The sequence below is a fragment of the Nocardioides sp. Z40_12 genome, assembly GCF_058215795.1.
The window spans coordinates 221269-277009 of the sequence record NZ_JBZAJA010000004.1; the positions used below are offsets into that span (position 1 = coordinate 221269).

53 protein-coding genes (2 of these 53 running past the window's edge) are annotated in these 55741 nt (G+C 72.7%); 23 read left to right on the forward strand and 30 right to left on the reverse strand.

The genetic code is table 11. From position 1 onward, the window contains the following. The 7 genes in view from AC4BG9_RS09625 to AC4BG9_RS09655 are tightly spaced (at most 60 nt apart) and all read right to left on the reverse strand, a layout consistent with a single transcriptional unit that may run on beyond the window. A protein-coding gene (locus tag AC4BG9_RS09625; RefSeq protein WP_490570874.1) for an HNH endonuclease crosses the window boundary here: on the reverse strand, positions 1-635 show its 5' end (the start). The gene continues 667 nt to the left of window position 1, outside the view; 635 of the gene's 1302 nt are visible here — the first part of the coding sequence; its start codon is at positions 633-635; its stop codon lies off the left edge, out of view. Between the two features lie 60 nt (positions 636-695). Beyond that, positions 696-947, reverse strand: a complete 252-nt coding sequence (locus AC4BG9_RS09630; protein WP_490570875.1) for a hypothetical protein — start codon at positions 945-947, stop codon at positions 696-698. A 6-nt stretch (positions 948-953) separates the two neighbouring features. Next, the gene (locus tag AC4BG9_RS09635; RefSeq protein WP_490570876.1) at positions 954-1724 is read right to left on the reverse strand and encodes an ABC transporter ATP-binding protein; all 771 of its coding nucleotides are present in this window, start codon (positions 1722-1724) and stop codon (positions 954-956) included. Beyond that, positions 1721-2695, reverse strand: a complete 975-nt coding sequence (locus AC4BG9_RS09640; protein ID WP_490570877.1) for a FecCD family ABC transporter permease — start codon at positions 2693-2695, stop codon at positions 1721-1723. The genes AC4BG9_RS09635 and AC4BG9_RS09640 overlap by 4 nt, the downstream gene beginning before the upstream one ends. Before the next feature lie 11 nt (positions 2696-2706). Continuing rightward, on the reverse strand, positions 2707-3696 hold the full coding sequence (locus tag AC4BG9_RS09645; protein ID WP_490570878.1) for a FecCD family ABC transporter permease: 990 nt from the start codon (positions 3694-3696) through the stop codon (positions 2707-2709). Next, complete coding sequence (locus AC4BG9_RS09650; RefSeq protein WP_490570879.1) at positions 3689-4525, reverse strand: siderophore-interacting protein; 837 nt, start codon at positions 4523-4525, stop codon at positions 3689-3691. The genes AC4BG9_RS09645 and AC4BG9_RS09650 overlap by 8 nt, the downstream gene beginning before the upstream one ends. Continuing rightward, entirely contained in the window at positions 4522-5535 is a 1014-nt protein-coding gene (locus AC4BG9_RS09655; RefSeq protein WP_490570880.1) for a TroA family protein, read from the reverse strand. The genes AC4BG9_RS09650 and AC4BG9_RS09655 overlap by 4 nt, the downstream gene beginning before the upstream one ends. 55 nt (positions 5536-5590) lie before the next feature. Here AC4BG9_RS09655 and AC4BG9_RS09660 point away from each other — a divergent pair, with 55 nt between their 5' ends. Next, positions 5591-6388: a helix-turn-helix domain-containing protein gene (locus AC4BG9_RS09660; RefSeq protein WP_490570881.1), complete on the forward strand. Its 798-nt coding sequence runs from the start codon at positions 5591-5593 to the stop codon at positions 6386-6388. On the opposite strand, the gene AC4BG9_RS09665 is transcribed toward AC4BG9_RS09660, so the two are convergent. From AC4BG9_RS09665 to AC4BG9_RS09690, 6 genes are all read right to left on the reverse strand, one after another. Continuing rightward, positions 6375-7268, reverse strand: a complete 894-nt coding sequence (locus AC4BG9_RS09665; RefSeq protein ID WP_490570882.1) for a hypothetical protein — start codon at positions 7266-7268, stop codon at positions 6375-6377. The two genes, AC4BG9_RS09660 and AC4BG9_RS09665, sit on opposite strands and share 14 nt — an antisense overlap. 101 nt (positions 7269-7369) lie before the next feature. Beyond that, a complete protein-coding gene (locus AC4BG9_RS09670; protein ID WP_490570883.1) occupies positions 7370-8674 on the reverse strand; it encodes a serine/threonine-protein kinase in 1305 nt (434 codons plus the stop codon). Between the two features lie 61 nt (positions 8675-8735). Next, positions 8736-10127: a dihydrolipoamide acetyltransferase family protein gene (locus AC4BG9_RS09675; RefSeq protein WP_490570884.1), complete on the reverse strand. Its 1392-nt coding sequence runs from the start codon at positions 10125-10127 to the stop codon at positions 8736-8738. Between the two features lie 11 nt (positions 10128-10138). Next, on the reverse strand, positions 10139-11110 hold the full coding sequence (locus AC4BG9_RS09680) for an alpha-ketoacid dehydrogenase subunit beta (protein WP_490570885.1): 972 nt from the start codon (positions 11108-11110) through the stop codon (positions 10139-10141). Beyond that, on the reverse strand, positions 11107-12270 hold the full coding sequence (gene pdhA / locus AC4BG9_RS09685) for a pyruvate dehydrogenase (acetyl-transferring) E1 component subunit alpha (RefSeq protein ID WP_490570886.1): 1164 nt from the start codon (positions 12268-12270) through the stop codon (positions 11107-11109). Before pdhA ends, AC4BG9_RS09680 begins: the two co-directional genes overlap by 4 nt. Before the next feature lie 91 nt (positions 12271-12361). Beyond that, positions 12362-13360 (reverse strand): AraC family transcriptional regulator, encoded by a 999-nt coding sequence (locus tag AC4BG9_RS09690; protein WP_490570887.1) that lies wholly within the window; start codon positions 13358-13360, stop codon positions 12362-12364. Between the two features lie 122 nt (positions 13361-13482). Between AC4BG9_RS09690 and AC4BG9_RS09695 the strand changes: the two genes are divergently transcribed. From AC4BG9_RS09695 to AC4BG9_RS09705, 3 genes are read left to right on the forward strand one after another with little or no spacing between them, the layout of a single operon-like run. After that, positions 13483-14322 carry a cation diffusion facilitator family transporter gene (locus tag AC4BG9_RS09695; RefSeq protein ID WP_490570888.1) on the forward strand — a complete coding sequence of 280 codons (840 nt, stop codon included), beginning with the start codon at positions 13483-13485 and terminating at the stop codon, positions 14320-14322. Beyond that, positions 14319-15332, forward strand: coding sequence for a family 43 glycosylhydrolase (locus AC4BG9_RS09700; protein ID WP_490570889.1), 1014 nt, complete (start codon positions 14319-14321; stop codon positions 15330-15332). The genes AC4BG9_RS09695 and AC4BG9_RS09700 overlap by 4 nt, the downstream gene beginning before the upstream one ends. Positions 15333-15349: 17 nt before the next feature. Beyond that, the gene (locus AC4BG9_RS09705; protein WP_490570890.1) at positions 15350-16057 is read left to right on the forward strand and encodes a hypothetical protein; all 708 of its coding nucleotides are present in this window, start codon (positions 15350-15352) and stop codon (positions 16055-16057) included. On the opposite strand, the gene AC4BG9_RS09710 is transcribed toward AC4BG9_RS09705, so the two are convergent. After that, on the reverse strand, positions 15967-16809 hold the full coding sequence (locus AC4BG9_RS09710; RefSeq protein ID WP_490570891.1) for a DUF72 domain-containing protein: 843 nt from the start codon (positions 16807-16809) through the stop codon (positions 15967-15969). The two genes, AC4BG9_RS09705 and AC4BG9_RS09710, sit on opposite strands and share 91 nt — an antisense overlap. 32 nt (positions 16810-16841) lie before the next feature. On the opposite strand from AC4BG9_RS09710, the gene AC4BG9_RS09715 reads away from it, so the two are divergent. Continuing rightward, a complete protein-coding gene (locus AC4BG9_RS09715) occupies positions 16842-18176 on the forward strand; it encodes a glycosyltransferase family 2 protein (protein WP_490570892.1) in 1335 nt (444 codons plus the stop codon). Here AC4BG9_RS09715 and AC4BG9_RS09720 read toward each other — a convergent pair. From AC4BG9_RS09720 to AC4BG9_RS09735, 4 genes are all read right to left on the reverse strand, one after another. Further along, positions 18173-19174, reverse strand: coding sequence for a glutathione S-transferase family protein (locus AC4BG9_RS09720; protein ID WP_490570893.1), 1002 nt, complete (start codon positions 19172-19174; stop codon positions 18173-18175). The genes AC4BG9_RS09715 and AC4BG9_RS09720 overlap by 4 nt on opposite strands. A gap of 31 nt (positions 19175-19205) precedes the next feature. Further along, a complete protein-coding gene (locus tag AC4BG9_RS09725; RefSeq protein ID WP_490570894.1) occupies positions 19206-19832 on the reverse strand; it encodes a DUF402 domain-containing protein in 627 nt (208 codons plus the stop codon). A 72-nt stretch (positions 19833-19904) separates the two neighbouring features. Then, the gene (hisC, locus tag AC4BG9_RS09730) at positions 19905-20978 is read right to left on the reverse strand and encodes a histidinol-phosphate transaminase (RefSeq protein ID WP_490570895.1); all 1074 of its coding nucleotides are present in this window, start codon (positions 20976-20978) and stop codon (positions 19905-19907) included. A 10-nt stretch (positions 20979-20988) separates the two neighbouring features. Then, positions 20989-21540: a VanZ family protein gene (locus AC4BG9_RS09735; RefSeq protein ID WP_490570896.1), complete on the reverse strand. Its 552-nt coding sequence runs from the start codon at positions 21538-21540 to the stop codon at positions 20989-20991. A 33-nt stretch (positions 21541-21573) separates the two neighbouring features. On the opposite strand from AC4BG9_RS09735, the gene AC4BG9_RS09740 reads away from it, so the two are divergent. The 4 genes from AC4BG9_RS09740 to AC4BG9_RS09755 are packed head-to-tail and all read left to right on the forward strand — an operon-like array spanning position 21574 to position 24327. Beyond that, entirely contained in the window at positions 21574-22521 is a 948-nt protein-coding gene (locus AC4BG9_RS09740; RefSeq protein ID WP_490570897.1) for an EamA family transporter, read from the forward strand. A gap of 33 nt (positions 22522-22554) precedes the next feature. Beyond that, the gene (locus tag AC4BG9_RS09745; protein ID WP_490570898.1) at positions 22555-22944 is read left to right on the forward strand and encodes a phage holin family protein; all 390 of its coding nucleotides are present in this window, start codon (positions 22555-22557) and stop codon (positions 22942-22944) included. Between the two features lies 1 nt (position 22945). Next, a complete protein-coding gene (locus AC4BG9_RS09750) occupies positions 22946-23461 on the forward strand; it encodes a low molecular weight protein-tyrosine-phosphatase (protein WP_490570899.1) in 516 nt (171 codons plus the stop codon). Further along, positions 23458-24327, forward strand: a complete 870-nt coding sequence (locus tag AC4BG9_RS09755; protein ID WP_490570900.1) for a fructosamine kinase family protein — start codon at positions 23458-23460, stop codon at positions 24325-24327. The genes AC4BG9_RS09750 and AC4BG9_RS09755 overlap by 4 nt, the downstream gene beginning before the upstream one ends. A gap of 7 nt (positions 24328-24334) precedes the next feature. On the opposite strand, the gene AC4BG9_RS09760 is transcribed toward AC4BG9_RS09755, so the two are convergent. Next, positions 24335-25561: a glycoside hydrolase family 6 protein gene (locus tag AC4BG9_RS09760; RefSeq protein ID WP_490570901.1), complete on the reverse strand. Its 1227-nt coding sequence runs from the start codon at positions 25559-25561 to the stop codon at positions 24335-24337. A gap of 100 nt (positions 25562-25661) precedes the next feature. Here AC4BG9_RS09760 and AC4BG9_RS09765 point away from each other — a divergent pair, with 100 nt between their 5' ends. From AC4BG9_RS09765 to AC4BG9_RS09805, 9 genes are all read left to right on the forward strand, one after another. Then, complete coding sequence (locus tag AC4BG9_RS09765) at positions 25662-26363, forward strand: response regulator transcription factor (protein ID WP_490570902.1); 702 nt, start codon at positions 25662-25664, stop codon at positions 26361-26363. A gap of 8 nt (positions 26364-26371) precedes the next feature. Then, positions 26372-27736, forward strand: a complete 1365-nt coding sequence (locus AC4BG9_RS09770) for an ATP-binding protein (protein WP_490570903.1) — start codon at positions 26372-26374, stop codon at positions 27734-27736. A gap of 35 nt (positions 27737-27771) precedes the next feature. After that, complete coding sequence (locus AC4BG9_RS09775; RefSeq protein ID WP_490570904.1) at positions 27772-28335, forward strand: DUF2231 domain-containing protein; 564 nt, start codon at positions 27772-27774, stop codon at positions 28333-28335. A 254-nt stretch (positions 28336-28589) separates the two neighbouring features. Then, entirely contained in the window at positions 28590-29819 is a 1230-nt protein-coding gene (locus AC4BG9_RS09780; RefSeq protein ID WP_490570905.1) for an O-antigen ligase family protein, read from the forward strand. Positions 29820-29831: 12 nt separating this feature from the next. Then, the gene (locus AC4BG9_RS09785) at positions 29832-30863 is read left to right on the forward strand and encodes a GNAT family N-acetyltransferase (RefSeq protein WP_490570906.1); all 1032 of its coding nucleotides are present in this window, start codon (positions 29832-29834) and stop codon (positions 30861-30863) included. Then, positions 30863-31495 (forward strand): sugar transferase, encoded by a 633-nt coding sequence (locus tag AC4BG9_RS09790; protein WP_490570907.1) that lies wholly within the window; start codon positions 30863-30865, stop codon positions 31493-31495. The genes AC4BG9_RS09785 and AC4BG9_RS09790 overlap by 1 nt, the downstream gene beginning before the upstream one ends. Beyond that, positions 31482-32543 (forward strand): hypothetical protein, encoded by a 1062-nt coding sequence (locus tag AC4BG9_RS09795; RefSeq protein ID WP_490570908.1) that lies wholly within the window; start codon positions 31482-31484, stop codon positions 32541-32543. Before AC4BG9_RS09790 ends, AC4BG9_RS09795 begins: the two co-directional genes overlap by 14 nt. 5 nt (positions 32544-32548) lie before the next feature. Further along, the gene (locus AC4BG9_RS09800; RefSeq protein ID WP_490570909.1) at positions 32549-33127 is read left to right on the forward strand and encodes a GNAT family N-acetyltransferase; all 579 of its coding nucleotides are present in this window, start codon (positions 32549-32551) and stop codon (positions 33125-33127) included. Next, entirely contained in the window at positions 33124-34383 is a 1260-nt protein-coding gene (locus AC4BG9_RS09805) for a glycosyltransferase family 4 protein (protein ID WP_490570910.1), read from the forward strand. Before AC4BG9_RS09800 ends, AC4BG9_RS09805 begins: the two co-directional genes overlap by 4 nt. Here the strand turns inward: AC4BG9_RS09805 and AC4BG9_RS09810 are convergent. After that, positions 34380-35675, reverse strand: a complete 1296-nt coding sequence (locus tag AC4BG9_RS09810) for a lipopolysaccharide biosynthesis protein (protein ID WP_490570911.1) — start codon at positions 35673-35675, stop codon at positions 34380-34382. The genes AC4BG9_RS09805 and AC4BG9_RS09810 overlap by 4 nt on opposite strands. A 154-nt stretch (positions 35676-35829) precedes the next feature. On the opposite strand from AC4BG9_RS09810, the gene AC4BG9_RS09815 reads away from it, so the two are divergent. Next, the gene (locus AC4BG9_RS09815; protein ID WP_490570912.1) at positions 35830-37041 is read left to right on the forward strand and encodes a glycosyltransferase family 4 protein; all 1212 of its coding nucleotides are present in this window, start codon (positions 35830-35832) and stop codon (positions 37039-37041) included. Here the strand turns inward: AC4BG9_RS09815 and AC4BG9_RS09820 are convergent. The 4 genes from AC4BG9_RS09820 to AC4BG9_RS09835 form a co-directional block, all read right to left on the reverse strand. Next, positions 37013-38296 carry an anthranilate synthase component I family protein gene (locus AC4BG9_RS09820; RefSeq protein WP_490570913.1) on the reverse strand — a complete coding sequence of 428 codons (1284 nt, stop codon included), beginning with the start codon at positions 38294-38296 and terminating at the stop codon, positions 37013-37015. The two genes, AC4BG9_RS09815 and AC4BG9_RS09820, sit on opposite strands and share 29 nt — an antisense overlap. Then, a complete protein-coding gene (locus AC4BG9_RS09825) occupies positions 38293-38874 on the reverse strand; it encodes an anthranilate synthase component II (protein ID WP_490570914.1) in 582 nt (193 codons plus the stop codon). Before AC4BG9_RS09825 ends, AC4BG9_RS09820 begins: the two co-directional genes overlap by 4 nt. A gap of 26 nt (positions 38875-38900) precedes the next feature. After that, complete coding sequence (locus AC4BG9_RS09830) at positions 38901-40565, reverse strand: sulfatase-like hydrolase/transferase (protein ID WP_490570915.1); 1665 nt, start codon at positions 40563-40565, stop codon at positions 38901-38903. Positions 40566-40672: 107 nt separating this feature from the next. Then, on the reverse strand, positions 40673-42616 hold the full coding sequence (locus tag AC4BG9_RS09835; RefSeq protein ID WP_490570916.1) for an anthranilate synthase family protein: 1944 nt from the start codon (positions 42614-42616) through the stop codon (positions 40673-40675). A 120-nt stretch (positions 42617-42736) separates the two neighbouring features. On the opposite strand from AC4BG9_RS09835, the gene AC4BG9_RS09840 reads away from it, so the two are divergent. Beyond that, the gene (locus AC4BG9_RS09840; RefSeq protein ID WP_490570917.1) at positions 42737-44425 is read left to right on the forward strand and encodes a glycosyltransferase; all 1689 of its coding nucleotides are present in this window, start codon (positions 42737-42739) and stop codon (positions 44423-44425) included. Here the strand turns inward: AC4BG9_RS09840 and AC4BG9_RS09845 are convergent. From AC4BG9_RS09845 to AC4BG9_RS09870, 6 genes are all read right to left on the reverse strand, one after another. Continuing rightward, positions 44361-45698, reverse strand: coding sequence for an O-antigen ligase family protein (locus tag AC4BG9_RS09845; RefSeq protein WP_490570918.1), 1338 nt, complete (start codon positions 45696-45698; stop codon positions 44361-44363). The two genes, AC4BG9_RS09840 and AC4BG9_RS09845, sit on opposite strands and share 65 nt — an antisense overlap. 334 nt (positions 45699-46032) lie before the next feature. Beyond that, positions 46033-47166: a non-hydrolyzing UDP-N-acetylglucosamine 2-epimerase gene (gene wecB, locus AC4BG9_RS09850; protein WP_490570919.1), complete on the reverse strand. Its 1134-nt coding sequence runs from the start codon at positions 47164-47166 to the stop codon at positions 46033-46035. Further along, the gene (locus AC4BG9_RS09855; RefSeq protein WP_490570920.1) at positions 47166-48287 is read right to left on the reverse strand and encodes a polysaccharide biosynthesis C-terminal domain-containing protein; all 1122 of its coding nucleotides are present in this window, start codon (positions 48285-48287) and stop codon (positions 47166-47168) included. Before AC4BG9_RS09855 ends, wecB begins: the two co-directional genes overlap by 1 nt. 11 nt (positions 48288-48298) lie before the next feature. After that, the gene (locus AC4BG9_RS09860; protein ID WP_490570921.1) at positions 48299-49390 is read right to left on the reverse strand and encodes an SDR family NAD(P)-dependent oxidoreductase; all 1092 of its coding nucleotides are present in this window, start codon (positions 49388-49390) and stop codon (positions 48299-48301) included. Between the two features lie 10 nt (positions 49391-49400). Continuing rightward, positions 49401-50579 carry a DegT/DnrJ/EryC1/StrS family aminotransferase gene (locus AC4BG9_RS09865; RefSeq protein ID WP_490570922.1) on the reverse strand — a complete coding sequence of 393 codons (1179 nt, stop codon included), beginning with the start codon at positions 50577-50579 and terminating at the stop codon, positions 49401-49403. Continuing rightward, complete coding sequence (locus AC4BG9_RS09870) at positions 50576-53422, reverse strand: polysaccharide biosynthesis protein (protein ID WP_490570923.1); 2847 nt, start codon at positions 53420-53422, stop codon at positions 50576-50578. The genes AC4BG9_RS09865 and AC4BG9_RS09870 overlap by 4 nt, the downstream gene beginning before the upstream one ends. 382 nt (positions 53423-53804) lie before the next feature. Between AC4BG9_RS09870 and AC4BG9_RS09875 the strand changes: the two genes are divergently transcribed. The 3 genes in view from AC4BG9_RS09875 to AC4BG9_RS09885 are tightly spaced (at most 39 nt apart) and all read left to right on the forward strand, a layout consistent with a single transcriptional unit that may run on beyond the window. Then, the gene (locus AC4BG9_RS09875) at positions 53805-54572 is read left to right on the forward strand and encodes an enoyl-CoA hydratase-related protein (protein WP_490570924.1); all 768 of its coding nucleotides are present in this window, start codon (positions 53805-53807) and stop codon (positions 54570-54572) included. Positions 54573-54611: 39 nt separating this feature from the next. Next, a complete protein-coding gene (locus AC4BG9_RS09880) occupies positions 54612-55154 on the forward strand; it encodes a SigE family RNA polymerase sigma factor (protein WP_490570925.1) in 543 nt (180 codons plus the stop codon). Further along, positions 55151-55741, forward strand: partial view of a hypothetical protein gene (locus AC4BG9_RS09885; RefSeq protein ID WP_490570926.1) — the beginning only. It continues 723 nt past the right edge of the window; 591 of the gene's 1314 nt are visible here — the first part of the coding sequence; its start codon is at positions 55151-55153; its stop codon lies beyond the right edge, outside the window. The genes AC4BG9_RS09880 and AC4BG9_RS09885 overlap by 4 nt, the downstream gene beginning before the upstream one ends.

The window sequence follows — 55741 nt, forward strand, 5'->3', positions numbered from 1 at the left end:
CCGTCGCCCAGCAGCCTGCCGGCCACGTGACGTCGGGCGCGGGCCCGGACCATCCGCCTGGTCGCCGCCTCGGAGTCGGCGGCGGTGACCAGGCGACGGAGCAGCTCGCGGAGCTGGTCGGTGCCGAGGGTGGCGGCACAGCCCGCGCCGGTGCCGGCCCACAGGTCGGCGTCGACCCGGGTGCGGTCCTCACCGCTCAGGTCGTCGGTCTCCCGGACGATCAGCAGGGCGCGTTCCTCGGTCAGCTCGCCACGCTCCAGCGCCGCCAGGGTCAACGGCAGCTCCTCGACCAACGCGGTGGCCGCCCCCACCAGGAAGCGGCCGCGGGCCGGTGACTCCCGTCGAGCCAGCCCGAGCTGGCTGCCGATCACCGGCTCTGCCGCGTCCCGGCGACGCTCCCGCGCCGCGAAGGCGGCGGTGACCCTGGCCTGGGCGGCGGCCGCCGCCGCCTTGAGTGCCTCCAGGGCCTCGACCTGGGCCAGGCACTCCGAGGTGCGGGCCGGGGCGCCGCCGACCTCCGCCAGGCTGCCCGCCAGCGCGGATAGCGCCTCGCTGGACCAGGCCTCTCCGCCACCCGCGGGTGGGAGCATGGGGCCGGTCTCCGCGTCCCAGCACCGCACCAAGGTCTCGATCATGTGTTCTAGAATAGTCGTAATCGCCGACACTGCGGCTCGTCATCCACAGGCAGTCGCGGCTCAGGTGAGGGCCGCCTCGGTCAGCGTGAAGCCGTCCCAGTGCACGAGCATCACCAGCTCACGGTGAGCGGCGCGCAGCCTGAGGACGGCGTCCCGCACCGGGACCCGTGGGGCCGCCCCACTCGCCCTGGCCCGGATCTCGCAGGTCTGCCCGCCCGAGGTCGTCCACCTCGTCCAGCCGGGCAGGATGCCGGCCGCGGAGGCGACGGTGCCAAGGCCCAGCAGCGCACCGACGCAGGCGCTCGCGTCCACCCGCTCCTAGTGCGGCACCACCATCGGCGTCCCGGCGACCGGGTCGGGCACCACGGTGCAGGCGAGCCCGAAGACCTCCTGGATCAGCGCGGCGTCCACCACCTCGGCGGGTGCGCCCTGGGCCACGATCCGCCCCGCCTTCATCGCCACCACGTGGTCGGCGAAGCGGCAGGCCTGGTTGATGTCGTGGAGCACGGTGACCACGGTCCGCCCCTCGTCGCGGAGCCGGGCGAGCAGGCCGAGCAGCTCGTACTGGTGGGCGATGTCGAGGAAGGTGGTCGGCTCGTCGAGGAGCAGGTACGGCGTCTCCTGGGCGAGCACCATCGCGATCCAGACCCGCTGGGCCTGGCCGCCCGAGAGCTCCTCCACCTGCCGGTCCGCCAGGTCGTCGACCCCGGCGGCCGCCATCGCGGCGACGACGGCCACCTGGTCCTCGGCGGTCCAGGCGGAGAGCAGCGACTGGTGCGGGTAACGGCCGCGCCGCACCAGCGCCTCCACCCGGATCCCCTCCGGCGGGACGAGGCCCTGGGGCAGGAAGCCCAGCTCGCGGGCGACGGCGCGTGGGCGCAGCCGGCGCACGTCGGTGCCGTCGAGCTCGACCCGCCCGGCGCGCGGCTGGAGCAGCCGGACCAGCGAGCGGAGCAGCGTCGACTTGCCGCAGGCGTTGGCGCCGACGATGGCGGTGAACGCCCGGTCCGGGACGGCGAGGGAGAGGCCGCTGGAGACGGTCCGCTCCCCGTAGCCGAGGGTCAGGTCGTGGGCCTGCAGACGGGTCATCGTCTCACTTCCTTGACGAGCAGCCAGATGAGGTAGAGCCCGCCCAGCGCGGTGGTGACGACGCCGACCGGCAGCGGCACCGGCCGGGTGAGCACCTGGGCGAGGAGGTCCGCGGAGACCAGGAGCAGGGCGCCGGTGAGCGCGGCGGGCACGAGCGGGACGCCGGCGCTGCCGGTGAGCCGCCGGCCGATCTGCGGTGCCGCCAGCGCGACGAAGACGATCGGTCCGGCCGCCGCCGTGACCGTCGCCGTGCAGGCCACCCCGATCGCCACCATCGCCAGCCGGTGCCGGCCGAGCCGGACCCCGGTGGTGACCGCGACCTCGTCGCCGAGCGCGGCCTGGTGCATGGCCCGGCCCTGGGTGAGGAGCAGCAGCGCCAGCACCCCGACCACCGCGAAGGGCAGACGCGCCTCGTCCCAGTCCATGCCGTTGAGCGACCCGGCGCTCCAGGCGGTGGCCGCGATCGCGACCTCGAGCTCGGCGCGCAGCACGATCCAGGAGTTGACCGCGGTCAGCATCGCGTTGACCGCGATCCCGATGACGATCAGCCGCAGCCCGCTGAAACCCTGCTTGAGGGAGAGCAGGTAGATGACCAGCGCCGTGGCCGTCGCGGATAGGACCGCACCGGTCGCCAGCTGCCCCGAGGTGCCGCCGAGCAGGGCGACCACGATGAGTGCGCCGGTCCAGGCACCGGCGTCGAGCCCGATCACGTCCGGGCTGCCCAGCGGGTTGCGGGTCAGGTTCTGGAAGATCGCGCCGGCCAGGCCCAGGGCGACACCGAAGACGACGCCGGCGGCGACCTGCGGCAGCCGCCACTGGGTGATCACGAAGGCCTTGTCCCCGCGCCCGAGGAGGCCGGCGAGCGTCTCCGACGGGGTGGTCCAGGTCGATCCCTGGCAGAGCGCGGTGAAGGCGACGGCCACGATGGCCGCCGCGATCAGCGCGCAGGCCACCGCCTCGCGTCGCGTCATGCCGGTCGCGATCACAGCGCCACCGCGCCGTACCGACGGACCACCCAGATGAGCACCGGGCCGCCGAGGAACGCCGTCACCAGGGCGACCGGCACCTCCCCGGTGGGCAGCAGCACCCGCGCCACCACGTCGGAGAGCAGCACGAGCGCCGGGCCGAGCACGAGCGTCAGCACCATCAGCCAGGCGATCGAGCCCCGGGCCGCGCGCCGCGCGAGGTGGGGGACGATCAGCCCGACGAAGCCGATCGGGCCCGCCACCGCGGTGGCCGCCCCGGCCAGCAGGGTGACCAGCGCGATGGTGAGCACCCGGGTCCGCACCACGTGCGCCCCCAGGGTGTGGGCGAGGTGCTCGCCCAGCGCCACGGCGCCGAGGGCCCGGACCAGCAGCAGCGCCCCGACCAGCCCGGCACCGATCGCCAGCAGCGGCAGGCCCAGCGCGACCTGCTCCCGCCCGGCGAGCGAGCCGACCGACCAGAAGCGGTAGCTGTCGAAGACGTCCGGCATCGCCAGCCGCACCCCCAGCGTCACCCCGGCCAGCACCGCGGAGAGGGCGACGCCGGCGAGCACGAGGCGCAGCGGCGAGGAGCCACCCACGGCGTAGACCACCACGGTGGCCACCGCGGCGCCGACGAAGGCGGCGAGCAGCATCGCGGCCTGGGAGTCGACGCCCCACAGCGCCACCGCCATCACGATCGAGAACGACGCGCCCGCGGTGACGCCCAGGATCCCCGGCTCGGCGAGCGGGTTGCGGGTCAGCGTCTGGACCAGCGCACCGGAGACGGCGAGCGCCGCCCCGACCGCCAGGGCGAGCAGGGTGCGGGGCAGGCGGACGTCCCGGACGACGACGTGGTCGTCGGTGCCGGCGTAGTCGGTGAAGGCGGTCACCACCTCCGAGAGGGGGACCGGTCGCGACCCGACGCACAAGCTGAGCACGGCCAGTGCCGCGAGCAGCAGGACCGCTCCCAGGAGCGCCGGGAGCCTCAGGCGGGGGGTCTCACTCATCCAGCCCGGCGACCCCGCGCTTCCAGTAGCCGGTGACCAGCGCGTCCGTGGCGTGCTCCTTGCCCCAGGCGCGCAGGGGCTTGACGTCGCCGGCCTCGCCGGCCGCGAAGAGGAAGGTCCGACCGTGGGCCGAGAGGTCCAGCGCGCCGACCTCCTCGGCCAGCCGCGACCCCGCGCTGCGGTCGAGCCAGCGCACCCGTACGCCGTCGCGCGCGGCCAGCGGGTAGTCCCGCTCGTGGGCGTGGTCGACGTCGACGAAGGCGTCGGCCGACACGTCGGCCGGCGACTCCTCGAGCCAGCGCGCCAGCGCCGGGAGCGCGGTGGTGTCGACGGCGAAGACGTAGTGGTCGTAGGTCTGCGCGAAGGCCTTCGCCCCCGGCGGGCCGGCCACCACGACGTCGTCGCCCGGCCGCACCGCCCGCACCCAGTCCGAGGCAAGGCCGCCGTCGTGGACCACGAAGTCCAGGTCGAGCTCGAGGGCGTGGGCGTCCCAGCGCCGCACCGTGTACTTGCGCGTGGGGGGCAGCGGCCGGGGCCAGTCCAGCTCGGCGTCGGCGTTGGCGACCGGGTCGTGGCGGGTGCCGTCGGGCATCGCGAAGACCACCTTCACGTGGTCGTCGGCCTGGTAGGTGTGGAACCCGGCCAGGCCGGCACCGCCGAGGGTGAGCCGCAGCATCGACGGCGTCACCGCCTCGACCCGCACGACCTGGGCGGTCCGCACCCCGATGGGGTAGCCGATCCGGGTCACGCCCTCGCCGGCTTCCGGGCGCGCCGCGTGGTGGGCGGCGACCCGCTCGGCGGCGCGGTCGCGCTCCATCGCCCGGCTCACGGGAGCAGCGGCTCGAGCGCGGTGTCGAGGGAGTCGAGCGCCTTCAGCGCGGAGCCGAAGGTGACCGCCTCGGTGTAGCGGATGCCGAAGACGTTGCCCTCCTTGACGGCCGGCAGGTTCTTCCACAGCTTGTGCTCGAGCACGTAGGCCACCGCCTCCGCCGGCTTGCCGTCGGGCCCGAGGGTGTAGGTGATCGCGTCGGCCTCGCCGAGCTTCTCGGGGAGCTCCTCGATCGAGGGGTACTCGGTGACCGCGTCGGCGCCCTCGCCCGGCTCGCTGGGCTCGCCGTAGTAGTCGACGCCCATGTCGACCGCGATGTTGGTGCCCCACGAGCCGGCGTACTCCCGGTGGAAGCTGCCCGCCGAGACGTCGCCGTAGGCGCCCACGTGGCCGAACTGCAGGTCGGCGAGCACGTCGCCGTACTTCTCGGAGAGCTCCTCGGCCCGCTCCTCGTAGGTGGCCCGGGTCGCCTCGAAGCCCTCGCTGGCGCCGGCCGCGTCGGCCTGGCGCTCGGAGAGCTCGCGCCAGGAGTCCGGGGCGCTCGGGCCCAGCACGACCACGGGGGCGATGTCCTCGAGGCGGTCCATGTCTAGGTCGACCAGCGCGGGCGCGGGGACGCCGATCACGATCAGGTCGGGCGACGCCTCGGCGATCGCCTCGTAGTTGGTCTCCGCGGCGCTCTCGCCGGCGACCTTGTCCAGCTCCTCGTAGGTGGCCAGCTGCTCGTCGGTCATCATCGCGGTGCCGCGGGACCACTCCGAGATGCCCACCAGGTCGGCGTCCGACTCGATCAGCACCGGCACGGCGTAGCCGGTGGCCACCACGCGCTGCGGGTCGGCGGGGATCTCGATCTCGCCGTTGTCGGCGCTGAAGGTGCGGGTGCCGGACTCCGTCGCCTCGGTCTCGTCGGCGTCGTCGCCGCAGGCGGCCAGGCCCAGGACGAAGAGACCCGTGAGGGCGGCGGCGGAGGCGCGCGCGCGGGCGCGGCGAGTGGGGCGGGCAGTCGTCATGGGCTCTAAGGTAAGGCTTACCTACTGAGGTTTGATGTCGCGGAGAGGACACCTGATGTCGCCGAAAGGACACCGTGACACCTGGGTCGAGGAGTTCGGTCACGGCCTCGGCCCACCCACCGGCGTCCTGGTGCTCCGCTACCCGCCGACCTGGGGGGTGCCCCACTTCGCCGAGGCCCGCGACGACCTGAGGCACCAGCTCTTCTGGTCACCCGACGGCGTGCTCGCGGTGCGCCGCGGCGCCCGACTGACCCACATCGCCCCCGACCAGGCCTTCTGGGCGCGACGGGGCTCCACCCTCGAGGTCAGCGGCTGCGAGCTCCAGACCGTCCACGTGGTCTGCCTGCGCCAGGCGCCGGCCACCCTGAGGGAGGTGGCGGCCGCCCGGGTCCCCTTCGGCGAGGAGGCCGCCCGGGCGGTCCGCACCCTGTGCCGCACCGACCTTGACCACGAGCTCGCCATGGAGCTGAAGGACCGGCTGCTCGCCGACCTCGGCGCCCCGGTCCCGCTGGAGCACGCGGCGCGCGGCAGCGGCCTGGCCCGCCAGGTGGCGGCCGCCCTGCTCAGCGATCCCGGCGACCCCACCGAGCTGACCGTCTGGGCCGAGCGGCTGCACGTCGCCACCAAGACCCTGCAGCGCGACTTCGTCCGCGAGTACGGCGTCCCGTGGTCGACCTGGCGCACCCGGATGCGGTTGGAGGCGTCCCGGGCGCTGCTGGGGCTCCGCCCGGTGGGCGAGGTGGCGCACCGGGTGGGCTACGCGAGCGCGTCGGCGTTCGTCAGCGCCTTCCGGCGCGAGTACGGCGAGACCCCCGCGCGCTGGGCGGCCCGCTCGCGCCTCAGCGGTAGGTGAACTCGCAGACCCGGTCGTCGCGGTCGGTGTCCCAGAGCCACGGGCGGCCGCTCTTCACCCAGTAGGCGTAGGCGACGTCGTAGCTGTAGCCCGCGCGCTTGAGGCTGTCGCAGGTCTGGCCCGACAGCCCGGCGGCGATCTCGGCCGCGCTGGGCGGCGCCGGGCTGGGGGCCTCCTCGGGCGGAGCGGCGGACGCGGTCGGCGTCGGGGTCGGCGTCGGGGTGGGCGGCGCGGGTGTGGGTGTCGGGGCGGGCGGCTCGGTCGGCGACTGCGTGGGCGGGGCCGCCGTCGGGGTCGGGGTCTTGGGCGACTTCGGCTTCGGCTTGCGGGTCTTGGGCGCCTTGGGCGTGGGGGTGGCCGACGGCGTGGGCTGCGCGCTGGGCGCCGTGCTCGGCGAGGCGCTGGGCGACTCGGTGGGCGACGCGCTGGGCGACGCGCTCGGCGACATCGTGGGCGACGCGCTGGGCGACGCGGTAGGGGACTCGCTGGGCACCTCGGTCGAGGACTCGCTGGGCGCGAGGGCGGCCTTGCGGGCCTCACGACGGGCCTGGCGACGCGCCTTCTTGTCCTCGGGACTCTCGTCCAGGGACTCGGCGGCCTCCTCGGGGGTGGGGGCGAGGCCGGGCGGCTGGAACGGAGCACCGTCGGCGGCGACGTCGTCGTCGGGCGAGAGGCCGATGAGCACCATCGCGCCGACGAGCACCAGCACCGCCAGCAGCGCGAGGATCCCGGCCCGGGAGGCACCCTCCGACTGGTGGGGGACGGGGGTGCCGGCAGCGGCCAGCAGCGGGACCCGGCCGGGCAGCGGGGGGTGGATCTCGGGGACGAGCTGTTGGAATCCGCAGTCAGCGCACCACTGCGTCCCCGCTTGTACCTGCATGCCGCACCTGGGACACCCCATGGCAAAAACCCCCCTCAAGATTCGTGAGCCAGGTCACCTTAGCGCCGATCTCTACCGGGCGGTAACGAAACGGCCCAGTCTCAGGCGAGGCACTCCTGGGTGGCCGCGCCGAGGGAGGCCTTGATGTCGGGATCGACGCGCTCGAGGTCACGCTCGTGGTAGGCGAGAGCGTCGTCGAGGAAACCCGCCGCGATCAGCCTCCCCAGGCCGACCTCCTCCACCCAGCGCCCGGCGATGCAGCGCGCGTTGTCGTGGTCGACCATCAGCTGGTCGACGAAGGAAGCGGCAACGCTGTTGACGGCACGAGCCTCGGGGTTGAGGCTCGCACCTTCCGCGCCCGCCGAGCCCCCCGCGCCGTCCGAGGCACGCACGCCCACCGAAGCGGCGGTGACCGGCGCCGCGGAGGACTCGCGGTCGATGAGGAGCAGGGTCCCGACGACCCCGACCGCCACGGCCGCCGCCAGACCGGCCGCGCCGACGAGGCGGGAGCGCCACGAGCGCCGACCGCCGTCGTCGGCGCCGGTGACGGTGCGCGCTGCGGGCACCGGCACGACCCGTGGGTCACCGGCGCCGGCCAGGGTGCGGGCCCGGCGCAGGACCTCGACGACCTGACGGGCCGAGGCGGGGCGCCGACCGGGCTCCTTGGCCATGGTCCGGGCGAGCAGCGCGTTGAGCTCCAGGACCAGGGGCGAGCCGCCGGCGAGCTGGCGCGGCGGCTCCTGCAGGTGAGCGGTGGCCTGCTGGAAGTCGGTGGTGCCGGCGTACGGCGGCTCCCCGGTCAGGGTCGCCCACAGCACGCAGCCCAGGGAGTAGAGGTCCGAGGGGCGCGACGGGGTCGCCCCGTTGTGCAGCTCGGGGGCCGACCAGCGGGCACTGCCGGGGGCGATCGGCAGGTTGCCGTGCGCCGTCCCGAAGTCGGTCAGGCAGGCGCGGAAGCCGTCTCCCGCGCGGCGCAGCATCACGTTGGCCGGCTTCAGCGAGCCATGGACCAGGCCCGCCTCGTGGGCGTCGACCAGACCCTGGGCGATCTCCAGGACCAGCTGGAGGGCGAGGTCGAGGGGCGGCGGACCGTGCAGGCGCAGCATCCGCTCCAGGTCGCCGTCGGGGACCAGGTCGCTGACGACGTAGAGCTGCCCGGCCTCCTCGCCGTAGCCGCGGACCGGCAGCACGTGCGGCGACTCCAGGCCGGCGAGCGTGCGCGCCTCGCGGGTGAACCGCGCCCGGAACGCGCGGTCCTGGGCGAGCTCGCCGGGGAGCAGCTTGAGGGCCACTTCGGGCGCACGGCCCGGCTGCTGGGGCACCGCCGCGTGGACGACCCCGACGCCCCCGCGACCGAGCTGACGCCCGACCACGTAGGGGCCGATTCGCGGAGATGGCAAGGTCACGGGCGCCTTCTACCCGGGTGGGTGAACCCGAAACCATCTTCGGGCAAAATCTTGCGCCGGGTCAGAAGACCAGCGCGGTGCCCGGGTCGGCCAGGATGCCCGCGACGTCGGCGAGGAAGCGCGAGCCCTTCTCCCCGTCGATGTGGCGGTGGTCGAAGGAGAGCGCCAGCGTGGTGACGTCCCGGGCCACGATCTCGCCGGTCTCCTCGTCGACCCAGGGCCGCTTGCTCACCGCCCCGAGGCAGATGATCGCGGACTCGCCGGGGTTGATGATCGGCGTGCCCGCGTCGACGCCGAAGACCCCGACGTTGGTGATCGTGAAGGTGCCGCCGCTCATCTCGGCCGGCTGGGTGCGACCCTCGCGGGCGGTCACGACCAGCTCGCCCAGGGCGCGGCCCAGCTCGGCCAGCGACATCGCGTCGGCGTCCTTGATGGTGGGCACCACCAGCCCCCGCGGCGTCGCGGCGGCGATACCGAGGTTGACCCGGCCCCGGTAGAGGACCTCCTGGGCCTCCTCGTCCCACCAGGAGTTGATCTCCGGGGTGCGGCGCATCGCCAGGATGCAGGCGCGGGCCAGCACCAGCAGCGGGCCCACCCGCACGTCGGCCAGCTCGCGCCGTCCGCTGAGCCGCTCCACCAGCTGGACGGTCCGGGTGACGTCGACGGTGATCCACTCGGTGACGTGCGGCGCGGTGAACGCCGAGCTGGTCATCGCCTGGGCCATCGCCTTGCGCACGCCCTTGACCGGCTCACGGTGCTCGCGGGCCTGCGGCGTGGGGCGGTCGGCGTGAGACCGGGGCGCCGACGGGGCGGCCGCCTGCTGGACGTCGTCGCGGGTCACCGCGCCGCCCGGCCCGGAGCCCGTGAGCGAGGCCAGGTCGACGCCGAGGTCCTTGGCCAGCTTGCGCACCGGCGGCTTGGCCAGCGCCCGGACGCCGCCGCGCGCCGGGGCGGGTTCCGGCTCGGGCTCGGGCTCGGTGGCCGGGACCGGCGACTCGTCGGCCGGTGCGACGGGCTGGGACTGCGCGCCACCGGGCGCGAAGGCTCCCTGCAGCTGGAGCTGTGCCTGGGCGCCCGCCTCCGACGACGGCGACGCGGAGCCCTTGCGGGCGCGGCGCTGGGGACCGCGGTCGGCCTTGTTGCGGCCCACCAGGGACTCCCCCTCGCCGCCGCCGCTGGCGGCGGGGTTGGAGAGGTCGATGTCCATCGGCGCGGCTCCCGGCACACCGATCGAGATGATCGTCGTCCCGACCTCCACGGTCTCCCCCACCGCGGCCATCAGGGCCAGGACGGTCCCGGCGAACGGGGAGGGGAGCTCCACGATCGACTTGGCGGTCTCGATCTCGCAGATGATCTCGTTGATCTCGACCCGGTCACCCTCCTTGACCCTCCAGGAGACGATCTCGGCCTCGGTGAGGCCCTCACCGACGTCGGGCAGCTTGAACTCGTGCATGGGTCGGCTCCTCAGAAGTGCAGCGAACGGTCGACGGCGTCGAGCACCCGGTCGAGGTCGGGGAGGAACTCCTCCTCGATCCGCGACGCCGGGTAGGGGGTGTCGAACCCCCCAACCCGCAGCACGGGCGCCTCGAGGGAGTAGAAGCACTCCTCGGTGATCCGGGCCGCCAGCTCGGCCCCGAGGCCGAGGTTGACGTGGGCCTCGTGGGTGACCACCGCCCGGCCGGTGCGCCGCACCGACTCCAGCACCGGCCCCATGTCGAGCGGCGAGAGGGTGCGCAGGTCGATCACCTCCAGCGACCTGCCCTCCCCCGCCGCCGCCTCGGCCGCCGTCAGCGCGGTCTTGACGGTGGGGCCGTAGGCCAGCAGCGTGAGGTCGTCGCCGCGACGTACCACCCGCGAGGCGAAGAGCGGGCCGGGGGCCTGCGACTCGTCGAGCCGGGCCTTGTCGGCGTGGTACTGCCGCTTGGGCTCGAGGAAGATGACCGGGTCGTCGCAGGCGATGGCCTGCTGGATCATCCAGTAGCCGTCGACCGGGTTCGAGCAGGCCACCACCTTCAGGCCCGGGGTGTGGGCGAACTGCGCCTCGGGGGACTCCGAGTGGTGCTCCACCGCACCGATGCCGCCGCCGAACGGGATCCGGATCACCAGGGGCATCTTCGACCGCCCCCGGGAGCGGTAGTGCATCTTGGCGACCTGGCAGACGATCTGGTCGTAGGCGGGGTAGACGAAGCCGTCGAACTGGATCTCCACCACCGGGCGGTAGCCCCGCAGCGCCATCCCGACCGCGGTCCCGACGATCCCGGACTCGGCCAGCGGGGAGTCGATGACCCGGTCCTCGCCGAAGTCCTTCTGCAGGCCGTCGGTGATCCTGAAGACCCCGCCGAGCTTGCCGACGTCCTCCCCCATCACCAGCACCTTGGGGTCGTCCTCCATCGCCTTGCGCAGGCCCATGTTGAGGCCCTTGGCCAGGGTGATCATCGGCGTGCCCCGTCCTCGAAGGTCTCCAGGTAGGCCGCGTAGCCCTCGCGCTGGACGCGCAGCTCCTCGGTCTCCTCGGCATAGACGTGGTCGAACATCTCCAGCGGCTTCGGGTCCGGCATCGCCTTGCACCCCTCGCGGAGCACGTGACCCAGCTCGTCGGCCTCGTCCTTGAGCTCGGCCACGAAGTCGTCGTCGACCAGCCCGTTGCGGCGCAGGTAGACCTCGACCCGCGAGATGGGGTCGCGCAGCTTCCAGCGCTCCACGTCGTCGGAGAGCCGGTAGCGGGTCGGGTCGTCGGTCGTGGTGTGGGCGCCCATCCGGTAGGTGTAGGCCTCCACCAGGGTCGGGCCCTGCCCGTCGCGGGCGCGCTGCAGCGCCGCCTCGGTCACCGCGTAGGTCGCGAGCACGTCGTTGCCGTCGACCCGGACGCCGGGGAAGCCGAAGCCCAGGGCCCGCTGGTAGAGCGGGATCCGGGACTGCCGCTCGATCGGCTCGGAGATGGCCCACTGGTTGTTCTGGCAGAAGAAGACCACCGGGGCGTTGTAGGAGGCGGCGAAGATGAAGGCCTCGTTGACGTCGCCCTGGCTGGAGGCGCCGTCGCCGAAGTGGGCGACCACCGCCGCGTCCCGGTCGGGGTCGCCGGTGCCGACCACGCCGTCGCGCTGCATGCCCATGGCATAGCCGGTGGCGTGCAGGGCCTGGGCGCCGATCACGATCGTGTAGAGCCCGAAGTGCTTCTCCTCCGGGTCCCAGGAGCCGTGGTCCACGCCGCGGAAGAGGCCGAGCAGCGCCAGCGGGTCGATCCCGCGGCACCAGGCGACGCCGTGCTCGCGGTAGGTCGGGAAGACGTGGTCCTGGGGGCGCAGCGCCCGGCCGGCGCCGATCTGGGCCGCCTCCTGGCCCAGCAGCTGGGCCCAGATGCCAAGCTCGCCGTGGCGCTGGAGCGCGGTGGCCTCGGTGTCGATCCGGCGGGTCAGCACCATGTCGCGGTAGAGGCCGCGCAGCTCCTCGGCGGTGAAGTCCCGGTCGAACTGGGGATGGTGGGTGCGCTCCCCCTCCGGGGTGAGCAGCTGGACCAGCTCGGGTCCCCCGTCGGACTGGGAGGGGCCGAACACCTCGGCCAGGTCCGGACCGAAACCATGATGGCTCACGTGCACTCCTTCGTGTCGCGCGGCCTCCCGGGGTCTCCGTCGGGTCGCTCGCCGCCGGTGCCGGTCGGGGTGTGACCCGCACCACAGGGCTCGTAACTTACCGGGAGGCTCCAGCAGGTGACCAGCCGGGCTGGGCCGGCGCCGACGCGGCGGTGTGCGGGCGGGTGCGGAGCGTCTCGTTGGGCAGCACCCCGAAGGCCTCGCGGTAGTGGGCGGCGAACCGGCCCGCCTGGCTGAACCCCCACTGCGCCGCCACGTCGGCGACGGTGACCCCGCTGTCGAGCTCGGCGGCGGCCAGGTCGCGGTGCGCCCCCTCAAGCCGGACCCTGCGCAGGTAGGCGGTGGGGCTGGTGTCGTGGTGGCGGACGAAGGCCTGCTGGAGCGCCCGGACGCTGATGCCGGCGGCCTCGGCGATGTCGCCGACCCGCAGCGGCGAGCCGGCGTTCGCCTCGATGAAGGCGGTCGCCCGGGCGACCGGGTGCTCGGCGTCGACGCCGCCGGTCTCGGCCGCCCCCGTGGTCGGGCGGACGCCGAAGGTGGACAGCGCCGCCTCGGCCAGGCGCCGGGCCACGTCGTCGAGGGAGTGGCCGCCGTCGCGCAGGTGCTCGGTGATCTCGCGGTTGGCGCGCCGGACCGCCTGGCGCCACCGCTCCGTGGCCGTGCCGGCCGGCACCGGACCGCGCGGCAGGCTCAGGTCCTCCACCGCGACGCCCGCGGCCTGGGCGAGCAGCTCACGACTCAGGGTGACCACCCCGACGTTGACCGACCTGCTCACCGAGAGCGGGCTGCTCACCTCGTCCATGGCGACCAGGTCGCCGGGGACCAGGCGGGTGACCTCGTCGCCGTCCTCCAGGGTGAGGGTGCCGCCGAGCACCTCGATCACCTGCACCGGGCCGGGCACGGCGGTGGTGGTGAAGCGCAGGCTCGAGGTGTGGGCGAAGCGTTCGACTCGGAAGTCTTCGGAGCGCACCCCGTTGACCTGGAGGGAGAAGCGCGGGCCGAACTCGACTCGGCCCAGGCTGCCCCAACGGTCCCGCAGGAACTCCTCCGCGCTCGCCAAGTCGCTGGTCGCGAAGCGGTGTGGTCGGACCTCCATCCTCCGGGCGTACCCGCAAGGACGCCGCGCCATTCATCTACGGTGCTCCCATGGGCTGGGGTCACGGGCACGGACACGGGGGCGCGCCCGGACACGCGGGCGCTCGTCACCGCTGGCGCCTGGTGGCGTCGTTCGTCCTGATCGGCTCCTTCTTCGTGGTCGAGCTCGTGGCGGGCCTGGTCGCCGGCTCCCTGGCGCTGCTCTCCGACGCGGGCCACATGGCCGCCGACGTGGTCGCGCTGGGTGCCGCCCTGGCTGCCACCCGGATCGCGGTCCGCCCCGACCGGAGCGGGCTGCGCACCTACGGCTCCTACCGCGCCGAGGTCTTCGCCGCCGGTCTGACCGTGCTGCTGATGCTCGGTGCGGCGGCCTACGTCGGCATCGAGGCGCTGCGGCGAGTGGGCCGGGAGGTCGAGGTCGCGAGCGGGCCGATGCTGGTGGTCGGCGCGCTCGGCCTGGTCGCCAACCTGGTGGCCCTGGTGCTGCTCCGTGGTGGCGCCCGGGAGTCGCTCAACGTGCGCGGCGCCTACCTCGAGGTCGTCGCCGACACCCTCGGCTCGGTCGGCGTGCTGGTCGCCGGGGCGCTGGTGGCCACCACCGGAGAGGCCGGCTGGGACACCGCGGTGGCGATCGGCATCGCGCTCTTCGTGGCGGTCCGCGCGGTGCTGCTGGGTCGCGAAGTGCTGGCCGTGCTCGGCCAGCACGCGCCCGCCGGGATGGTGCCCGCCGACGTCGAGACCGCCCTCGAGGCGGTGCCGGGCGTGCAGGAGGTGCACGACCTCCACCTGTGGACCCTGACGTCGGGGATGAACGTGGCCACCGCCCACCTGGTCGCCGCGGACGCCCCGTCCGAGACCGTGCTCCGCGACGCCCGCTCGGTGCTGCGGGAGCGCTTCGGCGTCGAGCACGCGACTCTCCAGGTCGAGAGCAACGGCACCGACTGCGGCGAGGTCAGCTGGTGAGAGCCCTCGTCCTGGCCGTCCTGGTGACGGCGTCGTTGCTGGCGCCCCTCACCCCCGCCGCCGCAGGCGTGCCGCGGCCGGTGCTGCCGGGCAACTTCGCTGACCCGGCGGTCGAGAGGTTCGGCGGCGGCTACGTCGGGTTCGCCACCGGGGAGCGGGCCCCGCGCGCGTGGACCAGGAGCCGCAACGGGACCTGGCGCCCGCACGGGCCGGCCCTGGTGCGGCTGCCGTCGTGGTCGCGGCGCGGCGACATCTGGGCCGCCGACGTGAAGAAGGTGCGCGGCTGGTGGCTCCTCTACTACTCCGCGCCGGTGCCCGGGCTCGGCGAGTACGGCCGGTGCATCGGGGTGGCCAGGTCGCGGCATCCGCTGCGCGGCTTCAAGCCCGTCGGCGGACGCCCGCTGGTCTGCCCCGCCTACGTGCGCCAGGTGCCGACCGCCCAGGACCCGCTGCTGCCCCGCGACCCCACCCTGCCCCGCGCCGGGGTCATCGACCCGTCGCTCCACCTCGGTGACGACGGCCCGGTGCTGCTCTACAAGACCGACCGGATCCCGTCCTCGATCCGGGCGGTGCCGCTGACCCGCGGCGGCACCGCAGTGAAGCGCGCGGCGGTGAGCGTCGAGCTCTACCGCTATCCGGGGGTGGTGGAGAACCCGGTGCTGGTGCAGCGCCCCGAGGGGTGGGTGCTGCTCCTCTCCGAGGGCGACTACACCCGGTGCAGCTACCGCACCATCTGGCTGCGCTCGGCGACCCCCACCGACTGGAGCGCCGCGGAGTCGGGGGTGCTGCTCGACCGGGAGACCACCGGGCTCTGCGGACCGGGCGGCGCCGACATCGCCGGCAAGCGCCTCTTCCTGCACGGCTGGGTCTGCCACGGGAAGCCGAAGCCCTGCGCGTCGGGCTTCGACTGGTCCAAGAAGGAGCGCCAGCGCGGCCGGCGGGCCATGTATGCCGCCCGCCTGCGCTGGGTCGGCGGCCTGCCGACCGTGACCGGGTGGCTGCGCCGCTGATCGGGTACCCACCCGGCATGGACCTCGTCGCTCCGCTGGCCGCCGCGGGCCGCGCCGCGTTCCGGCTCGGTTCCCGGGCCCGCGGGGCACGCTTCTTCCACCCTCGCGGGGTGACGCTCGTGGCCCGGCTGCGGGTCAGCGGCCAGGGTCCGCTCCCCGTCGGCGAGACCGACTGCCTGGTGCGGATCTCCAAGGCCCTCGGCACCCCGGGCGACGCGCCCGACATCCTCGGTCTGGGGCTGCGCTACGCCGACCGCGACCGGCCGGTCGACGTCCTGGTGGCCAGCAGCGCCGGTGGCCGGGGCTGGCGGCGCTCCACCCTGTGGCCGGCGGGCGCCTGGGGTGCGGTGAGCCTGACCTCGCTGCTGGCCTGGGAGTCCGAGGACGGCGTCCGGGCCCGCGTCGTGGTGGAGTCCGACGACCCGCGCCTGGCCACCCCCGACGTGCACGACGTCGTGGCGCTCCTCCCGGCCCTGTTCCAGGTGCGCGTCGACGGGGTGGACGGCGTCCTGCAGCGCGGGGAGCTGGAGCTCACCGGCCCGGAGCGCCCGGCCGTCGACTTCGACCCGGTGCTGCACGAGCCGCCCGGCTGGCACTTCGTCCCGCGCTGGGTGGCCCGGGTGCGGGCCGCCTCCTACGCCGGCAGCCGGGAGGGGCGGTCGAGCCGTTCCAGCAGCGCCGTCGCGTCGTGCGGGGCGAACCCCTTCGCGTCGTTGTCGAAGTAGACGAAGACGTCCTGGCCGGCCTCGGACCACTCCCGGCACCTGCGCGCCCAGGCGTCGAGCGGCGTGGCGGAGTAGCCGCTGGTGTAGAGCTCGGAGTCGCCGTGCAGCCGGACGTAGCGGAAGTCGGCGGTGTCCTGCTCGACCCGGGGCCAGCGACCCGCCGTGTCGGCGAGCACGCAGGCCACCCCGTGCTCGCGCAGCAGGTCGTAGGCGCGGTCGGTGACGAACGTCGGGGAGCGGAACTCCAGCGCGTGGCGCACCGGGAGGTCGCTCTCGGCCACGGTCAGGGCCCGGTCGTCGGCGAGCTTGTCGTCGTGCCGGGCAGCGAGCTCGGCCACCTCGGCCGTGGTCCGCGGCAGCCGGGAGAGGAAGTCGTCGAGCACCTCGGCGTCGAAGGGCAGGTTCGCCGGGAGCTGCCAGAGCACCGGGCCCAGCTTGGGACCGAGCGCCAGCAGCCCGGAGGCGAAGAAGTTAGCCAGGGCGGCGTCGACGTCGCGCAGCCGCTTGAGGTGGGTGATGAACCGCCCGCCCTTGACGGCGAAGACGAAGTCGTCCGGGGTGGCCTCACGCCACGCGGCGTACGAGCTGGGGCGCTGGAGTGAGTAGAAGGACCCGTTGATCTCGATGGAGGTGAGCCGGGAGGCGGCGTGCTCCAGCTCGCGCCGCTGGGGCAGCCCCTTCGGGTAGAAGTCGCCCCGCCAACCGGCGTACCGCCAGCCACTGATGCCGATCCTCAGCTCACCACGTCCCATGGCCTCCCCGTACCCCCGATACCCTCGCGGCCATGACCTCGGCTCCCCCGCGCAGGATCGTCCTGGCCGCGATCGCCAAGGACGAGGGGCCCTACCTGGTGGACTGGATCCACCACCACCTGCGCGCCGGGTTCGACGAGATCGACCTCTTCCTCAACCGGACCAGCGACACCTCGGTGGAGATCCTGGAGGCGGTCCGCGCGGTGGAGCCGCGGGTGCACTACCGCAACGCCGACCGGATGCTCGACAGGTGCCTGGCGACGGGGCGCAACTTCCAGCACCGGGCCTACGCCCAGCTCGCGCGGCGCGCCGAGCAGCGCGGCGCCACCCACGTGGCCTTCCTCGACCTCGACGAGTACTGGGTCCCGCGCGACCTGACCACCCCGGTCGGCGACTTCGTCGGCGACGACGAGGAGGTCGCCGTCGTCTCCTTCCCCTGGTGCCTCGACGTCCCCGACGACGACGCCGCGCCCTTCCGGCACCCCTTCGCGAGCCGGCCCGCCCTCCAGCTCGACCCGCACGTCAAGTCGGTGGTCCGGCTCGGTGACCGGGTCCGCCAGCTGCGCACCCACACCGCGCGCACCCACAGCGGACGACGGCTGCTGGTCCGCGAGCCCTTCCCGCTGACCGACGAGGAGGCGCAGCAGTGGGGCAGCCTGGTCCCGGCCGACTGGCTCGCGGAGCGCTGCCACACCCTGCCCGAGGCGTTCGTGCTGCACGCGGTGCACCGCTCGCCGGTGGAGTACCTCGGCTCCCTGGCGCGGGGGCTGCGACAGACCGGCAGCGAGATCGCGGTCAAGGCCAACCGCCCCGGTTTCGTCGCTGCCGGCACGCCGGTGCTGCCCTTCCCCGACCTGCCCGGCCCGCTGGCCGACCACGCCCGGTCCCTGGCCGCCTTCCGCGCCCGGGTCGGGGCCGGGGCCGCCGTCGCGCGGGCGCAGCAGGCCCTGACGGAGCGCGGCGAGGCCCTGGTCGTCGCCGCCGCCGAGGACCTGGGCGTGCTGCAGCAGCTGCGGGCCCCGGCCCGCGGTCTCACCCTCCCGCTGCTCGACGCCCGGCGCCCCGGGTGGGACCACCGGCTGCCGTGGTGCGTGGACGAGGTGTCCGGGAGCGTCGCCACCGGCTGGGCCTACGACCCGCAGGGGCGCCCGCTGGAGTTCGCGGTGCGCGCCGCCGGGTCGCCTCAGGACCGGCCGGTGCGGGCCACCAGGCTGCCGCGGCCGGACGTGGTCGCCGGCCACCCGGCCGCCCCGCCGGACTGCGGCTTCGCGGTGGCGCTGGCCGACGACGCCGGCGCGGTCGAGGCCGACCCGGTGCTGCGGGTGCGTCCGGCCGGCACCGTGCTCTGGGAGGAGTGGCCGCTCTAGCGCGCTCCCGTCCCCAGCCGCTCGCGCCCGTGGGCGCTGTGCCACGACTCGAGCTCGGGGCCCTTCGGGATGATCCCGGACGGGTTGATGTCGGTGTGCACCACGTAGTAGTGCGCCTTGATCTGCTCGAAGTCGACCGTCTCGCCGAAGCCGGGGGTCTGGAAGAGGTCGCGGGCGTAGCCCCACAGGTTCGGCATCTCGGTGAGCTTGTTGCGGTTGCACTTGAAGTGACCGTGGTAGACCGGGTCGAACCTGACCAGCGTGGTGAAGAGCCGCACGTCGGCCTCGGTGATCGCCTCGCCCATCAGGTAGCGACGGTCCGCCAGCCGCTCCTCCAGCCAGTCCATCGCGGTCCAGAGCCGGTCGTAGGCGTCGTCGTACGCCTCCTGGGAGCCGGCGAAGCCGCACCGGTAGACGCCGTTGTTGACCTCGGTGAAGATCCGCTTCATCACGGTCTCCATCTCGTCGCGGACGTCGTCGGGCCACAGGTCCGGGGCGTCGGGGCGGTGGTGCTCGCGCCACTCGAAGAACAGGTCGTGGGTGATCCACGGGAAGTCGTTGGTGACGACCTGCTTGGTCTCGACCTCGACCATCGCGGGGACGGTGATCCCCTTGGGGTAGTCGGGGTACCGGTTGAGGTAGGCCTCCTGGAGCCGCTCGATCCCCAGCACGGGGTCGCGCCCGCCCGGGTCACGGTCGAAGGTCCACGAGCGCTTGTCGTGGGTGGGGCCGGGCTTGCCGACGCTGATCACGTCCTGCAGGCCGAGCAGCTCGCGGACGATCAGCGACCGGTTGGCCCACGGGCAGGCGGGGGCGGCGACCAGCCGGTAGCGGCCCGGCTCGACCGGCCAGACCTGCACGCCGTCGCGGCCGCCGTACTCGGCGTCGTGCGGGTCCCGGGGACGCTCCCCGGCGAGGATCCGGTCGGGGATGTAGTCCATGTCCCGCTCGAACGCCTTGCCCTTCTCGGTGTAGGTCGGGGTCAGGTCGGCGCTCATGGCCTCGACCCTAGCCCGGCCCCCGTGAGGGTCAGCCGGCGACTCGGGAGCGAGCGCCGGCCTCGTCCCAGCCGCTGGGCAGGGTGGTCGCGGCCCAGTCGGCGGGGGGCGTCCAGGAGGCCCAGGAGCGGTCCCACCACTGGTTGCGCCACGAGAGCATCGACTCGATCCCGGCCGCGACGCCCCGGATCTGCTCGGCCTGCGCGGCGTCGTAGCGGCCCTGGGCCACCCGCTGCTCGAAGGTGGTGTCGGGCAGCCGCTTCCAGCTGCCGTCGGGGGCCATCTCGAAGTCGAGGCCGTGGCCGAGGGTGTCGAAGCCACGCGGGTGGCGGCGGATGGGCTCCTGGAGCAGGATGCGCCAGCCCTCGAACTCGCGCTGCGGGCCCTTCCAGGACAGCTCCACGGCGTAGGCGTCGTCGGGGCGCTGGAGGACCAGCTTGCCGTGACCGCTCCAGGCGCGGCGGCCGGCGGACTTCCACGGGTGCTCCCAGCCGAGCGACTCGGCGGCGCCGAAGCCCAGCTCGGAGCCGGAGGGCAGGAAGACGGCCAGCAGGTCGAAGGAGTCCTCGACGACCCGGACGGACCAGCCGATCCACGGCTGGCCGCGCAGGATCTCACGTCGCACGACGACGTCACCGGGCTTCCACGTGGTGCTCATGGGCAAGACCGTAACCCGCCGGGCCGGAGGGAGGCGAGACGGGACCGGGTACTGATCGGTCACATCACCTGCTCAGGGGGTGACCCGCCGGGCCAGCTCCACGATCCGCTCGCACGCCTCGGGCTCCCCGATGCTCACCCGCACGCCCTCGCCGGCGAAGGGCCGCACCGTGATGCCCAGCTCCTCGGCGGCCGCGACCAGCTCCGGCGTCCGCTCGCCTGCGGGGAACCAGACGAAGTTGCCCTGGGCCTCAGGGATCCGCCAGCCGGCCTCCCGGACGCCCGCGACGACCCGCTCGCGCAGCCCGACCAGCGCCTCGACCCGCTCCAGCAGCTCGGGCTCGGCGGCCAGCGACGCGATCGCCGCCGCCTGGGCGACGTGGCTGACGCCGAAGGGCAGCGAGACCGCCCGCAGCGCCGCGGCGAGCGGGGGCTGGGCGATCGCGTAGCCGATCCGGAAGCCGGCCAGCCCGTAGGCCTTGGAGAAGGTGCGGGTGGAGACCACGTGGGGGTGACGGCGTACGCAGTCCACCCCGTCGACCGGGTCGGCCATCCGGACGAACTCGGTGTAGGCCTCGTCGACCACCACCAGCACGTGCCGCGGGACGTCGTTCAGGAAGGCCTCGAGCTCGGTCGCGGTGACCGCGGGCCCGGTGGGGTTGTTGGGGGTGCAGACCAGCACCACCCGGGTCCGGTCGGTGATGGCCGCCGCCATCGCGTCGAGGTCGTGGCGCCCCTCGGGGGTCAGCGGCACCGGCACCGCCACGGCCCCGGCCACCGCGATCGCGATCGGGTAGGCCTCGAAGGAGCGCCAGGCGTGCACCACCTCGTCGCCGGGGTCGCAGAAGGCGCTGACCAGCTGGTAGATCAGCCCCACGCTGCCGGTGGCGACGGCCAGGTGGTCGGTCGGCACCTCCAGCCGGTCCGAGAGCGCCTCGTAGAGCGCGGCGCTGCCCATGTCGGGGTAGCGGTTCACCTGCGCCGCCGCCTCCACGGCGGCCTCCAGCACGCCGGGCAGCGGCGGGTAGGGGTTCTCGTTGGAGGAGAGCTTGTAGGTCGTCAGCCCGGGACGCGGGGTCGGCGGCCGGCCGGCGACGTAGGCCCCGAGGGCGGAGACGGCGCTCCGGGGGCGGGGGGTCTGGTCCATGCCCGTCACCCTAGTGACGCCGCCGCCAGGGCTGGAGGATGAGGGTCAGGGCCAGCCCGACCGCCGCCCCGAGCAGCGCCCCGGTGGAGTTGTCGACCACGTCGGTGACGTCGCAGGAGCGGTCGATGCGGGCCAGCTCGAGCTGGGTCAGCTCGATCAGCACCGAGTAGCCGACCAGGCCGGCCAGGCCCAGCGGCACCAGCACCCAGGCCGCCCGCCAGCGCCCCAGGCCGAGCACCAGCAGGGCGCCGGCCGGCACGAAGAGGGCGGTGTTGAGCATCCGCTGGGTGCCGCTGAAGATCCAGAACCCCTCGGGCGCCGGCCCCCCGTAGTCGGTGGAGCAGACCTCACCCCCGGGCTGGGCCGGCACCAGGGTCGTGGTGCCGGTCGGCGGCACCAGGGTGACCAGGGCGATGACCACCAGGGCCCACACGAAGCCGGTCAGCGCGAAGGCCGTCACGGGCCCCAGCCATCTGGCCAGGATCAGCCCGACCAGGGCCAGGAAGAGCCCCGAGACCGCGGCTCCTCCCACCATCAGCGCCGCGGCCCCCACCTCGATCATCGACAATCAGCCTACCTGCGGGACAATGCACCTATGGCTGCCCCGCGCCGGATCGGCGTCTCCCTGGTGGTCCTGGGCGCGGTGCTGTTCATCATCAACTCCGGGGTCTCCCGGGTCGCCCTGCGCAACGGGATCGAGTCGCTGGAGCTGACCTCGCTGCGGATCACCGGCACCTTCGTCACGCTGCTGGTGATCGCGGCGCTGTGGCAGCGCTCCGCTCTCCGGCTGCCCCGTGGCCGCCAGGTGCCGCTGGTCCTCGGCCTGGGCCTCGTCGGGGTGGCGCTGCTCCAGCTGTGCTACTTCGTGGCGCTCGACCGGTTGACCATCAGCCTGGCGCTGCTGCTGGAGTACCAGGCGCCGATCCTGGTGGCGCTGTGGGCCAAGTTCGTCCAGGGCGCCCGGGTCACCGCCCGCCTCTGGTGGGGCCTGGGCCTGGCGGTGGCCGGGCTGGCCGCGGCCACCGAGATCTGGGAGGGCGCCTCCTTCGACTCCCTGGGGGTGCTCGCAGGGCTGGGCGGCGCCGTCTGCTTCGCGGCGTACTTCCTGCTCGGCGAGGCCTGCCACGAGAGGGGCATGTCGTCGGTCCAGGTGATGCTCTGGGGCTTCGGGGTCGCCACCGTGGCGATGAACATCGCCTCGCCGGTGTGGAGCGTGAAGGCCGACTTCGCCGCGTCGGTCTCGCTGCAGGGCAACCTCGACCACCTCTCGGTGCCGCTGTGGCTGGTGCTCGCCTGGGTGGTGCTGCTCGGCACCCTCGCCCCCTTCGGCGTCGAGCTGGTCGCGCTGCGCTTCATCCCCGCCACCCTGGTCACCGCGATCGCGATGCTGGAGCCGGTGGGCGCGGCCGCCCTGGGCTGGGCCTGGTACGCCGAGAGCCTCAGCGCCGTGGCCGTCATGGGCTGCGTGGCCGTGGTCGCCGGGATCCTGCTGGCGCAGACCGCCCGCGCCACCCACCCCGAGGACCCCGTCGCGCTCACCTGACCCCGCCCACCCGGGCGCCCCTAGGGTGGGGGCATGCGCTTCCTCATCTGGCTCGTGGCCACGGCCCTCGCCGTGGCGACCGCCGCCTGGCTCTTCGACGGCATCTCCTTCGAGGGAGCCTCGGCCCCCTTCAGCACCGAGGTGCAGGACAAGATCGGCCCGCTGATCGCGGTCTCGCTCGTCCTGGGAGGGGTCAACATCGTGGTCGGCAAGGTCCTCAAGCTGCTCTCGCTGCCCTTCATCATCCTCACCCTGGGCCTGCTGCTCCTGGTGATCAACGCCTTCCTGCTCAAGCTCACCGCGTGGATCGCCGACGAACTGGGCCTCGGCTTCGAGGTGCACGGGTTCTGGACCGCGGTCGGCGGGTCGGTGGTCATCTCCCTGGTCGGCTGGTTCTTCGAGACGGTGCTGAGCGACGACTGAGATGCCGCGCCCTCCTCGCCCGCGCACCCTGGGCCGCTACCGGATCGGGGTGGTCTGCCTGGGCAACATCTGCCGCTCGCCGATGGCCCACGTGGTCCTCGAGCGGCAGGTCGCCGAGGCCGGGCTCGCGGCCCGCGTCGAGGTCCGCAGCGCCGGCACCGCCGGCTGGCACGTCGGCAAGGAGATGGACCCCCGGGCCGCCGCCACCCTGAGCGCCGCCGGCTACGACGCCACCCGGCACCGGGCCCGGCAGTTCACGGCCGACTGCTTCGACGACCTCGACCTGGTCCTGGTGATGGACCGCAGCAACGAGACCGACGTGCGCGCCCTGGCGCCCGCGGAGGAGGACGCCCGGGTGCGGCTCTTCCGCGACTTCGACCCCGTCGACCCCGGGGGCGAGGTTCCGGACCCGTACTACGGTGGTGAGGAGGGCTTCTCGGAGGTGTTGCAGATGGTCGAGCGGACGAGCGCCGCCCTGGTCGAGGCCGTGGGCGACGAGCTCGCGTCAGGGCCGTGACCCGGCAGCCCGCCGTGGCCCGCCGCGCGGAGGCCCTGCTGGGCACTCCCGTGGTGAGCACCGCACCGGTGGCCGGCGGCGACATCGCCACCGCCACCCGGCTGCGCCTCAACGACGGCACCACCGCCCTGATGAAGAGCCTGCCGCACCCTCCCCGGGACTTCTTCGCCGTCGAGGCGCAGGGCCTGCGGTGGCTGGGCGAGGTGGCCGACGGCGCGCCGGTGGCGCGGGTGCTGGCCGTCGACCAGGACTGCCTGATCGTGGGCTGGATCGAGCCGGGAAGGCCCGGCGCCGACGCCGCCGCCGACTTCGGGCACCGGCTGGCCGCCACCCACCGTGCCGGCGCGGCGGCCTTCGGGGCGACCGGCGCCGGGCACCGCGACGGCTTCATCGGCCGCCTCCCCCTGCCCAACCGCGCGGCGCCGACCTGGGCGGAGTTCTTCGCCACCCGCCGGGTGCTGCCCTACCTCAAGCTGGCCCAGGACCGCGGCGCGATCGAGCCCGACGACGCGCGCAGCATCGAGGCCCTGGTGGGCCGCCTCCCCGCGCTCGTCCCCGACGAGCCGCCGGCCCGGCTGCACGGCGACCTGTGGAACGGGAACTGCCTGTGGGGCCACGACGGTCGCGTCCACCTGGTCGACCCGGCCGCCCACGGCGGCCACCGGGAGACCGACCTGGCGATGCTCTCCCTCTTCGGGCTCCCCCACCTGGCGCGGGTGATGGCCGGGTACCAGGAGAGCGCCCCGCTCGCCGACGGGTGGGAGGAGCGTCAGGGGCTGCACCAGCTCTTCCCGCTGCTCGTCCACGCGTGCATGTTCGGGGGCGGCTACGGGTCGCGGGCCGGCGAGGTGGCGCGGCGCTACTAGCGCGGCGCTACTGGAGCAGTGGCCCCGGCCAGGGGGTGGAGCGCCCCATCTCCAGCGCCCGGGAGAGGACGAACGGGTCCGCCTGGTAGTGGAGCCACGGGCGGCCGAACCAGACGAAGCCGTCGACGTGGCGCCGCGCCAGCCGCCGGATGTCGGCGGGCAGGCCCCAGCGGTCGTCCGCCGTCCGGACGGTCGGCGGGATGCCGAGCGTCACGCAGCGGTTCATCCGGTGGCTCCGGCAGGTGCGGGCGTTGTCGTTCTTCTCGCCCGGCGCCGCCGGGATGACCTGCGGCCACATCGTTGGCCGGCCGGACTTGGCCGTGTCGATGATGAAGTTCTTGTGCCCGAAGCCGCGCTTGCGCAGGATCCGCACGATCTCGCTGCCGTGCAGGATGTTCTCCACCGGCCCGGTGTAGTGGGTGGAGTCGAGGGCGAAGCCGCGGGCGTACTGGATGCCGACCCGGCTCAGCAGGTCGGCGCAGTGCTCGGGCTGCTGGCCGGTGCCCTTCTTGCACCAGTCCGCGGCGCCGGCGTCGAGGTAGACCTCGGTGCGCGGCAGCTCGCTGAGGATCCGGGTCGCGTAGGAGAGCAGCCGGGCCTTCGCGCCCCGGTCGGGGGTGCACCAGAAGAACGGCATGTCCGGCTGCATCACCACGAGTGCCGGGGCGGAGCCGATGCCCGCGGCCACGTTGCGCATCCAGGTCTTGTAGCTGCTCCGCTCCTCGGGGGTGGAGGGGCGTTCGCACGCCTCGCCCTCCCACGGCGACATCCGGAAGAGGGCCATCTGCACCAGCGCCTCCGGGTCGCCCGCCTGGGAGGTCTCGACGTAGCTCGCGACCTTGGCGGTGATCTCCTCGTCCGGGATCCAGCCGCCGAACCACTTCGTCCGGGGCCGGTACGCGATCTTGGCCAGCTGTGCCTGCTCCTCGCCGGTGGCCGCGAGGAAGGGGGAGTAGACCTGGTCCTGCGGACCGAGGTAGACCCCCCAGCGGCGTCCCGCCAGCGGGTTCGACGGGTTCTGGGGGTACGCCGCCTCAGGCACCTGCCACACCTCGGCCGCGGGCAGCAGGCCCGCGGCGGCCTCGCGCTGGTCGTAGCGGGCCGCCTGCCGCGTGTACTCGCGGGTGGTCCTGGAGGAGTCGGACGCCGCGGCGACGGTGGCCGGCAGCAGGCCGGTCAGCGTCGTCAGCAGGCCCAGGACGACCACGGCGGCGGGATGCAGGAGACGGCTCACGCCACGAGAGTAGGGACGCGGCGCGCCGGTTGTCCCGGTTCCGTCCGAATCGGGCCGGCGCTCACAGGCGCCACTCAGGCGCGGCTGGCACAGTGGTGCCGTGCAGAACGCTCCCGCCCGCCCCCGGGTCCTGGTCGTCGACGACGACCGGGCCGTCCGAGAGTCGCTGCGCCGTTCCCTGGAGTTCAACGGCTACGCCGTGTCGCTGGCCTCCGACGGGGCCGAGGCGCTGGCCAGCATCGCCGCCGCCGCCCCCGACGTGGTGGTGATGGACGTGATGATGCCGCGGCTCGACGGGCTCGACGCCACCCGCGCCCTGCGCGCCGCCGGGCACGACCTGCCCATCCTGGTGCTCACCGCCCGCGACGCGGTCGGCGACCGCGTCGAGGGTCTCGACGCCGGTGCCGACGACTACCTCACCAAGCCCTTCGCCCTCGAGGAGCTGCTCGCCCGGCTGCGGGCCCTGCTGCGCCGGGCCGCGCCCGGGGACGACGGCGAGGACGAGGTGCTGACCTTCGCCGACCTGTCGATGGACCTCGCCACCCGCGAGGTGCGGCGCGGCGAGCGCCTGATCGAGCTGACCCGCACCGAGTTCACCCTGCTGGAGATGTTCATGCGCCGGCCACGACGGGTGCTGGAGCGCTCGTTCATCCTCGAGGAGGTGTGGGGCTACGACTTCCCCACCAGCGCCAACTCGCTGGAGGTCTACGTCGGCTACCTGCGCCGCAAGACCGAGGCCGACCACGAGCCGCGGCTGATCCACACCGTCCGCGGCGTCGGCTACGTGCTCAGGGAGGCGTGAGCCGAGGCATGACCGGGTTCCACTACCGGCGCTCGCTGGCCAGCCGGGTCGCCCTGCTCACCACCATGGCCGTGGGCGTGGCGATCGCCTTCATGGCCGCTGGCGCCTTCCTGACGGTGCGGATGCAGCTCCAGTCGAGCCTGGACTCCTCGCTGCTCGACCGCGCCTCCCGCGCGGCCTCCTACAGCACCCTCGCGGAGATGACCTTCCGCGAGGTGCCCCCGTGGATGCTCGGCGCCGCCGACGTCCGCGTCGTCTTCATCACCTCCGACCGCCGGTGGTTCACCGCCGACAGCGACGGGCCCGCCTTCCGCCTCGGCCCCCCCGAGCTCGAGGTGGCTGCCGGCGAGCGCCCCGAGTCCGTCCGCACCCTGAGGGCCGAGGGCGGGGTCCGCTACCGGGTGGCGACCGTCCCCGCCGGGCCCGGGCAGGCGCTGGTGCTGCTCCAGCCGCTGGCCGACACCGACCGGACCCTGCGCGGCGTCGGCACCGTGATGTCGATCTTCGGCGGCACCGGGGTGCTGGTGGCGGCGCTGGCCGGCTGGCTGGTGGCGCGCAACGGGCTGCGCCCGGTACGCCGGCTCACCGGCGCCGTGGAGCGGATCGCCCGCACCCAGGACCTGCGGCCGATCAAGGTCGAGGGCGACGACGAGGTGGCCCGGCTGGCCCGGGCCTTCAACGAGATGGTGCAGGCCGTCTCGGCCTCCCGGGACCGGGAGCGGCGCCTGGTCGCCGACGCCGGCCACGAGCTGCGCACCCCGCTGACCAGCCTGCGCACCAACCTCGACCTGCTCAGCCAGGCCGGGGACGGGCTGCCCCCCGAGGCCAGGGCCGAGCTGCTCGACGACGTGCGCGCCCAGATCGAGGAGCTCTCCACGCTGGTCGGCGACCTGGTCGAGCTGGCCCGCGACGAGCCGCTGTCCCACGTGGTCGCCGAGCTCGACCTCGCCGAGGTGGTGCAGCGGGCGGTCGCCCGGGTGCGCCGCCGCTCCGCCGCCCGGTTCGACGTCCACGTGGAGCCGTGGCCGATGCGCGGCGAGGCCCCGGCGCTGGAGCGGGCGGTGACGAACCTGCTCGACAACGCCGCGAAGTGGAGCCCGCCCGACGGGACCGTCACGGTGCGGCTCTCCGAGGGCGTGCTGACCGTCGACGACGAGGGGCCGGGGATCGCCCCGGAGGACCTGCCACACGTCTTCGACCGGTTCTACCGCTCCGACGACGCCCGGGCGCTGCCCGGCTCCGGCCTGGGCCTGTCCATCGTCCGCCAGGCGGCCGAGCGCCACTCCGGAGCGGTGCGCGCCGACACCTCCCCCAGCGGCGGCGCCCGCCTGGTCATGTGGCTGCCGGGGACCTCGACGACGGAGCCGGGCTGAGGCTTCGCCGTGGGCCCCGCTGGGTACCGGGTGACATGGCCACCACCTCCTCGAACCCGCTCGTCCGCGCGACCCAGGCGCTGGAGCGCAGCCCGCGCCTCGACCCCCTCGTCGGCTTCTACCAGCCGCTCGTCGACGCCCTGGTCGGCAGCGAGGGCCGGCGTCGGCTCCTCCAGGGTGAGTGGCTGGGCCATGCCCTCCACCCCGTGATGACCGATGCGCCCATCGGCATGTGGATGTCGGCCTCCGTCCTCGACCTCGTCGGCGGGGAGAGCGCCCGGCCAGCGAGCCGGCTCCTGGTCGGCGGCGGCCTGGCGGCCTCGCTGCCCACCGCGCTGGCCGGCTGGGCGGAGTGGCACCGCACCGGCACCGCGGAGAAGCGGGTGGGCGTGGTGCACGCCCTCTCCAACGTCGCCGCGATCGGGCTCTACAGCGCCTCCCTGGTGGCGCGCGTCCGCGGCCACCACGGGCGCGGCGTCGCGCTGTCCCTGGCCGGCGGCACCGCCCTCGGCGTCGGTGGCTACCTCGGTGGCCACCTGGCCGCCGCGCGCAAGGTCTCGAGCCGGCACCCCGACTTCGAGGCCGACGAGCTCACCTGAGCGGCCTGAGGTTGCCCCCATCAGACAAGCAGAGCGACCCTGCGTCAGGCGCGGCACGCAGTGGGGCTGCCGGGAGGAATCTTCGACCGCGGGCCGACCCAAGTAACCTGACTGCCGCAGTGGCGGGTGACGGCGGCCGATGAGGCCAGCCAGAGAGGGTGAGGATGTCCGATCCCAGGGGGAGCATCATGCAGGCCGAGGAGACACGCGACCCACATGGTCGACGCTACGGTGAGGCGATATGGTCAGTGGCGGTGGTCGTCGCCCTCAGCATCGCCGTGCTACGGGTCAACCCGGTGGCTTCGAGGCTCGACGGCAACGTGTGGCTACTGTTGATCCTGGTGTCGTTGGCGGCGGCCACGGTGGCGATGTGGATGTCTCCGCGCGATGTCGACGCCCCGCATCTCCGACCGGTGTGGATCGCCGCGGCTGCCTTGGTGGTCTTCAGCGCCGGATCCGCCGCCTGGAGCATTGATACGGTCCACAGTCTTGGCCAGGCCGCGGTGATGGCGGTCGTGCTGTGCTTCCTCGTCACCACGGGCAGTCGGCGCGGATCCCGACGCCTTCAGCAGGATCTCCTGCTGATCCTCGGCTGGGGAACTGCGGTCGTCGCGCTGGGTATCGTCCTCCGTTGTCTCGGACGGCCGGAGACGATCGGGGTCGCCGGACGACTGCAGGGAGTGCTGGGGAACCCGAACTTCCTGGGCATGATGTGCGCCACTCTGGCACTGGTGGGTGCGACACTCGTGGCTTCCTACGACCTCGGGCGACGCACCTTCCTCATGGTCGCCTTCGCAGTCTGGCTCTCCGTGGTGTCGATGCTGTGGAGCGGCTCGCGGGGCGCCCTGCTGGCCCTCATTGTCGGCGGCCTGATGCTTCTGCTCGGCTCCCACGCGCTGCGCCGTCGACTCCGGCAAGGCATCGTGCCCGTGCTGGCCGCGGCTTTCGCCGCCGCGGTGATCGGCGGCGGCGCGTGGGCCTGGGCGTCCTCTCTCGACGTCTACAACCCGGAGACGCAGGTCGCCTCCGAGAAGCGTGAGCCCGGCGCCGTCAAGAAGCTCTTCGTCCGGGACGCGGCCGAGACCGACATGACCAGTGGGCGCCTCGACCTCTACAGGGAGGCAGTGAAGGAGATCGCAGAGAAGCCGGTGCTCGGCCACGGGTACCGGACCTCCGAGCGGGTCCTGCCCTTGGAGGCCTCGACGCACAACCTGGGGCTCGCGTTCTTGTTGGAGCTCGGGGTGGTCGGTTTTGCCCTTTTCCTCTTCCTGGCCCTCCGTCTGCTCCTGTGTGCGCCGCGCTGGACCGCGCCCGCCGTCGCGATCCTCGCCGCCCTCACCGTCCAGGAGATGCTCGAATCCTCCCTTCATGCGTTCGCCGGACCCGTCGCGCTCGCGCAGTGGCTGGTCGTCTTCCTCCTAGCTGCCCACGCAGCAGGGCAGCGTTCCGATGCCGGACCGCGGCCGCGGTCTCGGCAGGGGTAGGCAGGAGCAGGGATGATGCACGACCTGCAGATTCACACCCGAGAGTCATTCGCGGCCGGGGGATTTCCCTGCCCAGACGTCTACTTCGGTGACGCCTACGGCGGCGCCGAGGAGGCCCACGGCGCTGGTGGCTGGTTGACGCTCCTCGCCTTCGATGGCCGGTGGCAGATGCCGGTGCACCTCCGGGAGTCCGACCTTGGCCTCGACGCTGCGAGCCCGTACGGGTACGCCGGCGTCTACGCAAGCGAGGAGCTGACGACCGCCGACCGTCGTGCCGCGTACGAGCAGGCGACGGCGGCCCTGCGCGAGCGGGGCGTCCTGGGGGTGTTCCTGCGCCAGTCACCTCTGGTCCCTGACCCGCTCGTGATTCCCGACGTCCGGGTGACGACCGGCCATGCAACGGTGCTGGTCGCCTGCGGAGACCCGGACGCCGCATGGAGGCGGATGGAGGGCCGCAGCAGGACCAGCATCCGAAAGGCCGACCGCGACGGCTACACCTCCGTGGTCCGTCCCGCCGTGCCGGAAGACCTGGAACCCACCAGCGGCTTCCGCCGGCTCTACGAGGGCGCGATGGAGCGTCGCGGAGCCAGCGCTCGGTACTTCTTCGCCCAGGACTACTACGACCTGCTGCTCCGTGGGTTGCAAGGGGATCTGCTCATCGGGTCGGCCTGCGACGGTGGCGGCCGTGAGGTCGCGAGCGCCCTGTTCATGCGGCACAGGCACCTGCTGCACTACCACCTGTCCGGCTCGGAGCCCCAGGCTGGACGAGCCGGGGCGACCAACCAACTGATCTGGCAGGCGATCAGGTGGGCTGGCGAGCACGGGGTGGCCCAACTCCACCTCGGCGGTGGAGTAAGCAATGGCGACTCGCTCTTCAAGTTCAAGCGGTCCTTCGGAGGTGACGTGTTGAGTTTCGACGCCCATGGCGTGGTAATCGACGAGCAGGGATACCAGGCGGCCGTGGTCGCACGGGCGCAGCAACTCGACAGGCCGCTGGACGAGCTTCTCTCCAGCCGCCACTTCCCACAGTTCAGGATCTCCTGATGGGGCTGTATGAACGAGGCGGCAAGCGCATGATCGACCTGGTCGTAGCTGGCCTGGTGGCAGTGGTCACCGCCCCGCTGCACCTGGTGTGCGCCCTAGCGATTGGCACGTCCTCTGGACGCCCGGTCTACTTCCGCCAGGACCGGGCCGGGGTCGACGGCCAACCTTTCGCCCTGATCAAGTTCCGCACAATGCGGGTCGGGACGCACGAGGCGAGCGGCGGCTACCCGACGGCCGACATGGTCACCACGGTGGGTCGCCTCCTGCGGAAGACGAGCCTGGACGAACTCCCGCAACTGGTCAACATCATTAAGGGCGACATGAGTCTCGTCGGTCCTCGACCCGCCCTGGTGGAGCAGACCACCCGTTACACCCCTACCCAGGCGCGTCGGTTGGCAGTTCGGCCGGGGCTCACCGGCCTCGCCCAGATCCGTTACCGGAACGCGGCCCCGTGGTCGACACGGATCGAGTCAGACCTCGAGTACATCAGGACGATGAGTCTGTGGTCCGACCTGTCGATCCTGGTTCGGACCCTCCCTGCAGTGATCACCGGCGGGACCGTGAAGATCGGGCAGACCGCGGCGGAGGTCGACGACCTCGGTGTGAGGGACGAGGCCGATGAAGGAGCCTGAGCCGGCGGGGTGGGAGCTGGGCTCGGACTTCGACCGGGACAGCGTCCTGCCCTTCCTGACGAATGAGTCCCGGCCCCTGCCCTGGGTTCGGTCCGGCGAACCGGTGACGTATCTCGAGTCGGGCCGCCAGGCGCTCGCACTGCTCTCGTCGCACCTGCGCTCTGAGGGGCGAACGACGTTGGTGATGCCCGGGCACTTCTGCGACTCGATGCTCTCTCCGTTCCTTGCCGACGGGTGGGACGTCGTCCTCGTGCCCGTCCTCGCCGACTGGACCTGCTCACCACCCGACCGTCCGCTCGACCAGCCCTACCAGACGCTCGTCCTGAGCATGTCGTACTTCGGGGTGCCGGAGTCACCCGCGTGGCTGGAGTTCCTGGCGAGGGAGTCGGGCAGAGGTGCTGTCGTCCTCTCCGACGAGAGCCACCGCGTGCTCTCCGAGGGCCTCACGTCAGCGCACTTCCGCGTGGGCAGCCTGAGGAAGATGCTGCCTGTTCCCGACGGCGCCTTCCTGACAGGACTCGCCGTCGACGACCTCCCCCCGGGTAGGCAAGCGGGGCTGAGGTTGCCGGCCATGCACGAGAAGTCTCGCCACCTCCGAGGGCAGGTCGACGCCGACCACCTGCCTCTGTTCGCGCGCGCAGCGCAGGCGACGGAGGAAGACACCAATCCCGCGAGGATGAGCCGCGCGACCCACGACCTGCTACAGAGGCTGGACCACGCCCGGATGGGCGCAGTCCGACGCGCCAACGCCGGCGCGCTCTCCGACTTGCTGGACGACTCCCTATACGCCGTCACGACCACATCCTCCCCCACGCCATCGCACGTGGTGCTCGAGGGACCGGACACGACGGCGCTCCGGCGCCACCTCGTCGGCGATCGGATCTTCTGTCCCGTCCACTGGGTCCGGCCCCAGGATCCGCGATTAGTAGGTCCGACTCAACCGTGGCGCTCGGCCATCCTCTCTGTACCGGTTGACCACCGGTACACGGTGGAGGACATGACAGTTGTCGCGCGCTCGGTCGCGGCGTTCCAGGACGAGAGAAGGTAGTGCAGATGCTCAACGGCAAGCAGGTCCGGATTCGCACCATGGAAGTCGCGGACCTTCCAGCGGTCAAGGCTGTCAACGACGACCCGGCCGTGCGCGGGAACGTGGTTGGCTGGGGGTGGCCGAACTCCGAGGCGGAGATGACCCGCTGGCACGCCGCAACTCAAGGAGGCGGCACACACCGGTGGGTAGTGGAGGACTTGGACGGCCGGATCATCGGCGTCACAGGCCTGTGGGACGTGGACCTCCAGAGCAGGCGCGCACTGACTGCACTCAAGCTCGGTGGCGCGAACGAGGTCCGCGGACGGGGTCTGGGCACGGATGCCATCAAGCTGGTGATGGCGTACGCCTTCTACGACGTGGGCCTGAACCGGCTCCACGGCTCGATACTCGTGAGCAACCCAGCGTCCCTGCGTGCCTACGTGGACAAGTGCGGTTGGTCACGTGAAGGGATCTCGCGACAGCACGTCTGGCGCCACGGCCAGTTCGTGGACCTGCTACAGGTCGGCGTGCTGCGTGAGGACTTCGACCAACTCGCCGACGCGAGCGAGTACGTTGAGATGGTCACCGGCGGTAGCGGCCGGTGAGTGCGCGCCACCGAATTACCTTCATCTCGCAGTGGTTCGCCCCCGAACCGACCGTCGTGCCAGACGGGATCGCCCGCGCGCTGGGTCGGTCCGGCGCGACCGTCGAGATCCTCACCGGCGTGCCCAACTACCCATCCGGTGTGGTGCAGGAGGGGTACGACGCGCGTCGGCCATCGAGAGACATCGTCGACGGCATGCGGGTCCAGCGCACTCCCCTCTACCCGAGCCACGATGCCAGTGCGGTCCGCCGAATCCTCAACTACGTGTCCTGGGCGTGCTCGGCGACGCTCTTCGGCATGGGCGGCCTTCGGCGATCCTCGCTCAACGTGGTGTACGGCTCGCCGATCACCGCCGCCCTTCCCGCTATCGTGGCCCGGCTGATCTGGCGCCGGCCCTTCGTGCTGGTGGTGCAGGACGTGTGGCCGGATTCTGTCTTCGCCACCGGCTTCCTCGACAAGGGACCGGTCTTCCGAGTCGCCCACGGTGGTCTGACCTGGTTCGCTGGGCTCGCGTACCGCACGGCCGCGAAGGTCGTCGTGATCTCGCCCGGCATGAGGGATCTTCTGGCGGAGCGCGGCGTCCCCCAGGAAAAGATCGAGGTCGTCTACAACTGGATCGAGACGACGCCGGGCTCGCCCCGGGTGGGCGACCCGCGCGAGGTCAAGGATCGTCGAGAGGTCTGGGGACTGGGTCCCGATGACTTCATCGTGATGTACGCCGGCAACCACGGACCCGCACAGTCGCTCGCGGCCGTGGTCGAAGCGGTGGCTTCTATCCCCGAGGTCCACCGCTGCCACCTGGTCATGGTGGGTGACGGAGTGGAGAAGGAAAGGCTCGAGGAGCTCGCCCTCTCCGCGGCGCCCGGACGGGTGCATTTCGTCGAGCCGCAACCGACGACCGAGATGGCCGGCCTGATGGCAGCGGCCGACGCGCAGCTCGTCTCCCTCGCCGACCAGCCGCTCTTCGATGTCACGGTGCCGAGTAAGCTCCAGCGGGTCCTGGCCGAGGGTCGGCCTGTCGTCGCGGTGGCCCGCGGCGACGTCGAGCGACTGGTCCAGGAGGCTGGCGCCGGCGTAACAGCCCCGCCAGGCGACGTGGTGGGCATCGCGGCGGCGCTCCTCGAGGTGTTGAGTGCTGACCGCGAACAACTGGCGCAGATGGGCGCCAGCGGTCGCGTCTTCTACGAGGAGTGGATGTCGGAGGACGTAGGGGCTCGGCGGTACGCCGAGATCCTCGCCTCCGTGTTGGACAGCTAGCCCGTCCTGCGCCGCCCTAGGGACAGCGGGGCCACTAGACCGAGCCGCGTCCTCAGCACCATGACCATGGCGGCAGCGAAGGCGACGTTGGCGACCACCCATCCCACCGCCGCACCGGTCGCTCCCCAGTGCCAGGCGAGGACGGCCTCGAGAATCAAGGCTCCGACGCAGGTGAGAGCCAGCCAACCGACCTCCGTCCGCTCCAACCCGACCACGAGGGGCAGCGCCGCCGCGGGTCCGAGCAGGACGGCGACCATCTGCCCCGCTGCCAGCACCTGCAGCGTCGTAGCCCCGTCCTCGAAGCCTCCGCCGAAGAGCCGCATCACCAGGGGCGCCCCTAGGATCAGCACCGACGACACCAGGACCGCCGCCGCAGCGGCCTTGCGATTGAACCGCCGAAGCACCTCGTTGGCAGGGTGAATTTCGCCGTGCCCGACGTGCGCAGACAGGACCGGCAGGGTGCTGGTGAGCAGCACGGTGGGGATCAGCGCGACGAAATTCGGGAAACGCGCCGCAGCGCCGTATAGCGACGCCTCGTACGGTGTCGACACCGCCGAGAGCACCAGCAGCGGTGACCAGGTGAGCAGATAGAAGAGCACAGCAGAGACCATCAGGGATACGAGATTGCCGCGTGTGGTCCAGCCCCGCCCACCGTCCTTGGCGGCCGCTGGGTCCCAGACCGGTTGCCAGATGTGCCGCACCCGACTCAGTGCCCAGAGGGCGACCGCGACGTTCGCAATCAGGAAGAGCAGCGCGACATCGAGCAGTGACTGATCGGTCCACAGGCCGAGAACCAGGACTGCCACCGTGGCGATGCCCTGGGTCAGCCCGACCTCGGCGAAGGCCCCCGCTGCCGCTCGACCGGCCCCGCGGAGCGCCGCAGAGCACAGGACCGAGAGCGCCTGAAATGGCGCGGCCGCCAAGAAGAGCACCAGTGCCACCCCGTCAGACCATCCCGAGGCCGCCAGGACCAGCACGGCCCCCACCGCGACGACGGCGAGCGCAGCGGAGAGGCCAAGGCAGAGCCGCAGGGCCCGACCCCACTCGAGCGACTCTGGCCGCAAGGCGCCGGCACGATGCAGGGTGGCGGAGCGGCGCAGCACATCCACGTCGGTGCCGAGCCGGCCGATGGTTGATACCAGGGTCAAGACAACGACCGCCGTGTAGACCAGTCCCGCATCCTCCGGGCCAAGCACGCGGGCGACCACGACGCTGAACAAGAACGTCATGCCGAGTGACATGACGCGGGCCACGGACGGGGGGATCCTGGAGAGCAGCGTGAGCGGGTTCATCGCCTGGGTCCTCGCAGCGCGGCAGATCGAGTCATCGGTGGCACGCGTGCACGGTACTCAAGGACCGCGCTGGCCCGAGCCACGCCCCTATAACATGCGCTCATCAGCGTCGAGAAGTAGGAGACCCGTGGCGGAAAGACCGAGAATCCTCGTGGTGGCAGGGGACTTCGACCCGGACGCCGCGCATCCGTGGCTCATCGACGACCTCGTCAGATCGATGGCCTTCCATGGCGCACAGGTCGACGTCGTCGTGGTCGATCCGCGAAGGACCCGAACGGGTGACCGTCAGATTGACGACGGCGTACGCATGATCGACCTGTCCCCACCCGGCTGGAGTAGGGCTTCAATTTGGTTCCGACTTCTGGGGCCGCGCGGGGCTGGCCTGCTCTCCAGGGCCGCGTGCGTCGGCGCACTCATGCTGTACAGCCGCGGTCAGAGTGATGGACCTTCCTACGACGCGGTCGTCTACTTCTCCATTGGAGCCCTGACCGGCGGACTGCCCAACCGGCTGCGCCGCTCGGGCCGGGCCCGTCGTTCCATCTTTGTCCTCTGGGACTTCTTCCCCGTGCACCAGCTCGAGATCGGTCATGTCCCGGACGTGGCCACCGTCTCTGCCCTGATGAAGGCGACGGAGCGACGCTCGTTCGCGGCCGCCGACGTGGTCGCGGTGATGACTCCACGCAACGAAGAGTTCTTGCGCCGCTACCACCGCGACGTCGGCACGACCGCCCTACTGCCTCCCTGGTCCAGCTCCGGCGCCGAGAAGATGGACCCCGCCACGCCCCGCTTCAGCGAGTTCACAGCAGTCTTCGGCGGACAGTTGGTGGCCGGACGCGACCTAGCCGTCCTGGTGGAGGCAGCCGAGGTCCTCGCCGCCCGATCGGGCCCCCCGGTACGTCTCCACATCGTCGGCGACGGCGCCGCGCGCACCGACCTGGAGCGCACGATCGAGGAGAAGGGCCTGGAGAACGTGAGCCTGCTCGGCCGCCTGCCGCGTGAGGAGTACCGCCGGCACGCGAGCCGGTGCCACGTCGGCATCTCGATCACCTCCTTTGAGGTGAGCGTTCCATCCTTCCCCTCTAAGATTCCAGAGTTTCTCGGTCTCGGGCTGCCAGTGGTGGTCGCCTCCGAGGCGACCACCGACGTCGGCGAGATCATCGTGGGACAGGGCGTTGGGGTGGCGGCGCCCTCCAACGACCCGAGTGCCGTCGCCGACGCGTTGCTGACACTTCGGGACAAGCACCTGGCGGGCGAACTGGCCGCCATGTCGGAGCTCGCACGACGAACCTGGTCCGAGCACTACTCCGCGGATGCCGCCGCCCAACGGCTGCTCGCCCTCACCGCGGGGCCGGAGCGGCCCAGCTGAGGGGCTCGAGCGCCCGCAGCAGACGCTCGGCCTTCCAGACGGTCTCCGCGTGCTCCTCGGCGACCTCCGAGCGCACGGTGATGCCGCCGCCGGTGCCGAGCCGCCAGCGTCCGTCACCGGAGGTGGTCAGCGACCGGATGACGACCCCGAGGTCGGCGCGGCCGTCGGCGGCCAGCCAGCCGAAGGCGCCCGCGTAGGCGCCCCGCGGCGTCGCCTCCACCGCCTCGATGATCTCCATCGTCCGCAGCTTGGGCGCTCCGGTCATCGAGCCGGCCGGGAAGAGCACCCGCAGCGCCTCCACGGTCGAGACGTCGTCGCGCAGCCGGCCGCGCACCGTGGAGACCAGCTGGTGGACGGTCTCGTAGGACTCCACCTCCATCAGCGTCGGCACCTCGACCGTCCCCGGCTCGCAGACCCGGGCCAGGTCGTGGCGGAGCAGGTCGACGATCATCAGGTTCTCGGCGCGGAACTTCGGCTCCGCCGCGAGCCGCCGCCGCGACTCCTCGTCCTCGGCGGCCGTCGCGCCTCGCGCGGTGGTGCCCTTGATGGGTCGGGTCTCCAGGAACCGGTCGGCGGTCACCAGCGCGTAGCGCTCGGGTGAGGAGCTGAGCAGCCAGGCGCGGTGGCCGGCCACGTCGTGCTGCAGGAAGCCGGCGTACGGCGCCGGGTTGAGCTCCCGCAGCCGCAGGTAGGCGGCGGCAGGGTCGAGCGCCGAGACGGCCTCGAGGCGGTGGGTCAGGTTGACCTCGTAGGAGTTGCCGGCGTGCAGCTCCTCCTGCACCCGGGCGAAGGCGGCGGCGTACTCCTCCGGGACCGGCGGCACCGGCGGCGCCGGGGCGCCGGGGCGCGGCGACCGGGCGGGCCGCGACGGCGGGTCGTGGAGGAAGGCGCGGACGTGGCGCGGGCGCATCCAGACCGCGTCGGGCTGGTGCGGGTCGGGCCGGGCGGGCAGGTCGGGCCGGCTGGCGGCGCCCAGGTAGCCGAACCACTGGGCGTCGGCGGGACCGGTGGCGAGCTCCTGCTCCAGCACCGCGAAGACGTCGTCACCGACGACCTCGGCCCGGGCCGAGGGGCCGACGCCGGTGTGCCGGCGCACCACCCCGGCGGTCGCGTCGTAGGTCAGCGAGACGTCGTCGGGGTCGAGCCAGCCGATGACCGAGCGGCGGCCCGACCAGGCCCGCGCCCCGCCGCCGTCGAGCCAGAAGGAGCGCGGGTGGACGGCCGCGACCGCGGCGAAGGTCTCCTCCGGGGTCACCGCGGCGTCCTCTCTCCGGCCAGGAAGTTGGCGACCAGCTCCCGGCCGTGCTCGGAGAGGATCGACTCCGGGTGGAACTGGACGCCCTCCAACGGCAGGGTGCGGTGGCGCACGCCCATCACCGTGCCGTCCTCGGCCCAGGCGGTGGCGACCAGCTCAGCGGGCAGCTCCAGGGCGGCGAGCGAGTGGTAGCGGACCGCGGCGAACCCCTGGGGCAGCCCGGCGAAGACCCCGGCGCCGTCGTGCTCGATCCGGGCGACCTCGCCGTGCGCCGGTGGCACCCGGCCCACCCGCCCACCGAAGGAGGTGACCAGGCCCTGCATCCCGAGGCAGACGCCGAGCACCGGCCTGGTCCCCGCGCGGAGCACCTGGGCGCCGACCGCGAAGTCGCGGACGCTGTCGGGCCTTCCCGGTCCGGGCGAGAGCACCACGTGCGCGTGGGCCAGCACCTCCTCGGCCGCCACCTCGTCGTGCTGCACCACGCGGGGCAGCACCCCGGTGACCGAGGCGACCAGGTGCACCAGGCTCCAGGTGTAGGAGTCGTGGTGGTCGACCACGACCACGTCGGTGGCCGGCACCCGATGAATCTAGTCCGTGCGCCCGCTCAGCCGCGGGTGAGGGCCCGGCACGACCCCGGCACCGGGTCGTCGCCGCTGGGACGGCTGCACCGGTCGAACTGCCGGAGCCGGCGCATCAGCGCGGCCTGCTGCGCGGCGTACTTGCGGACCCCGAACTGGTTCTTCTTCTCCCACGCGTGCTTGTCGTAGGAGTAGAGCTCGTAGCCGTGGCGGGTCCGGCCCTCCGCGGGGTCGAGGTCGTGGCGCACCAGCAGCGCGTCGCGGGTGCGGACGGCGACGTAGCTGGGGATCCGCATCAGCTCACCGCCGGTGAAGGCCCGGTCGGGGTCGCCCCCGGCGGTGCCGGTGGTGTGCTCGAAGAAGACGTGGGTCCGGGTGTGCACGTCGCGGTCGGTGAGGCTGGGCACCAGGGAGGTGCCCGCGCGGTACGGCGCCGGCGGGAGGCCGGCGAGCTCCTCGAAGGTGGGAGCCAGGTCGATGTTGCTGGTCATCTCGCGCCGCGGGCCGGGGACGACCCCCGGACCGGTCACCAGGAGCGGGACCCGCACGTCGGTGTCGTAGGCGGTGCCCTTGCCCATCCCCAGCCCGAGCTGGCCGAGGTGGAAGCCGTTGTCCGAGGTGAGCACCACCATCGTGTTCTCGTCGACGGCGCGCAGGATGCGGCGCACCGTGCGGTCGACCGACTGGACCATGCGGGCCCGGTCGCGCAGGTGGGTGACGGCCTCGCGTGCGGAGGTGGTGCGGACGGTGTTCCAGGGCCGCGTCCGCTTCCCGCCCCGGGTCCGCGGCACGTTGTCGCGCCGGTTGTCGCCGAAGCCGGGGAGGTCGCGGGTGGTGAGGGAGCCACAGGCGACCGGGCCGCAGTTGCCGGCCGCCTTGGTGCCGCCCGGGCGGTCGGCGAAGGCCGCCGGGAAGACCGGGTCCCCGGGGTAGGCACCGTCGGGGTTGGTCCGGTTGTGCGGGGCGTACGGCGCCACCTCGAGGAAGTAGGGCTGGTCGGAGTCGCGCTGCCCGGCGATGAAGTCGAGCGCGTAGTCCTCGATGACCTGCCCGGCGTAGGCCCGGTCGAGGACCTCGGTCGAGGAGCCTGCGGCGGGTGCCGGGTGGTGGCGCACCTGGGCCTGCCCGTCCACGAGCGTGGTGCTGTCGAAGCCCCAGCCGTCGTAGGCGGAGCCGAAGAGCACGTGGAACTGCGACCAGCCGGGCGGCACCGCGGGCATCGGCTGCACGCCGGCGACGTACTCGAACTCGTTTAGGTACTTGCCGACGAAGCCGGTGGCGTAGCCGACCTCCTGGAGACGGACGTTGAAGCTGCGCGGGCCGTTGCCGTAGCGGTCGAAGGCCGGGTAGCCGCCATAGGGCAGGGTCCCCTCGGAGGTGTTGGTGCGCACCCCCGTCTGGTGCGGGTACTGCCCGGTCATCAGGCTCGCGCGGGAGACGCAGCAGAGCGAGTCGACGGCGAAGTGGTCGTAGCTGGCACCGGTGCGGGCCATCCGCTGGGCGCTGCGCATCGTCGGCAGCAGGTCCATGGAGAAGTCGTCCATCAGCACCAGCACGATGTTGGGGCGCGAGCCGGGGCCCGGGATGACGCGGTCGGCCTCCTCGCCGACGGCGGCGCCGCAGGCCGTCAGGGCCACGAGTGCGAGGGCGCTGCCCAGCAGCGTCCTCCAGCGGGACGTGCGCACTCGCACTCGTGACCTCCCCCGGGCTGATCCACCACGACAGTGGTGGACAGCCTAGGAGACGTCGCGGAGGCCTCCAGGGTTGCCGCTCGGCGCCAAGTCGGGACGAAGGTCCCTCAGCCGTCGTCCCCCAGCAGCAGGTCGGAGACCAGCTCGTTGATCAGGTCGAAGCCGCGCTCGGTGAGGATCGACTCGGCGTGGAACTGGATGCCCCGGTAGTGGCGCCCGCGGACCAGGTGCACGTCGCCGCTCTCCTCGTCGGCCTCGACGGTGACCCCGGCCGGGAGGACGTCACCGGCCCGGCCCACGAAGGTGTTGTAGAAGCCGACCCGCTCGGTCCGGTCGCCGATCGTGACCGAGGCCTGCGTGCCTTGGAAGACGATGTCCTTGAAGGCCAGCGGGATGCCCACCGCGTGGCAGAGCGTCTGGTGACCGAGGCAGACCGCCAGGAACCGCTGCTCGCGGGCCAGCAGCCGGCCGACCACCGCGCGGACGACGGCGATCTTGGGGTCGTCGCCGTCCCGAGGGTCGCCCGGCCCGGGGCCGACGATCACCAGGTCGTAGTCGTCGAGGTCGCCCTCGGCGTAGGCGTCGTGCCGGACCACCTCGCTGGTCATCCCCATCACCGCGAGCAGGTGACGGAGCATGTTGACGAAGTCGTCCTCGGCGTCGAGGATCCCGACCCGCAGCCCGGCCAGCGCCGGGTCGGGGGTGGAGCCCGCCTGGTCGGTCAGCCAGAAGGTCGAGAGACGGCGGTTGCGCGACTGCAGGGCGATCAGGACGTCCTCGTCGCGGGCCAGCTCGGCAAGCCCCTCGGAGGGGGCGCCGGCGGCCGGCACCAGGCCGAACGCCGAGAGGATGCCGCCCGCCTTGGCGTGGGTCTCGGCGACCTCGTAGGCCGGGTCCGAGTCGCGCACCAGCGTGGCCCCGGCGGTCACCTTCATCCGCCCCTGGGGGTCGACGTCGGCGCTGCGGATCACGATGGGGCTGTCGGCCGTCGGCCGGCCCTCATCGTCACGGCCCAGCAGCGCCAGCGCCGCGCCGTAGTAGCCGCGGCCGCCCTCCTCGTAGCGGTTGATCAGCCGGACGGCGTTCTCCACCGGGCTCCCGGTCACGGTGGCGGCGAACATGGTGTCGCGCAGGATCTCGCGGACGTCGCGGCGCGACCGGCCGGCCAGCAGGTACTCGGTGTGCACCAGGTGGGTCATCGGCTTGAGGAACGGGCCGAGCACCATGCCCCCCTCGTGGCACAGGTCGCACATCATCTTGAGCTCTTCGTCGACGACCATGAAGAGCTCGTAGATCTCCTTCTCGTCGCGCAGGAAGTCGAGCAGCGCCGGCTTCATCTCGGCCGCGCTGCGGCCGCCCACCCGGAAGGTCCCGGAGATCGGGTTCATCCGCACGTCGCCGCCGTGCACGCTGACGTGGCGCTCGGGGCTGGCGCCGATCAGGAAGCGGTCCCCGGTGAAGAAGGCGTAGGTCCAGTAGGCGCCGCGCTCGCGCTCCAGCAGCCGGCGGAAGACGGTGAGCGCCTTGTCGACACCCCAGTCGGCGACCACGGCCCGGTAGTGGCGGCCGATGACCAGGTTGGCCCCCTCGCCCTGCCCGATCTCGTCGCGGATGATCGCCTCGACGATCTTGGCGTAGTCCTCGTCGGAGGACTCGAAGCCGCCGCGGTCGGTGAAGTCGATCCCGGTGTCCGGGATGGCGGCGAGCACGTCGGCGACCGGGTGGCGGCGCTCCAGCTCGATGTCGACGACCACCAGGGGGGCGCCGTCGTCGTGGGCCTCGAAGCCGCGCTCGCGGACCTGGCGGAAGGGCACGGCCAGCAGCCGGTCGAAGCGGCGCCCGGGAGCCGGCACGCCGTCCTCGAGCGGCACGTCGAGGAGCGACTCGACCTCGCTGCGCGCGCCACCGATGAAGGTGACGACGTCGGCGTCGCCGGGCTCCTTGCGCGCGAGCCGGATCACCGCCCAGGCCTCGTGCCCCTGGAGCTCGGCGAGCGTGGCTCGCACCTCCTGGACTCGCGCCCCGTCCGGGGCCGGCGTGGGCTGGCTCATGGCAGAACCCTAGTTCGGGGCCCGACCCGTCCGGCACGGCGTCCCAGCCGGCGACCCAGCGCCTAGACTTCGATCCGGCGTTCGCGCCCCACCCGACCCGATCGCCCCCCGAGGAGTTCCATGGCACTGGCCGCCATCACCGTGCAGCTGACCGGGGATCCCTCGTTCTTCACTCAGTCCCACCTTGAGCCGTGGGAGGAGTCCGCCGCCGCGGCGCGGGCCCGGGGGCACGAGGTCACCGTGCGACACCTCCCGATGGGCCCCGGCGCGCTCTGGTCCCCCTGGGTCGACGACCACCGCAGCCACCGCGCCGGGGGTGGCGATGACGACGTGCTGGTCCTCGCGCGCCCCCAGGACCGGCCCAGCCGCGACCTGCTCGCCCGCCTCGCCGAGGCCGTGGTCGCCGGCGCCGCGGTGGCGGCGCCTCGCCCGCTGCCGCTGGCGGCCGGGGAGACCGGCACGCTCGCGCTGCGGGCGTCGACCCTGCGCTCCCTCGGCGACCTCGGTGACGTCCGCGACCATGACGCGGCGCTCGCGGCCGTCCGGGCGCACGCGGCCGACCGGCCGGGCGGCACCCGGGTCGTCGGGGAGGCGACGCTCTTCCGGGACCGGCGCCTCGAGTCCGACGCGCGGCTGCGCGAGCCCGCCGCCGAGGAGCTGCGGCTCCTCGAGCGGGCGCCCGGCCCCCTGCCCACCGGTCACCCCGGCACGATGCCGGCCACCGCCCTCGCCGGTCTGCTGCACCAGGTGGGCCTCGACGAGGCCGCCCGGGAGACCCTGCACGAGCCCGCGGTCCGGCCGGGGACGCCCTTCCTCAGCGTGGTGACCCGGACCAGGGCTTCCCGCCCGTTGATGCTGGCCGACACGCTCGCCTCGCTGGCCGCCCAGACCGACCGCGACTTCGAGCTGCTGCTGGTCTGTCATCGGGTGGACGCCGCCGGCCGGCAGGCCGTGCGCGACGTGGTGGCAGAGCAGCCGGGCTGGCTGCGCGACCGGGTGCGGCTGCTGGAGTCCGAGCGGCCCGGCCGCAGCGCGCCGCTCAACGACGCGCTCGAGGCGGCGACCGGGCGCTACCTGGCCGTCCTCGACGACGACGACACCGTGCTGGGCCACTGGGTGGCGACCTTCCGCGACCTGGAGCGACAGGCGCCCGGCCGGGTGCTGCGCGCTGCCACCGCCCGCCAGCTCCACACCCAGGTCGGCCCCGACGGCGACCCCGAGGGCACCGGCCGGCCGGTCGCCACCGGGCCGGTGGAGCTGGCCTGGCCCCTGGAGTTCGACCTCGCCTCCCACCTGCACGTCAACTCCACCCCCAACATGTCGGCGGCGTTCCCGCGCGGCGTGGTGCACCAGCTCGGGCTCAGGTTCGACGAGTCACTCCCCACCACCGAGGACTGGGACTACCTGGTCCGCGCCGCGGCGCTCGCCGGTGTCGTGGACAGCCCCGAGGTGACGGCCGTCTACCGCTGGTTCACCGCCGGGTCGTCGCGGGAGGAGCACGAGACGGCCGTCTGGGACGCCGGCCACCGCCGTGTCCGCGAGGGCTTCGACCGGATGACCGTGCTGCTGCCCCCCGGCGGCGTCCGGCACGTGTCGGCCACCCACCAGGAGCTGCACAACCTCAAGGTGGCGCTCGGGGAGGCCAACGACCGGCTCTGGCTCATCGAGGGGGCACCCGACGAGGACCTCCACCAGCAGGACGTAGCGGCGCTCTCCCAAACCGCGGACCAGCTGGAGGCCGCCGTCAGACGGCTCCAGGGACGGCTGAACGAGGTGCGGGCCCTGCGGAGGCGGCTGGCTCGGTACTGAGCCGCCGAGCACCGCCCCGGCGGCGAGCCGGAAGCTGGAAGGTCAAGCCCGCCAGGAGCACGAGGACGAACCAGCCAAGCGGAATGCTCACCATGGGCTCGGTGATCCCGAACAGCAGGTGCGACACGGGTACGACCACCGCGAGCAACCCGACCGTGCGGGCGGTGGCGGCGCCGGCGGGCTCGCCGTACCGGTGTCGCCGCGCGACTCGGAGCCAGATCTCGACGAAGACCAGGGCCCCGAGGGCGACCCCGACCAAGCCCACCATCGGGTAGAGGTCGATCCACGAGTTGTGCCCGTGCGAGTAGGCGACCTCGGCCCGCTCGAAGATCTCGGTGCGCACCGGGTTGTCCCACGCGGGCGACCACTGATGCTGCCAGATCGTGCCCCAGCCGTACCCCTGCCACCTCTGCTCGGTGACGCTCTCGATCGTCGCCTGCCAGAACTGGGTCCGCCCCGAGAGCGTGACGTCGCGGCCGAGCAGTCCAACGATGCGGTCGTAGGTCAGGACCAGCGCACCTACCCCGGCCGCGAGTGCCCCCAGGGTGAGTCGGCGCGCCCATCGAGGGAGCGCGCCGACTGTCCGCGGCCAGGCCCGCGCGACCAGCGAGACCACCAGCACGGCGACCACGCTGGCCATCCCGGTACCGGAGCCGGCGAGCACTAAGCCAGCCAGGATCAGTCCCACCAGCACCGCCCACTTGACCCAGGACAACCAGCTCCGTGGGGTCAGGCAGACGGCGAACGAGAGAGCCAGGACCAAGGTGTAGGCGAGGATGTTCCGGTTCGTCCCGACCCCAGCGAGGCTGCCCTCCATACCCAGTTCCACGGCTGCGCCCGGCATCTCCTTGGCCCACGCAATGTACGACGCGACAGCGATTCCCGCGCCGCCCCACGCGATGCCCTGCGCTATCGCGTGCGCCGAGGCGTTGCTCGCGATGACCAGGGCCACCAGCGCGACCACCAGGTAGATCCGGATCGAGGACAGGGTCGAGTCCGGGGCCTGCGACCACGTCCAGGACAGTGCCGCCCACCCTAGGAAGCACACGACGGCCCACGGGATCCTCGGAGGTCGCAGGCGCCACGCGAGCAGGGTCGCCACCGCAGCGGTCACCCAGATCGTTCGCTCGAGCGACTCGGCGAACGACGGCACAAGAACGAGCGGGTTGGAGAGGTAAAAGAAGGCCACGGCTACGGCCAGCGACCACAGATCACCCGCGGGCTCCCCGCTCCTGGGAAGCGGCTGCCGGCGGAGGTCGGTACGCAGGAACACCAGCGCCGCACGCTGGCGGAGACCGCTCGGCACGCAGGTGCTCAACGCCGTCGGACCTCACTCGCCAGGACGCCCCACAGTGGGAGCCCCGGCCAGCCGCCCAGCAGGGAGGTGAGGTGGGAGCGTAAGAGCAGCACCGCAACCCCTGCGGACCCGTAAAGCGCGAACTGCTCGTTGTCCAGTTCCCCGACCAGGTGCGGACCGAGGACGGGCACGACCACAGCGGTGCACCACCAGTACGTCGGCCGGGTCCCCGGCCCCGGACCTAGGTCCAGGTCGTCCGCGCAGCGCCGTACGGAGGGAGCTACCCGGGGGGACTCCTCCCGCTCGGTGCTCACCGCTCCCCGATCTCCCGCGAGCGGACCCCAGACCAGCTCTCGTACCGTCTGTGGGTCGAAAGGATGAAGTTGACGGTGCGACGGGCCGCGTCGGCGATCTGGTAGTCCGCGGGCACCTCGGTCGGGGCCAGCCCCGCGGTCATGAACCGCACCGCCTCGACGACGTTCTCCGGGTCCAGGTCGGTCATCGGGATCGACGCGGTGTCCAGCGCTTCGGGTCGCTCGATCGAGCCACGCAGGGTGACCGCCGGGAAGCCGAGCAGCGACGACTCCTCGGCGATCGTGCCGGAGTCCGACAGCACACAGAAGCTGTTCTTCTGCAGGTTGTTGTAGTCCAGGAAGCCGAGGGGTTCGTGGAAGTCGATCCCCTCCACCGTCCGGCCCAGCGCATCGAGCCGCTTGCGGGTGCGCGGATGCGTGGAGACCAGCACCGGCAGCCCGAACTCCTTCACCGTCCGCTGCAGGCAGTCCAGCAGCGCGTGCAGCCGAGCCGGGTCGTCGACGTTCTCCTCGCGGTGCGCGCTGACGAGGATGTAGCCGCCGACTTCCAGGCCCAGGCGGGAGAGCGCGTCGGAGGCGTCGATGTCCTCCGCGTGCGCGGCCAGCACCTCCTTCATCGGCGAGCCCGTCTTGAGGATGCGGCGCGGGTGCAGGCCCTCGGCCAGCAGGTTGCGCCGGGCGTGCTCGGTGTAGACCAGGTTGTAGTCGGCGACGTGGTCGACGAGGCGACGGTTGGTCTCCTCTGGGACGTTCTCGTCGAAGCAGCGGTTGCCAGCCTCCATGTGGTAGACGGGGATCCGCATCCGCTTGGCCATCACCGCGGCCAAGCAGGAGTTGGTGTCGCCCAGCACCAGCAGCGCGTCGGGCTGCTCGGCGAGGAGCACCTCCTCGGTCTTGATCAGCACCTCGCCCAGCACCCGGCCCAGGCTGCTCGTGTCGACCCCCATGAAGTGGTCGGGCGCGCGCAGGCCGAGGTCGTCGAAGAAGACCTCGTTGAGGGTGTAGTCGTAGTTCTGGCCCGTGTGCACCAGCACGTGGTCGACGTGCTGGTCCAGGAGCTTGATCACCTCGGAGAGGCGGATGATCTCGGGGCGGGTGCCGACCACGGTCATCACCTTGGAACGGGTCATCAAACGGTCTCCTTGGTGCTGGCCGGGTCGCCGACCGGTTCGGGGGTGGTGTCCGGCGCCTCAGGGTCGAACAGGGTGTCGGTCCAGAACAGGGTGGTCAGCGTGGAGTCGCCGACGTTGGTGATGTTGTGCGACCACATGGTCGGCATGTCGATCGCCACCGGGTGCTCGCCGCTCACCTCGTGCACGACCACCTCGTCGGTGAACATCCGCCGCAGGGCGATCACCGCCGACCCCTCCAGGACGACGAAACGCTCCACCTTGTGCAGGTGGAAGTGCTCGCCCCGGGTCACTCCCGGCACCGTGGTGGAGACGAACGTCTGTCCGCCCTGGCCATGGGCCCTGACCGTCTCGACCAGGCGACCGCGCTGGTCGGAGCGCGGGGTCAGGGAGATCGGCCCGCGCTCGGGGAAGAGCCGCGCACGGTAGGTGTTGAACAGGTCGCGGGCGAGCGTGCTGGAGATGTCAGGCACGTCCCCGGTCTCCGGGTAGAGCGCGTGGAACCCGGTCAGCGTCTCCAGCACCTCCAGCACGGAGGTCTGCTCGGTGGTCAGCACCACCGGCGCCAGCGGGTCCTGCGCGGCACCCACCAGCGCAGCGGCTGCCCCTTGGGCGTGCAGCAGGGCGATCTCCCGGTCGTCGACCCGGGGCATCTCGCCGCGCACGACCTTGTCGACGAAGGTGGCCACGAAGGAGTTGTAGCCCGGACGGCCGTGCTCCCCGAACAGGTTCGGCAGCGCGACGTCGACGAAGGCGACGCCGGCGGACCGGGCACAGTCGGCCAGGACGGCGCCCGCGCGCTCCTTGCCCTCGGCGTACGGCGTCCCGTTGCCGACCTGCACCGAGTTGGCGAAGACCAGGGTGGGCGCTGGCCCCTCGACACGGGCCACCGCCTCGGCGACGTCACGGGCGAGCCGCTCGTTGCCCGAGACCAGCTCGTCGGGCTCGGCCCGGTTCAGCCCCGCCAGGTGGAGCACCGCGCCGGCGCTCGCGACCAGCTCGGGCAGCCGCTCCCAGTCGCCCCGCCCGACGGGGACCACCTCGTGGTCGGTGGTCGCCCGTAGCCGGCAGCGCACGTGCCAGCCGAGGAACCCGTCGGCTCCGGTGACGACGACCTTCATCCGGTCAGCCCTCATCCGGCCAGGGCCGGGTCCCCGGCCACCTCGGGGATGGTCCGGAGCAGGTCCCGGGTCTGGGCGACGTCCATCGCCGGGACGGAGTCGGAGGAGTAGTCGACGCTCTCGTCGATCTCCTCCTCCCCCTCGGTGAAGTACTTCTCGTACTGCAGGCCACGGGTGTCCAGCGGGATCCGGAAGTAGTCGCCCTGATCCTCGGCCTTGGCCAGCTCCTCGCGGGTCAGCAGCGTCTCGTGCAGCTTCTCTCCGTGCCGGGTGCCGATGTGCAGCATCTTCGGGTCCTCGAGGCCGAAGAGGCTCGCGACCGCGAGGGCGAGGGTCTCCACGGTGGCCGCCGGCGCCTTCTTGACGAAGAGGTCCCCGGGGCGGGCGTGGGCGAAGGCGTGCGTGACCAGGTCGACCGACTCGGCCAGGGACATCAGGAACCGGGTCATCCGCGGGTCGGTGATGGTCAGCGGCTCGCCCGCCTTCAGGGCGGCGATGAACGCCGGGATCACCGAGCCGCGGCTGTACATCACGTTGCCGTACCGGGTCACCGAGACGGTGAGGTCGGAGTCGGGGTGGTTGCGGGCGTATGCCTGGGCGGTCTTCTCCATCAGCGCCTTGGACATCCCCATCGCGTTGACCGGGTAGACGGCCTTGTCGGTGCTGAGCAGGACCACCGAACGCACGTTCGCCTCGTCGGAGGCGGTGATCACGTTGTGGCTGCCGTTGACGTTGGTCTTCACCGCCTGCTCGGGGAAGAACTCGCAGGAGGGGACCTGCTTGAGAGCCGCCGCGTGGAAGACGAAGTCGGCGTCGCGGACCGCGGTGCGGACCGACTCTATGTCCCGGACGTCACCGAGGAAGAACCGCATCCGCTCGTCGTTGACCTTGCGGCGCATCTCGTCCTGCTTGGCCTCGTCCCGGCTGAAGATGTTGATCCGTTCGGCACCGGACTGGAGCAGGTGACGCGCCATCACCGAGCCGAACGAGCCCGTGCCGCCGGTGATGGTGACGACCTTCCCGGCCACCGCGTCGCCGATCGCGGGCACGGCGGCTGCCACCTCGTCAGCGGTCGTGGCGTCCGGGGTCAACTGGGTGCTCATCGAGAATCTCCTAGTGGGTGGTGTGCTGGGGAGCGGCGTGGCCACTCCGGTCGAGGAAGGCCTGGATCGCGTCGGTGACCCGGGCGAACTGGTCGTCGGTCAACGCGGAGCCGCTGGGCAGGGAGAGGCCGGTGCGGAAGAGTCGCTCGGAGACCCCGGTGGTGTAGGCGGGCCGATCGGCGAAGACGGGCTGCAGGTGCATCGGCTTCCAGAGCGGCCGGGCCTCGATGTCGAGCTCGGCCAGGTGCACGCGCAGGTCGTCGGCGCCCCACCCGACCAGCTCTTCGTCGACGACCACCGAGGTGAGCCACCAGTTGTCATGGTCCTGCTCGGTCTCGACGCGGCCGGGCTCGCGACCCAGGACCCTGATTCCCGGCAGCACCCCCAGGAGCGCCTCGTACCGGTCCCGCCAGCCGCGTCGGCGCGCCATCATCTGGGGCAGCCGCTCGAGCTGGGCCCGGCCGAGGGCGGCCAGCACGTTGGACATCCGGTAGTTGTAGCCGATGTCGACGTGCTCGTAGTGGACGACCGGCTGGCGCGCCTGGGTGGCCAGGTAGCGGATCCGGGCCGCCATCTCGGTGTCGTCGCAGACGAACGCGCCGCCGCCCGAGGTGGTCATGATCTTGTTGCCGTTGAACGAGACGATCGCGGCGACGCCGTCCTGTCCGGCCCGGCGACCGTCCCTGACTGCGCCGAGCGACTCCGCAGCGTCCACGACGAGCGGGATGCCGTGGCGCTCCGCGACCTCCGAGATCGCCCCGTGGTCGGCGATCCGGCCCAGCAGGTCGACCGGGACGATCGCGGAGACCGTCGCCCCTTGGGCGAGCTGGTCGGTCACCGCCTTCTCCAGCAGCGTCGGGTCGACGTTGCCGGTCTCGTCGGAGTCGACGAACACAGGCGTCGCCCCGGTGTAGGTGATGGCGTTGGCGGTCGCCGCGAAAGTCATGCTGGAGGTGACCACCACCGTGCCGGGCCCGACCCCCAGGGTGAGCAGGGCGAGGTGGAGGGCGGCGGTGCCGGAGGAGAGCGCCACCGCGCAAGCGCGTCCGGTCTCGACCGCGAGCTCCTCCTCGAAGGCATCCACCTCCGGGCCCAGCGGCGCCACCCAGCCGGACCTGATCGCGCGGACGAGCGCGGCCTCTTCGCTGTCTCCCACGTCGGGAGAGGACAAGAAGATCCTCGAGCTCACTGATCTCCTCCTGGAGGGTCGCTCTCGAGCGCGACCGGTGGGGCCTCGCGTTGGGGCAGGCGCTCGAGACCACCGAGCTCGGTCGGGGCCACGGCCGGGACCGAGACGCTGCGGACCATCCTGTGATCGGTGGCCGAGGCGACCTCGTCGTCGCTGAAGAGCACCTCGTGCAGCTTCTCGCCCGGTCGCAGACCGGTGAACACGATCTCCACCCCGCGCGCGCCGGAGTGCCGGATCATCCGCTTGGCAACGTCGAGGATCCGCACGGGGGAACCCATCTCGAGCACCATCACCTCACCGGCCTGGCCCATCGAGCCTGCCTGGATGACGAGCTCGCAGGCCTCCGGGATGGTCATGAAGTAGCGGGTCACCTCGGGGTGGGTGACGGTCACCGGGCCACCCGCGGCGATCTGGGCGTTGAAGGTGTGCAGCATGGAGCCCCGGGAGCCCAGGACGTTGCCGAACCGCACGCTCATGTACGGCCGCCCCGTCTCCTGGGCGTGCCAGGCGGTGAGCTGCTCGGCCAGGCGCTTCGTTGCCCCCAGCACGCTGGTGGCGGCAGCAGCCTTGTCGGTGGAGACGTTGACGAAGCGCTCGACCTCGAACTCCGACGACAACGCGAGCAGGTTGAGGGTGCCGAGCACGTTGGTCTTCCAGCCCTCCGCCGGAAAACGCTCCAGCATCGGCAGGTGCTTGAGCGCGGCCGCGTGGAAGACCACCTCGGGTCGGTGCTGCTCGAAGATCCGGCGCAGGCTCTCCCGGTCACGGATGTCCACGAGCACCGTGTCGGGCCCGTCGAGGAGTCCGTGCCCATGCACCGCGAGCTGGACTCCGTGCAGCGCCGACTCGTCGCGGTCGAGCATGATCATCGAGTCCGGTCCGAAGTGGTGCACCTGTCGTGCCAGCTCGGAGCCGATGGAACCGCCCGCGCCGGTGATGAGCACGCGCTTGCCGGTCAGGTAGCCAGCGATGGAGGCCAGGTCGGTCGTGACCTGGTGACGGCCGAGCACGTCGCCGATCTCGACCGGGCGGATCGCGCTGGCGTCGACCCCGGTGCCCAGCAGCTCGGCGACCCGGGGAAGGACGAAGAAGTCCAGCCCGCAGGCCGCGGCGTCGTCCTGGACCCGGCCGACGAAGTCGCCTGACGCCCCCGGGATCGCCAGGATCACCGCGGTCGCGCCGGCCTCCTCGGCGGCCTCCGCGAGCTGGGCTCCGGTGCCGAGGACCGGCACGCCTTGGATGCGCAGGTTCCGCTTGCCGGGGTTGTCGTCCAGCAGCCCGACGACCCGGAGGTCCAGACCGGGACGACGCTCCGCACGCAGCAGGTGCAGGACCTGGCGACCCGCGTCGCCCGCGCCGTAGACGAGGACGGGCCGGGCGCTGCCGGCCTCCCCGACCTCGTCCGCACGGCTGCGCAGCGAGCGGTAGTACCACCGTCCGGCGGCGGCGATCAGGAGGGCGACGGGAGGGACCAGCACCGGGACGCTGCGGGGCAGGGTCTCGTTGAGCAACGGCGTGGACAGCAGACCGACGAACCCCACGATGCCGACGTGCACCGCCAGCCCCGCGGCCTCGTCGAACGAACCGACCAGGAAGCGACCACGGTAGAACTTCGTCGCGTAGCCGACCACCAGCAGCAGCAGAGCGCTGACCGCCCAGTAGCGGAGCACCGACTCCCACTGCACCTCACTGATCGTGAAGTCGTGCCGCACCCCGAGCACGACCGCGGTGGCCAGGCTCCAGCTGAGGATGTCGAAGGACGCCAACGCTCCGCGCCTCATCCATGGAGACATGCGACTACTTTCCCTCGCGGCGTTCCCACACCAACCCTGTGACTTGTCGGGCGATCGTAACGCGCCACGACAGCGGGCCCGAAAAGGCCGTGCGGTGTACGCGTCAGGCACACCGGCGGGCGAGCTCCAGGACCCGCGGGCCTGTGCCGCCTCGTTCTTGTGCCTGAGCACGAACTCCTGCCCGGACCGGCCCTGGGCGTGCAGGTCCTCGAGGGTGCGCCCGAGGTGGTGACGCAGCGCCTCGGCGCCCCCTTGGTGACCGGCGCCGTCGATCGTGGCGACGTGGTCGTAGTACTCCTGCGGCATGCCCGGCAACCGCGTGGTGAGCACCGCGGTCCCGGAGGCCAGGTACTCCATGTTCTTGGACGGGAACGACAGCGCGGTGAACTGCCCGACGGTCGGGCGGGGGTTCACCAGGAGCCAGGCGCGCTGCTCGGCGTCGACCACGTGGTCGATCGGCGCCACGCCCCGGTAGCTGATGCTGGGATCCTCACCGGCGACCTCGCGGAGCCGGTCTGCGTAGTCGCCGTTGCCGTAGACGACCAGTCGGGCGCCCACGGTGCGGGCCGTCTCCGAGGCCTGGAAGCCACGCACCAGGTCCTCCAGTCCGTACTCGACCCGGAGCGCTCCGGCGTACAGGACGGTGGGCACAGGTTCCTTGCCGGCCAGGTGGCCGGGCCGGTGCTCCATCCGGGAGTCCACCAGGCCCTCCATCACGATGTGCGGCCGGCCGGCCGGGTTGACCAACGGATCCATCTGCTCGGTAAGCAGCACGAAGCCGTCCACCTCCCGGTAGACCCGCGCCATCACGCGACGCACCAGCCGGTGAACGGGGTTGCGCGTGCCGCCGCACGAGTCCGAGACGTCCGCCATGAACGAGTACACGTCGCAGAGCACGGCGAGCCGGCTGATCCGACGGCCCCGAGCGGCCAGCAGCACGCCGGGGAGCGCCGTGACGTAGGCGCCGTCGACCACCAGCACCCGCTCGGCCGCCTTCCGGGTGCGCCACCGCCAGGCCAGCACGCCGAGGCCAGGGAGACTGCCAGCCACAGCTGCTTGAGTCCGCGCACGTTCGGGAAGCCCCGGTGGTCGACGCTGCGCTGCCCCTCACCATCCTCCACCACCCGCGGCCACCATCCGCCCTGGTGGAACCGGGGTGTGACACCGCGCCCCACCAGCGAGTGGACCCGGCAGCCCTCCTCGACGAGGCCGCGCTGGACCAGGGAGTGGAACTTGAAGCCGGCTTCGGGCATCCCGTAGGTCACGTCCTGCACGCCCGGCCGCAGGCGCCCCTTCATGGCGGCGAACTCCCCGGCCGAGGGCACCGACGAGACATAGAGGACCTCGGTGGCCGATGCGTCTCGACTCCTCGGCACCGCGCGATCGTAGCCCCCGGTCCGACGCCGTGAGGACCCCCGGCACACTGTGGCCCATGTCATCGAGCCCTGTCACCGACGCCCCGTTCGTCACCGCCGCGACCGCCGGCGGCGTGGCCACGATCACCCTCGACTCCCCGCACAACCGCAACGCGCTCTCCCGCAAGCTGGTGACCGAGCTCTACGAGCACCTCGAGGCCGCGGCGACCGACGACGCCGTCCGCGTCGTGCTGATCCAGTCCTCCGGCAAGGTCTTCTGCTCCGGCGCCGACCTCTCCGAGGCGGCCACCACCAGCATGGAGGAGGGCACCCGCCGCATCATCGCGCTGCAGCGGCTCGTCGCGACCATGCCCAAGGTCGTCGTGACCAAGAACCTGGGCGCCGTCCGCGCCGGCGGCATCGGCCTCGTGGCCGCCGCCGACATCGCGGTCAGCGCCGAGGAGGCGACCTTCGCCCTCACCGAGGTCAAGCTGGGCCTGGCTCCGGCCATCATCAGCCTCACGGTCTTCCACCGGATGAGCCCGCGGGCCGCGGCGCTCACGGCGCTGGGCGGCGAGGTCTTCACCGGCGCCCAGGCGGCGGAGTTCGGCCTGGTCACCCAGGCGGTGCCCGCGGCCGAGCTCGACGCGGTGGTGGCGCGGCTCTGCGCCGACGTGGCCACCGGCGCCAACCAGGGCATCCGGGAGACCAAGGGCATCCTCAACGCCGGCCTGGTCGCGCGGATCGACGAGCTCGGCGACGACATGTCCGCGCTGAGCACCCGGCTCTTCGGCTCCGACGAGGCCCGCGAGGCGATGACCGCCTTCCTGAGCCGCAAGAAGTAGCAGGCAACCCTTTCCCCCTGCCGACGGGTAGTAGGGGGCATGACCGTCCTGTCTGCCCACGAGACCCGGGAGGGGCCAGTGCCCGAGCCCGTCGGCTTCGACGACTTCGTCGCGGCCCGGTCCCCCCACCTGCTGCGGACCGCCTACCTGCTCACCCGGGACCACGCCCTGGCCGAGGACCTGCTCCAGACGGCGCTGGCCAAGGCGTGGTTCGCCTGGCGGCGGATCGACGGGCACCCCGAGCCCTACGTCCGGCGCATCCTGGTCACCACCTACGCCTCCTGGTGGCGCCGCCGGTGGAACGACGAGCGACCCACCGGGGAGCTGCCGGAGAACGGCACCGCGGACACCACCGGAGCCGCCGAGGACACCCACGACCTGTGGACCGCGATGGGCCGGCTGCCGCGCCGGATGCGTGCCGTCGTGGTGCTGCGCTACTTCGAGGACCTCTCCGTCGAGGAGACGGCCGCGCTGCTCCAGTGCTCGACCGGGACGGTCAAGAGCCAGACCAGCAAGGCGCTGGCCAAGCTGCGGATCGACCCTGCTCTCGGCGACGCCCGACCGGACGGAGACCTGCGATGAACGACCTCGACGACCTGCGCACCGCGCTGCACGACCGCGCCCACGGCCTCGCCGCCCCGCTCAACGCCGGCACCCGGACCTCGCAGGTGCGCGGCCGGGTCCGCGCCGCCCGGCGGCGCCGTACCGCCGGGGTGGCGGTGGTCGCCGCAGCCGTGGTCGCCGCCGTCGCCCTGGCGCCGGCGCTGCTCCCCGGGGACCGGGCGCCCGGCCCCGCCTCCGTGCCCACCGAGCTCGCCGGGCACCCGGTGCCGGAGACGATCGAGGCGGCCGGGTGGACCTACGAGTACGCCGGCTCGGTCACGGGCACCGACCAGGTGGAGCTCGACCTGGAAGGCCTGGGCCACCCGATCGTGATCGCCTGGGCCAACGAGGCGGTCCCACCGCCGGGTGAGCTGGAGGCCTGGAAGGTCGCGGAGCCCGACGGGGACGTCTACCAGCCGACGGCGGCGGACTTCTCGCAGTACTGGCGGGCGGACGCGGGCGAGGAGGGGACCTTCGAGTTCCACGGCCCGGGCGTGAACGCGCTGGCCTTCTACGAGCTCTCCGACGAGCGTCCGCCCGGCGTGACCGTGGAGGGTCTCACCTTC

What these genes read in the sequence shown, in the direction of transcription:
- AC4BG9_RS09635 (WP_490570876.1), bottom strand. Translation starts at nt 1,724, where the DNA reads ATGACCCGTCTGCAGGCCCACGACCTGACCCTCGGCTACGGGGAGCGG.
- AC4BG9_RS09640 (WP_490570877.1), bottom strand. Translation starts at nt 2,695, where the DNA reads ATGACGCGACGCGAGGCGGTGGCCTGCGCGCTGATCGCGGCGGCCATC.
- AC4BG9_RS09645 (WP_490570878.1), bottom strand. Translation starts at nt 3,696, where the DNA reads ATGAGTGAGACCCCCCGCCTGAGGCTCCCGGCGCTCCTGGGAGCGGTC.
- AC4BG9_RS09655 (WP_490570880.1), bottom strand. Translation starts at nt 5,535, where the DNA reads ATGACGACTGCCCGCCCCACTCGCCGCGCCCGCGCGCGCGCCTCCGCC.
- AC4BG9_RS09660 (WP_490570881.1), top strand. Translation starts at nt 5,591, where the DNA reads ATGTCGCCGAAAGGACACCGTGACACCTGGGTCGAGGAGTTCGGTCAC.
- AC4BG9_RS09665 (WP_490570882.1), bottom strand. Translation starts at nt 7,268, where the DNA reads ATGCAGGTACAAGCGGGGACGCAGTGGTGCGCTGACTGCGGATTCCAA.
- AC4BG9_RS09675 (WP_490570884.1), bottom strand. Translation starts at nt 10,127, where the DNA reads ATGCACGAGTTCAAGCTGCCCGACGTCGGTGAGGGCCTCACCGAGGCC.
- AC4BG9_RS09680 (WP_490570885.1), bottom strand. Translation starts at nt 11,110, where the DNA reads ATGATCACCCTGGCCAAGGGCCTCAACATGGGCCTGCGCAAGGCGATG.
- AC4BG9_RS09690 (WP_490570887.1), bottom strand. Translation starts at nt 13,360, where the DNA reads ATGGAGGTCCGACCACACCGCTTCGCGACCAGCGACTTGGCGAGCGCG.
- AC4BG9_RS09705 (WP_490570890.1), top strand. Translation starts at nt 15,350, where the DNA reads ATGGACCTCGTCGCTCCGCTGGCCGCCGCGGGCCGCGCCGCGTTCCGG.
- AC4BG9_RS09710 (WP_490570891.1), bottom strand. Translation starts at nt 16,809, where the DNA reads ATGGGACGTGGTGAGCTGAGGATCGGCATCAGTGGCTGGCGGTACGCC.
- AC4BG9_RS09715 (WP_490570892.1), top strand. Translation starts at nt 16,842, where the DNA reads ATGACCTCGGCTCCCCCGCGCAGGATCGTCCTGGCCGCGATCGCCAAG.
- AC4BG9_RS09720 (WP_490570893.1), bottom strand. Translation starts at nt 19,174, where the DNA reads ATGAGCGCCGACCTGACCCCGACCTACACCGAGAAGGGCAAGGCGTTC.
- AC4BG9_RS09725 (WP_490570894.1), bottom strand. Translation starts at nt 19,832, where the DNA reads ATGAGCACCACGTGGAAGCCCGGTGACGTCGTCGTGCGACGTGAGATC.
- hisC (WP_490570895.1), bottom strand. Translation starts at nt 20,978, where the DNA reads ATGGACCAGACCCCCCGCCCCCGGAGCGCCGTCTCCGCCCTCGGGGCC.
- AC4BG9_RS09735 (WP_490570896.1), bottom strand. Translation starts at nt 21,540, where the DNA reads ATGATCGAGGTGGGGGCCGCGGCGCTGATGGTGGGAGGAGCCGCGGTC.
- AC4BG9_RS09740 (WP_490570897.1), top strand. Translation starts at nt 21,574, where the DNA reads ATGGCTGCCCCGCGCCGGATCGGCGTCTCCCTGGTGGTCCTGGGCGCG.
- AC4BG9_RS09745 (WP_490570898.1), top strand. Translation starts at nt 22,555, where the DNA reads ATGCGCTTCCTCATCTGGCTCGTGGCCACGGCCCTCGCCGTGGCGACC.
- AC4BG9_RS09750 (WP_490570899.1), top strand. Translation starts at nt 22,946, where the DNA reads ATGCCGCGCCCTCCTCGCCCGCGCACCCTGGGCCGCTACCGGATCGGG.
- AC4BG9_RS09770 (WP_490570903.1), top strand. Translation starts at nt 26,372, where the DNA reads ATGACCGGGTTCCACTACCGGCGCTCGCTGGCCAGCCGGGTCGCCCTG.
- AC4BG9_RS09775 (WP_490570904.1), top strand. Translation starts at nt 27,772, where the DNA reads ATGGCCACCACCTCCTCGAACCCGCTCGTCCGCGCGACCCAGGCGCTG.
- AC4BG9_RS09785 (WP_490570906.1), top strand. Translation starts at nt 29,832, where the DNA reads ATGATGCACGACCTGCAGATTCACACCCGAGAGTCATTCGCGGCCGGG.
- AC4BG9_RS09790 (WP_490570907.1), top strand. Translation starts at nt 30,863, where the DNA reads ATGGGGCTGTATGAACGAGGCGGCAAGCGCATGATCGACCTGGTCGTA.
- AC4BG9_RS09795 (WP_490570908.1), top strand. Translation starts at nt 31,482, where the DNA reads ATGAAGGAGCCTGAGCCGGCGGGGTGGGAGCTGGGCTCGGACTTCGAC.
- AC4BG9_RS09800 (WP_490570909.1), top strand. Translation starts at nt 32,549, where the DNA reads ATGCTCAACGGCAAGCAGGTCCGGATTCGCACCATGGAAGTCGCGGAC.
- AC4BG9_RS09810 (WP_490570911.1), bottom strand. Translation starts at nt 35,675, where the DNA reads ATGAACCCGCTCACGCTGCTCTCCAGGATCCCCCCGTCCGTGGCCCGC.
- AC4BG9_RS09835 (WP_490570916.1), bottom strand. Translation starts at nt 42,616, where the DNA reads ATGAGCCAGCCCACGCCGGCCCCGGACGGGGCGCGAGTCCAGGAGGTG.
- AC4BG9_RS09840 (WP_490570917.1), top strand. Translation starts at nt 42,737, where the DNA reads ATGGCACTGGCCGCCATCACCGTGCAGCTGACCGGGGATCCCTCGTTC.
- wecB (WP_490570919.1), bottom strand. Translation starts at nt 47,166, where the DNA reads ATGACCCGTTCCAAGGTGATGACCGTGGTCGGCACCCGCCCCGAGATC.
- AC4BG9_RS09855 (WP_490570920.1), bottom strand. Translation starts at nt 48,287, where the DNA reads ATGAAGGTCGTCGTCACCGGAGCCGACGGGTTCCTCGGCTGGCACGTG.
- AC4BG9_RS09860 (WP_490570921.1), bottom strand. Translation starts at nt 49,390, where the DNA reads ATGAGCACCCAGTTGACCCCGGACGCCACGACCGCTGACGAGGTGGCA.
- AC4BG9_RS09875 (WP_490570924.1), top strand. Translation starts at nt 53,805, where the DNA reads ATGTCATCGAGCCCTGTCACCGACGCCCCGTTCGTCACCGCCGCGACC.
- AC4BG9_RS09880 (WP_490570925.1), top strand. Translation starts at nt 54,612, where the DNA reads ATGACCGTCCTGTCTGCCCACGAGACCCGGGAGGGGCCAGTGCCCGAG.